50 protein-coding genes, 1 tRNA gene and 4 pseudogenes (2 of these 55 cut by a window edge) are annotated in these 56,629 nt (G+C 61.9%); 32 read left to right on the top strand and 23 right to left on the bottom strand.

Annotated features, from left to right (window positions below):
• Nucleotides 1-333 carry the 3' portion of a VOC family protein gene (locus E2K80_RS12985; RefSeq protein ID WP_135375385.1) on the top strand. The gene continues 81 nt to the left of window position 1, outside the view, so 333 of the gene's 414 nt are visible here — the last part of the coding sequence; its start codon lies beyond the left edge, outside the window; it ends in the stop codon at nucleotides 331-333.
• A gap of 227 nt (nucleotides 334-560) precedes the next feature.
• Here the strand turns inward: E2K80_RS12985 and E2K80_RS12980 are convergent.
• Nucleotides 561-2,032 (bottom strand): annotated as a pseudogene (locus tag E2K80_RS12980) (ABC transporter substrate-binding protein).
• Nucleotides 2,033-2,215: 183 nt separating this feature from the next.
• Here E2K80_RS12980 and E2K80_RS12975 point away from each other — a divergent pair.
• Nucleotides 2,216-2,413, top strand: a complete 198-nt coding sequence (locus E2K80_RS12975; RefSeq protein WP_135375384.1) for a hypothetical protein — start codon at nucleotides 2,216-2,218, stop codon at nucleotides 2,411-2,413.
• A 79-nt stretch (nucleotides 2,414-2,492) separates the two neighbouring features.
• Here the strand turns inward: E2K80_RS12975 and E2K80_RS12970 are convergent, their stop codons facing one another.
• Entirely contained in the window at nucleotides 2,493-3,770 is a 1,278-nt protein-coding gene (locus tag E2K80_RS12970; RefSeq protein WP_135375383.1) for an acetylornithine deacetylase/succinyl-diaminopimelate desuccinylase family protein, read from the bottom strand.
• Between the two features lie 135 nt (nucleotides 3,771-3,905).
• On the opposite strand from E2K80_RS12970, the gene E2K80_RS12965 reads away from it, so the two are divergent.
• The 3 genes and pseudogenes from E2K80_RS12965 (at nucleotide 3,906) to E2K80_RS12955 (ending at nucleotide 5,751) form a co-directional block, all read left to right on the top strand.
• Entirely contained in the window at nucleotides 3,906-4,166 is a 261-nt protein-coding gene (locus tag E2K80_RS12965; protein ID WP_135375382.1) for a hypothetical protein, read from the top strand.
• Between the two features lie 15 nt (nucleotides 4,167-4,181).
• Nucleotides 4,182-4,790: a DUF1523 family protein gene (locus tag E2K80_RS12960; RefSeq protein WP_135375381.1), complete on the top strand. Its 609-nt coding sequence runs from the start codon at nucleotides 4,182-4,184 to the stop codon at nucleotides 4,788-4,790.
• Between the two features lie 80 nt (nucleotides 4,791-4,870).
• A pseudogene (locus tag E2K80_RS12955) lies at nucleotides 4,871-5,751 on the top strand (IS5 family transposase).
• A gap of 29 nt (nucleotides 5,752-5,780) precedes the next feature.
• Here E2K80_RS12955 and E2K80_RS12950 read toward each other — a convergent pair.
• Nucleotides 5,781-6,056: pseudogene (locus E2K80_RS12950) on the bottom strand (transposase); the annotation flags it as partial.
• Here E2K80_RS12950 and E2K80_RS12945 point away from each other — a divergent pair.
• From E2K80_RS12945 to E2K80_RS12910, 8 genes and pseudogenes are all read left to right on the top strand, one after another.
• Nucleotides 6,050-6,325: pseudogene (locus tag E2K80_RS12945) on the top strand (integrase core domain-containing protein); the annotation flags it as partial. The pseudogenes E2K80_RS12950 and E2K80_RS12945 sit on opposite strands and share 7 nt — an antisense overlap.
• A gap of 129 nt (nucleotides 6,326-6,454) precedes the next feature.
• The gene (locus E2K80_RS12940) at nucleotides 6,455-8,005 is read left to right on the top strand and encodes an ATP-binding protein (protein WP_210405388.1); all 1,551 of its coding nucleotides are present in this window, start codon (nucleotides 6,455-6,457) and stop codon (nucleotides 8,003-8,005) included.
• A 77-nt stretch (nucleotides 8,006-8,082) separates the two neighbouring features.
• On the top strand, nucleotides 8,083-8,475 hold the full coding sequence (locus tag E2K80_RS12935; protein WP_135375378.1) for a cytidine deaminase: 393 nt from the start codon (nucleotides 8,083-8,085) through the stop codon (nucleotides 8,473-8,475).
• A gap of 4 nt (nucleotides 8,476-8,479) precedes the next feature.
• A complete protein-coding gene (locus tag E2K80_RS12930) occupies nucleotides 8,480-9,787 on the top strand; it encodes a thymidine phosphorylase (RefSeq protein WP_135376619.1) in 1,308 nt (435 codons plus the stop codon).
• Nucleotides 9,787-11,001: a phosphopentomutase gene (locus E2K80_RS12925; protein WP_135375377.1), complete on the top strand. Its 1,215-nt coding sequence runs from the start codon at nucleotides 9,787-9,789 to the stop codon at nucleotides 10,999-11,001. Before E2K80_RS12930 ends, E2K80_RS12925 begins: the two co-directional genes overlap by 1 nt.
• Complete coding sequence (locus tag E2K80_RS12920; protein WP_135375376.1) at nucleotides 10,998-11,987, top strand: adenosine deaminase; 990 nt, start codon at nucleotides 10,998-11,000, stop codon at nucleotides 11,985-11,987. The genes E2K80_RS12925 and E2K80_RS12920 overlap by 4 nt, the downstream gene beginning before the upstream one ends.
• Nucleotides 11,984-12,616 carry a uracil phosphoribosyltransferase gene (gene upp, locus E2K80_RS12915; RefSeq protein ID WP_135375375.1) on the top strand — a complete coding sequence of 211 codons (633 nt, stop codon included), beginning with the start codon at nucleotides 11,984-11,986 and terminating at the stop codon, nucleotides 12,614-12,616. Before E2K80_RS12920 ends, upp begins: the two co-directional genes overlap by 4 nt.
• Nucleotides 12,617-12,685: 69 nt before the next feature.
• A complete protein-coding gene (locus tag E2K80_RS12910) occupies nucleotides 12,686-13,960 on the top strand; it encodes an SPOR domain-containing protein (RefSeq protein WP_168193187.1) in 1,275 nt (424 codons plus the stop codon).
• Nucleotides 13,961-14,154: 194 nt separating this feature from the next.
• Here E2K80_RS12910 and E2K80_RS12905 read toward each other — a convergent pair whose 3' ends face one another.
• The 11 genes from E2K80_RS12905 to E2K80_RS12855 form a co-directional block, all read right to left on the bottom strand.
• Nucleotides 14,155-15,171: a hypothetical protein gene (locus E2K80_RS12905; RefSeq protein WP_135375373.1), complete on the bottom strand. Its 1,017-nt coding sequence runs from the start codon at nucleotides 15,169-15,171 to the stop codon at nucleotides 14,155-14,157.
• A 58-nt stretch (nucleotides 15,172-15,229) separates the two neighbouring features.
• Entirely contained in the window at nucleotides 15,230-16,819 is a 1,590-nt protein-coding gene (locus E2K80_RS12900) for an ABC-F family ATP-binding cassette domain-containing protein (RefSeq protein ID WP_135375372.1), read from the bottom strand.
• 127 nt (nucleotides 16,820-16,946) lie between these two features.
• Nucleotides 16,947-18,578, bottom strand: a complete 1,632-nt coding sequence (locus tag E2K80_RS12895) for an AMP-binding protein (RefSeq protein WP_135375371.1) — start codon at nucleotides 18,576-18,578, stop codon at nucleotides 16,947-16,949.
• Nucleotides 18,579-18,871: 293 nt separating this feature from the next.
• A complete protein-coding gene (locus E2K80_RS12890; protein ID WP_135375370.1) occupies nucleotides 18,872-21,073 on the bottom strand; it encodes a 3-hydroxyacyl-CoA dehydrogenase NAD-binding domain-containing protein in 2,202 nt (733 codons plus the stop codon).
• 87 nt (nucleotides 21,074-21,160) lie between these two features.
• On the bottom strand, nucleotides 21,161-21,643 hold the full coding sequence (locus E2K80_RS12885; RefSeq protein ID WP_135375369.1) for a hypothetical protein: 483 nt from the start codon (nucleotides 21,641-21,643) through the stop codon (nucleotides 21,161-21,163).
• A gap of 209 nt (nucleotides 21,644-21,852) precedes the next feature.
• Nucleotides 21,853-23,064, bottom strand: a complete 1,212-nt coding sequence (locus E2K80_RS12880) for an acetyl-CoA C-acetyltransferase (RefSeq protein WP_135375368.1) — start codon at nucleotides 23,062-23,064, stop codon at nucleotides 21,853-21,855.
• Between the two features lie 3 nt (nucleotides 23,065-23,067).
• On the bottom strand, nucleotides 23,068-23,712 hold the full coding sequence (locus E2K80_RS12875; protein ID WP_135375367.1) for a glutathione S-transferase family protein: 645 nt from the start codon (nucleotides 23,710-23,712) through the stop codon (nucleotides 23,068-23,070).
• A 305-nt stretch (nucleotides 23,713-24,017) separates the two neighbouring features.
• A complete protein-coding gene (locus tag E2K80_RS12870) occupies nucleotides 24,018-24,230 on the bottom strand; it encodes a hypothetical protein (protein WP_135375366.1) in 213 nt (70 codons plus the stop codon).
• A 24-nt stretch (nucleotides 24,231-24,254) separates the two neighbouring features.
• Entirely contained in the window at nucleotides 24,255-26,033 is a 1,779-nt protein-coding gene (locus E2K80_RS12865) for an acyl-CoA dehydrogenase C-terminal domain-containing protein (RefSeq protein ID WP_135375365.1), read from the bottom strand.
• Nucleotides 26,034-26,075: 42 nt separating this feature from the next.
• Nucleotides 26,076-26,477 carry a MerR family transcriptional regulator gene (locus tag E2K80_RS12860; RefSeq protein ID WP_135375364.1) on the bottom strand — a complete coding sequence of 134 codons (402 nt, stop codon included), beginning with the start codon at nucleotides 26,475-26,477 and terminating at the stop codon, nucleotides 26,076-26,078.
• A 293-nt stretch (nucleotides 26,478-26,770) separates the two neighbouring features.
• Nucleotides 26,771-27,142 (bottom strand): MerR family transcriptional regulator, encoded by a 372-nt coding sequence (locus E2K80_RS12855; RefSeq protein ID WP_135375363.1) that lies wholly within the window; start codon nucleotides 27,140-27,142, stop codon nucleotides 26,771-26,773.
• A 248-nt stretch (nucleotides 27,143-27,390) separates the two neighbouring features.
• On the opposite strand from E2K80_RS12855, the gene E2K80_RS12850 reads away from it, so the two are divergent.
• Both E2K80_RS12850 and E2K80_RS12845 read left to right on the top strand, forming a co-directional pair.
• Complete coding sequence (locus E2K80_RS12850) at nucleotides 27,391-27,846, top strand: PaaI family thioesterase (protein WP_135375362.1); 456 nt, start codon at nucleotides 27,391-27,393, stop codon at nucleotides 27,844-27,846.
• Nucleotides 27,843-28,355 (top strand): PaaI family thioesterase, encoded by a 513-nt coding sequence (locus tag E2K80_RS12845; protein ID WP_135375361.1) that lies wholly within the window; start codon nucleotides 27,843-27,845, stop codon nucleotides 28,353-28,355. Before E2K80_RS12850 ends, E2K80_RS12845 begins: the two co-directional genes overlap by 4 nt.
• A 108-nt stretch (nucleotides 28,356-28,463) precedes the next feature.
• Here E2K80_RS12845 and E2K80_RS12840 read toward each other — a convergent pair whose 3' ends face one another.
• Together E2K80_RS12840 and E2K80_RS12835 are read right to left on the bottom strand one after the other, a co-directional pair.
• Nucleotides 28,464-29,522 carry a quinone-dependent dihydroorotate dehydrogenase gene (locus E2K80_RS12840; RefSeq protein WP_135375360.1) on the bottom strand — a complete coding sequence of 353 codons (1,059 nt, stop codon included), beginning with the start codon at nucleotides 29,520-29,522 and terminating at the stop codon, nucleotides 28,464-28,466.
• Complete coding sequence (locus tag E2K80_RS12835; protein WP_135375359.1) at nucleotides 29,516-29,854, bottom strand: DUF952 domain-containing protein; 339 nt, start codon at nucleotides 29,852-29,854, stop codon at nucleotides 29,516-29,518. The genes E2K80_RS12840 and E2K80_RS12835 overlap by 7 nt, the downstream gene beginning before the upstream one ends.
• A gap of 124 nt (nucleotides 29,855-29,978) precedes the next feature.
• On the opposite strand from E2K80_RS12835, the gene E2K80_RS12830 reads away from it, so the two are divergent.
• The 3 genes from E2K80_RS12830 (at nucleotide 29,979) to E2K80_RS12825 (ending at nucleotide 32,636) form a co-directional block, all read left to right on the top strand.
• Entirely contained in the window at nucleotides 29,979-31,589 is a 1,611-nt protein-coding gene (locus tag E2K80_RS12830) for a bifunctional metallophosphatase/5'-nucleotidase (protein WP_135375358.1), read from the top strand.
• A 173-nt stretch (nucleotides 31,590-31,762) separates the two neighbouring features.
• Nucleotides 31,763-31,927 (top strand): hypothetical protein, encoded by a 165-nt coding sequence (locus tag E2K80_RS19140; protein WP_168193185.1) that lies wholly within the window; start codon nucleotides 31,763-31,765, stop codon nucleotides 31,925-31,927.
• 43 nt (nucleotides 31,928-31,970) lie between these two features.
• Nucleotides 31,971-32,636, top strand: coding sequence for an SOS response-associated peptidase (locus tag E2K80_RS12825; RefSeq protein WP_135375357.1), 666 nt, complete (start codon nucleotides 31,971-31,973; stop codon nucleotides 32,634-32,636).
• A gap of 122 nt (nucleotides 32,637-32,758) precedes the next feature.
• On the opposite strand, the gene E2K80_RS12820 is transcribed toward E2K80_RS12825, so the two are convergent.
• Nucleotides 32,759-33,556 carry an LCCL domain-containing protein gene (locus tag E2K80_RS12820; protein ID WP_135375356.1) on the bottom strand — a complete coding sequence of 266 codons (798 nt, stop codon included), beginning with the start codon at nucleotides 33,554-33,556 and terminating at the stop codon, nucleotides 32,759-32,761.
• A 298-nt stretch (nucleotides 33,557-33,854) separates the two neighbouring features.
• Here E2K80_RS12820 and E2K80_RS12815 point away from each other — a divergent pair.
• The 10 genes from E2K80_RS12815 (at nucleotide 33,855) to E2K80_RS12770 (ending at nucleotide 47,917) form a co-directional block, all read left to right on the top strand.
• Nucleotides 33,855-33,928, top strand: a tRNA-Gly gene (locus tag E2K80_RS12815).
• 79 nt (nucleotides 33,929-34,007) lie between these two features.
• Complete coding sequence (locus E2K80_RS12810; protein WP_135375355.1) at nucleotides 34,008-35,927, top strand: cation:proton antiporter domain-containing protein; 1,920 nt, start codon at nucleotides 34,008-34,010, stop codon at nucleotides 35,925-35,927.
• A 220-nt stretch (nucleotides 35,928-36,147) separates the two neighbouring features.
• Nucleotides 36,148-37,950 (top strand): ABC transporter transmembrane domain-containing protein, encoded by a 1,803-nt coding sequence (locus E2K80_RS12805; RefSeq protein ID WP_135375354.1) that lies wholly within the window; start codon nucleotides 36,148-36,150, stop codon nucleotides 37,948-37,950.
• Between the two features lie 126 nt (nucleotides 37,951-38,076).
• A complete protein-coding gene (locus E2K80_RS12800) occupies nucleotides 38,077-39,990 on the top strand; it encodes an acyl-CoA synthetase (RefSeq protein ID WP_135375353.1) in 1,914 nt (637 codons plus the stop codon).
• Between the two features lie 54 nt (nucleotides 39,991-40,044).
• The gene (locus E2K80_RS12795) at nucleotides 40,045-41,262 is read left to right on the top strand and encodes a winged helix-turn-helix domain-containing protein (RefSeq protein ID WP_135375352.1); all 1,218 of its coding nucleotides are present in this window, start codon (nucleotides 40,045-40,047) and stop codon (nucleotides 41,260-41,262) included.
• Between the two features lie 29 nt (nucleotides 41,263-41,291).
• A complete protein-coding gene (locus E2K80_RS12790; RefSeq protein ID WP_135375351.1) occupies nucleotides 41,292-42,239 on the top strand; it encodes a 1-phosphofructokinase family hexose kinase in 948 nt (315 codons plus the stop codon).
• 710 nt (nucleotides 42,240-42,949) lie between these two features.
• The gene (locus E2K80_RS12785; RefSeq protein ID WP_135375350.1) at nucleotides 42,950-44,215 is read left to right on the top strand and encodes an imelysin family protein; all 1,266 of its coding nucleotides are present in this window, start codon (nucleotides 42,950-42,952) and stop codon (nucleotides 44,213-44,215) included.
• Nucleotides 44,216-44,271: 56 nt separating this feature from the next.
• Entirely contained in the window at nucleotides 44,272-45,822 is a 1,551-nt protein-coding gene (locus E2K80_RS12780) for a di-heme oxidoreductase family protein (protein WP_135375349.1), read from the top strand.
• Nucleotides 45,822-46,835 carry an imelysin family protein gene (locus E2K80_RS12775; protein ID WP_135375348.1) on the top strand — a complete coding sequence of 338 codons (1,014 nt, stop codon included), beginning with the start codon at nucleotides 45,822-45,824 and terminating at the stop codon, nucleotides 46,833-46,835. Before E2K80_RS12780 ends, E2K80_RS12775 begins: the two co-directional genes overlap by 1 nt.
• On the top strand, nucleotides 46,835-47,917 hold the full coding sequence (locus tag E2K80_RS12770) for a DUF1513 domain-containing protein (protein WP_135375347.1): 1,083 nt from the start codon (nucleotides 46,835-46,837) through the stop codon (nucleotides 47,915-47,917). Before E2K80_RS12775 ends, E2K80_RS12770 begins: the two co-directional genes overlap by 1 nt.
• Before the next feature lie 37 nt (nucleotides 47,918-47,954).
• On the opposite strand, the gene E2K80_RS12765 is transcribed toward E2K80_RS12770, so the two are convergent.
• From E2K80_RS12765 to E2K80_RS12740, 6 genes are read right to left on the bottom strand one after another with little or no spacing between them, the layout of a single operon-like run.
• Nucleotides 47,955-48,983 carry an energy transducer TonB family protein gene (locus tag E2K80_RS12765; RefSeq protein WP_135375346.1) on the bottom strand — a complete coding sequence of 343 codons (1,029 nt, stop codon included), beginning with the start codon at nucleotides 48,981-48,983 and terminating at the stop codon, nucleotides 47,955-47,957.
• Nucleotides 48,980-49,354, bottom strand: coding sequence for an ExbD/TolR family protein (locus tag E2K80_RS12760; protein WP_135375345.1), 375 nt, complete (start codon nucleotides 49,352-49,354; stop codon nucleotides 48,980-48,982). Before E2K80_RS12760 ends, E2K80_RS12765 begins: the two co-directional genes overlap by 4 nt.
• A 9-nt stretch (nucleotides 49,355-49,363) precedes the next feature.
• Entirely contained in the window at nucleotides 49,364-49,732 is a 369-nt protein-coding gene (locus E2K80_RS12755; protein WP_338014545.1) for an ExbD/TolR family protein, read from the bottom strand.
• Between the two features lies 1 nt (nucleotide 49,733).
• Nucleotides 49,734-50,423, bottom strand: a complete 690-nt coding sequence (locus E2K80_RS12750; protein WP_135375343.1) for a MotA/TolQ/ExbB proton channel family protein — start codon at nucleotides 50,421-50,423, stop codon at nucleotides 49,734-49,736.
• Complete coding sequence (locus tag E2K80_RS12745) at nucleotides 50,423-50,863, bottom strand: hypothetical protein (protein ID WP_238475535.1); 441 nt, start codon at nucleotides 50,861-50,863, stop codon at nucleotides 50,423-50,425. The genes E2K80_RS12750 and E2K80_RS12745 overlap by 1 nt, the downstream gene beginning before the upstream one ends.
• Before the next feature lie 11 nt (nucleotides 50,864-50,874).
• On the bottom strand, nucleotides 50,875-52,908 hold the full coding sequence (locus tag E2K80_RS12740; RefSeq protein WP_238475534.1) for a TonB-dependent receptor domain-containing protein: 2,034 nt from the start codon (nucleotides 52,906-52,908) through the stop codon (nucleotides 50,875-50,877).
• A gap of 233 nt (nucleotides 52,909-53,141) precedes the next feature.
• Between E2K80_RS12740 and E2K80_RS12735 the strand changes: the two genes are divergently transcribed.
• From E2K80_RS12735 to E2K80_RS12720, 4 genes are all read left to right on the top strand, one after another.
• A complete protein-coding gene (locus E2K80_RS12735; protein WP_135375342.1) occupies nucleotides 53,142-54,203 on the top strand; it encodes a hemin-degrading factor in 1,062 nt (353 codons plus the stop codon).
• An 83-nt stretch (nucleotides 54,204-54,286) separates the two neighbouring features.
• A complete protein-coding gene (locus E2K80_RS12730; RefSeq protein ID WP_238475723.1) occupies nucleotides 54,287-55,099 on the top strand; it encodes a heme/hemin ABC transporter substrate-binding protein in 813 nt (270 codons plus the stop codon).
• Between the two features lie 3 nt (nucleotides 55,100-55,102).
• Nucleotides 55,103-56,194, top strand: a complete 1,092-nt coding sequence (locus E2K80_RS12725; RefSeq protein ID WP_135375340.1) for a FecCD family ABC transporter permease — start codon at nucleotides 55,103-55,105, stop codon at nucleotides 56,192-56,194.
• A gap of 4 nt (nucleotides 56,195-56,198) precedes the next feature.
• Nucleotides 56,199-56,629, top strand: partial view of a heme ABC transporter ATP-binding protein gene (locus tag E2K80_RS12720; protein WP_135375339.1) — the 5' portion only. It continues 349 nt past the right edge of the window; 431 of the gene's 780 nt are visible here — the first part of the coding sequence; it begins with the start codon at nucleotides 56,199-56,201; its stop codon lies beyond the right edge, outside the window.

Here is a 56,629-nt window from a genome sequence, read left to right as displayed (position 1 = left end):
ATGGATGCGATGCGCCTTTTTTACGAAGATATCCTTGGGTTTGTGATGACCCGGGAATTGTCACCAAACTGGCTGGAATACCGTGTCGGGGAGAACACATTGGCGCTCGCCAGACCGGGGTTGACCGCATCGGATATGCCGGTGCCGGATGGGACTGCGGCGCTGCAACTGGCGTTTAAAGTCTCCGCGTCCGAGGTTGATCAATGTGCCGAGGAGTTGACCGCAAAAGGGGTCGCCCTTGTCTCCCCGCCGACGGATCGTGATTTTGGCCATCGCACGCTGTTCTTTCGCGACCCGGATGGCAATCTGTTGGAGATATTTGCAGAGATTTAGAGCAGAAATCGTTCAGTCTGAATCAAAATTCACTGCCTCTCGATCAGCAAGCTGCTGATCTCGAACGTGAATTTTGATGGCGATGGTGCAGAATAAAACGATTTCGCTTTAGGGTGTGCGGTGCGTTGCCGGATTATGATCCAGCGTTCTTACATGTTTCCGGGCAAAGAAAACGCCCCGATGCGACATTGCGCATGGGGCGTTTCAGGTGTTTCGATATCCTGATCCTATTGCGTCCAGCGCACCCCGGTCAGGTCATTGGCCTGGGTGGGGGAATTTTCCCACAACCCTTCGATATTGGCGTTTGCCACCCCTGTTTTCGGCAGTTGGAACAGGTAGCCGTTGACGTAATCATCGGCAATCACCTGCTGTGCCGCATGAAGCGCGGCAGTGCGTTCCTCGGGGTCGGTCATGCCTGTCAGATCGGTTATCATCTGCTGGAAGTCCGGGTTGTCATACTGGAAGTAATATTCCGGCCGGGCATAGATGCCGATATCGAAAGGTTCCGTATGGCTGACAATGGTCAGGTCGAAATCATGACCGCGAAACACCTGTTCCAGCCATTGGGCCCATTCCAGATTGCTGATCTCGGTCTGGATACCCACTGCGCGAAGCTGGGCTGCGATGATCTCTCCGCCCCGGCGGGCATAGGCGGGGGGCGGCAGTGCCAGACGCAGGGTCAGATCGCTGACACCCGCCTCCTCCAGAAGCGCGCGGGCGGCGTCAGGGTCATAGGCGGACTGGCCGGTCAGATCGACATAGTCCGGGTTATGGGGGCGAAATGCGTGCCGATGGGGGTGCCATAGCCAAACATCGCGCCGTCTATGATATCCTGACGGTTGATCGCATGGGTGATCGCCTCGCGCACGCGGACATCATCCAGAGGCGGCGATTGATTGTTCATCGCCAATATCGTTTCCCCCTCGGTGGAGCCGACAATCACGTTGAAACGCGGCTCTGCCTCGAACTGGCCAAGGGTTTCGGGCGCGGGAAAGATCGGAAAGGCATCCACATCGCCGGCCATCAATGCGGCAAAAGCAGCATTCGGGTCCGAGATGAAGCGGAAGGTCGCGGTTTCCAGCGCCGGGTCATCGCCCCAGTAATCCGGGTTGCGGGTCAGATCCACACGGTCGCCCTGCACCCAGTCGGAAAACACGAACGGGCCGGTGCCCACCGGGTTGGTGGCGTTGGTGTCTGCGGATTCCGGGGCAACAATGACCGCATCCCCCCAGGCCAGATTGAACAGAAGGGACCCGTTCGGCGCGGCAAGTGTAATCGCGACGGTGTTGTCATCCACGGCCACCACATTGTCGATATCGGCAAACAGCGCGGCCTGGGCGTTGGTGGTGTCTTCGGCCCGCGCGCGGTCAAGCGTAAAGACCACATCCTCGGCGGTGAAACTGGTGCCGTCATGGAAAGTGACATCGGGGCGCAGATGGAAGGTATAGGTCAGCCCGTTTTCGGAAATCTCCCAGCTTTCCGCCAGACCGGGCAGGATCGACCCGTCGGCGCCGAACCGGGTCAGCCCCTCGAAGACATTGGCATAGACCACTTCATCAATCGCGGCGGCGGCCCCGCCGGTCGGGTCAAGATTGGGCGGTTCAAGCTGCATGCCGATGGTAATATCGGTCTGCTGTGCCAAGGCACCGCTTGCAGTCAGGGCAAGGATCGCGGCGCTTGTTTTGAAACGATGGAACATAGGTTTCTCCCCTAAGATGGTATTGGCGTGATGGTAGGGGGCAAATGGACAGGCTTGCAAGCGGCGATCTCTTGCCGATTGCTGATCGCTGTCGCGCAACTGTTACTTTTGAGTCGCCCGAATCAACCGGCCGGAGTAGCGTTTTGGAACAGACGCGACCCCTCTTATCGACGGAGCTGCTTTATGCCGTTGCCCAGTCCTGAAGATATTGTTGCGCTTTCATCTGAACATGTGGCCCAGTTCATCACGGATCAGTCGAGTTCGAAAACGCTGAGCGTGCTGATGAAGCATCTTAACGAGCAACTGATGTCACCTGACGCGCCGACACGGGAAACGGCGCGCCAGGCGCTCAACCGTCTCGGGTTTCCAGAATACGCCTGAAACCTGCCCGATCCTCCAGCGCATGCAATCCTGAAGAACCGCACCGCTTTTCAGCATGGTTTGGTCTGCTGATTGCGCTTCAGGTCAGCAATTCCCGAAGGGTCAGCGCCATGACCTTGGCGCTGTCGATCATGTCGTCAATACCCACCCATTCATCGGGCTGATGCGCCAGATCAAGGATGCCCGGCCCATAGGCGATGCAGTTTTTCAGCCGCCCGATCCGGTCGATATGTTTCTGGTCATAGGTGCCGGGCGACACCACGAATTCCGCCTGTTTTGAAAGGACTTTCCCGATCGCGGCCTGAACGGTGCGAACCACGGGCGCGGCCTCGTCCGTCATGGTGGGCTGGACCTCATGCAGGTCGCGCAGCTCATAGGTGAAGTCGGGGCGCTCGGTTTTGACCTTTTCCAGCATGGCGGTGATCTCGGCTTTCACATCCGCGATATTTTCTTCTATAAGAAACCGGCGGTCGATGGTGATCACGCAGCGATCCGGCACGCAAGGAGAGGGGAAGCCGGTGTAATCCTCATCCTGTTCCGGTTCCCCCCCATGGATCGAATTGATGTTCAGCGTGGATTGTTTTGCACCCTCCGGCACAACCGGCATGGCGGTGCGCTTGGTGGCCAGAAGGGGGAACAGGCTCGCCTCCATCTCGGCCATGACCGCCCCCATATGGCGCACGGCACAATCCCCCAGAAACGGCATCGAACCATGGGCGATGCGACCCTGGGTTTCGATCTCGGCCCACCAGACGCCGCGATGGCCCAGGCAGATCCGGTCTTTGTTCAACGGTTCGGGAATGATCACATGCTGCACGCGGGCGGGGTCGAAATAGCCCTGTTCGGCCAGATAGGCGACACCACCATAGCCGCCTGATTCCTCATCTGCGGTGGCACTGATCTCAATCGCGCCCTTGTAATCGGGATAGGTGGCGATGAAAGCCTCGGCCGCGATGATCGAGGTCGCCAGCCCGCCTTTCATATCACAGGCGCCCCGACCATAAATCCTGCCGTCCTTTTCCTCTCCCCCGAAAGGGTCCACCGTCCAGCCATGGCCAACCTCGACCACATCATGATGGGAATTGAAATGCACACATTCCCCCGGTTCCGCCCCCTGATGGCGGGCCACAAGGTTCCAGCGCGGATAGGTTTCGCTGTCGGCCCGGGCGCCAAGCGCGCGGACCAGTTCCACATCATATCCGCTTTGGGTCAACCGGGCGGCGAGATACTCGCAAATCTCGCGATACTTGCGGCCCGGCGGGTTCAGCGTTGGAATACGGATCAGGTCTTGCGTCAGCGCGATCAGATCAGCACGGCGCTCGGCGATTGCGGTGTAAAGGCGGCAGGTATCAGACATGGGGTGCAACTTGCGCCCGTCAGCCCCGACCTGCAAGCCCAAGCCCGCAAGCCCAAGCCTGCAAACCCTGCCAATTCCCTTTCGGCCCCCCATATTAGACGGTATGACGGATCGTGAACATATGGGGAAAGCCCGATGCTGAATATCGGCCGGATGGCCATTATCCTTCTTGCGCTGCTGACATTGGTCTATGTCTGCGTCTTTCTCTATTGGCGGGCCGGGATTCGTGAACGGCTTGAGGAAGACTGGGTGATGGAGGGGCGCCCCGGGGACCGGGGGGATTGGGTCGGGCAGCGTGAGGCGCCGAAACTGCGCTGGATCCGTCGTGTGCTGATTCTGCTGGTCTATGTCCTGCCGATCACCGCGCTCAGCGTTTTTGTCTACGTCACGAATTAGGAAAGGGCCCTGCCCATGCGCTGGCCACGGATTATTTTTCTGTCTGTTCTGCTCCTGTTTCTGATCGCGTTTTTTCATTACACACTGCCACAGCGCGATGTGGTGCAGATCACCGGCACGGATGTCATCCGCACGGATTTCTCGCGCTGGAACCGGCTGTTCTACGCGCAATCCGACAGTGGTACGGTTGATGGCACCAACCGGGATTTGCGCCAGATCTTCGCGCAAACGGCGGATGATCGGGATATCGTGTATCGGAACGAGGATACCGGTTTTGGCTGGCCACCCTATTTCAAGCTGAACTCGGCGGATCTGCAGGCCCGCGCCACGAATCTGAGCCGCGCCGACGGGCGCGACCAATGGGTTGTGGTGACCCATTACGGCTGGCGGTCCACCTTTCTGACCGCCTTTCCGAACGCGGTGCGGATCACCCCGATCGACAACCCCGATGATCTCAACCCGATCCCCTGGCTGAACATCATCATTCTGGCGCTGCTGGCGCTGGCGCTGTTCTTCATCTGGCGGATGTGGGTACGGTTCGAGGACCGGGTGATTGACCCGGCGGTGGACCGGGTTTCCGTGCGCTGGGCAAAGATGCGCGACTGGATGGCCGGGCGACGATGACCTGAGCTAAGCGGCGTCTGCATTTAGGGGATTCCCAAATCGTCATCTGTTTGATTCAAGGTCGAAAACGGGAGGTGATCTTGAGCAGACGAACTTTAACAGACAGGCAATGGGCGATCATCGCGCCCTTGGTTCCGGGCAAGAAAGGGGATCGGGCGCGCACGGGTGCCGACAACCGATTGTTCCTCGATGCCATCCTCTGGCTCGCGCGAGGCGCATCTCCTTGGCGCGATCTGCCGCCTGAGTTGGGAAACTGGCGCACGGTCCATTCTCGGTTCCGACGTTGGACCATCACCGGTGTTTGGGAATGACAAGGATCAGAAAACGATCCAGTGAATCGTTTTCCCACAGGCATGTTTTCAAAGCGTTAAGCGCGGACCCGGACTTCGAATATGTCCTTGTTGACGCGACCATCTGCAAGACCCACGCGGACGCCACCTCTCAAAACCCCTCTCGGCAGATTGCTTGCGCAATCGCCTGCCGGTCAATGGGGGGCTTGAAGCTGCCGGTATTGGCCGCTCCAAAGGCGGCCTGACCATTGCACGGCAACACATGCTTGCATGTGTGGAAGTGGACCAAAATCCACGCTGCGGTCGATGCCCTCGGCCTGCCAATCCGCTTTACAATAACGCCGGGCCAATGGGGCGATAGTCCGCAGGCACGTGGTTTGATCGACGGGCTGACGGATGCGCAGCACGTCATCATGGATGCAGCTTATGATGCCGATCACCTCCGTCAGTTCATTGCTGATGACCTTGGTGCGACGGCACATATCAAGCGCAATCCAACGCGAAAGGAAGACCGACCCATCGACTGGGCGCTCTACAAGGAGCGCCATTTGGTCGAATGTTTCTTCAACAAACTCAAACGCTTCCGGCGTATCGCATTGCGCTGTGAGAAAACTGTCAGTTCATTCAAGGGATTCATAGATCTCGCATGTGCAATGGCGTGGATAAGCTAAATGCAGACGCCGCCTAAAGCGTTTTGCGTTTAATTGGTTCCATATCCTGCGGTTTTGAAGAAATTGAAGCCTTCTTCGTCGGTGAAGAGATCGCAGACGTGGCCAACCGCATTCCACAGCGTATCGTATGTTCTTGCTGCGGCTTTTCGGATCAACGTCTTGAGCTTTGAGAAGGCCATCTCAATCGGGTTCAGATCGGGGGAGTAGGGTGGCAGGAACAGGAACCATGCGCCCCGGTCGCGCAGCAGGTCTGCGGCGTATTTGCTTTTATGGCTGGACAGGTTGTCGAGGATGATCGCATTGCCAAACCAAACCAAACCATCCCTGGACCAATGGACAGGTCGAAAGGATGAACAGGGCCTTGAAGGAAGCCACCGTCAAGCGATACCACTACGGTACCCATGACAAACTCCGCCAGCATCTCGATACCTTCGTTGGTGCCTACAGCTATGCAAAGCGCCTCAAGAATCTCAAAGGCCTCACCCCATTCGAACACATCGCCAAATGTTGGACCGAAAAGCCGAAAAGCTTCAAACTAAACCCAAACCACCACATGCCGGGACTGAACACCTAACGCGCTTGTCAAAAACGGTCGACAATGGTCCCCAAAACTTCCTTGATCAAGATGGATACTATAGGCTTGTATTGCCACGATTAGTATATGGATGGTTTGGGTCGGCACAGCCCAGGAGTATCCGCATATATGGAAGAGACCTCCAACAACTCTGCCCCGGTGGGGGCGTCTATGCAGTCTGATCTGATTTCAGAGACGCTGCGTCTGTTCAATCACGACATCCGCGCGGCCATGTCCGATGTGATCGGCGGGTTGCGCTTGGTCGATATGGACCATCTTGATGCAGAAACCCGCGCCCAGCTTGAACGGGTCTGTGCCGCAGGTGAGACGCTGGCCGAACTGGTTGATGCCGCGCTGATGGCGGCGGCGGGCGAAACCCTGATCCGTCTGGATGACAGCGGGGTGGATTTGCGCGGGTACCTGACCGGGGTGAACATGCGCTGGGCCGGGCGTGCCGTCGAGGCCGGGTGCTGTTTTGTGCTGGAACGTGACCCGGACCTACCGGATCGCATTGGCGTGCCGCGGATGGCCCTTGACCGGATCCTGTCGAACCTGATCGGCAATGCCCTGAAACACGGGGGCAAGGGCCGGGTCACTCTGTGCGTCTCAATGGCGGCGGATGACACCCTGAAATTCAGCATAACCGATCAGGGTCCGGGGTTTTCTGCCGCCGCCATGGCCCGTCTGTTCACGGCCCGTGGGCGGCCCGAGATGGATACCCGCCCGGGATCGGGCCTTGGATTGCATATTGCCAAGGACCTGGCCGATGGGCTGGGTGGTGATCTTGAGGTCAGCGATACAGACGGGCAGGGCGCGGCTGTGACGTTAAGCCTGTCGCGGATGGTCTGGCAGGCGGGTCCGGCTACGGGGGAGGGTCCGGGCGATCCCCCTGATCTGTCTGATCTGCGGATTCTGGTGGCCGAGGATAATGAAACCAACCAGGTGATCGTGCGGCAATTGCTGGGGAACATGGGGGCCGCGCCGGTGATCGTCAATGACGGGATCGAGGCGCTGGATGTGCTGGGCCGGGAAAGCTTCGATATCGCGCTGGTGGATATCGAGATGCCGCGCATGTCGGGGATTGAACTGATGGCCGCGATCCGGGGGTTGAGCGATGCGCGTGCGCAGATGCCATTGGTGGCCCTGACGGCTTATGTGCTGCGCGACAACCGCGAGGCGATCTATGCCGCCGGGGCCGATGGGATCATCGGCAAGCCGATCCGCTCGGGCGAGGCTTTTGGCCGGTCGATCCTGCGGCATGCGGGCCGCGATCTGCCGATTTCGGATGCCGGGGCTGTTCTTGCCACCCTTGAGGCGGAGGATGAGATGAGCGCGCGGATAGACATGGCCCGGTTCGAGGCCTTGCTGGTTGCCGCAGGTCCCGATGGCAGTCGCGAGTTGCTGGCCCGGTTGCATGATGATCTGCACAATGTCTCCAGCGCGCTTGATACGGCGGTGGAGACCGGGGCGCTGCGCGCCATTCGCGGTCAGACGCATATCCTGCTTTCCCTGGCAGGGGCTGCCGGGGCGGATCGGCTGCGCCATCTGGCCGAAGCGCTGAACCTGGCCGCGCAGCGGGGGCGGATCAGCGACCTGCCGGGTCTGGCGGTGGCGTGCCGGGCGGATCTGACCGACCTGATCGCGTTGATTGAAACACGTCGCGCGACCATTTCGGGCTGATCCCGCACGGCGCGGGCTTGCGCTTGATCGCCCCGCACCCCAGACTGAGACGGAACACTGACCGGAGCCCCTTGCCCATGTCCCTGATCGACGCTGCTGCCGCCGTGCGCCTGAACGCCCATGCCCCCTATTCCGGTTTCAAGGTCGGGGCTGCCCTGCGCAGCGTCGAAGGCCATGACTATCACGGCTGCAATGTTGAAAATGTGGCCTATCCCGAAGGCACATGTGCCGAGGCGGGCGCGATTGCGGCGATGATTGCCGCAGGTGACAGCCGGATCGCCGAGATCGCGGTGATCGCAGACAGCCCGCAACCGGTGCCGCCCTGCGGCGGATGCCGTCAGAAACTGGCCGAGTTTGCCGATGGCGATGTGGTGGTGACCCTGGCCACGACCGATGGTGTGGAGTTGCGCATGACCGTGGCAGAGCTTTTGCCGGGGGCCTTTGATGCCAGCCATATGGATCGGGTCTGACCGGATGGATGCACGTTCTATCCTGATCAAGCTGCGCGAGGGGCAACCGCTCAGCAAGGCGGAAATATACTGGTTCACCAAAGGCATCGCCGGAGGCGAGATCAGCGATATGCAGGCCGGTGCCTTTGCCATGGCGATCTGCACCAGGGGGATATCCCGCGATGACCGGGTGCATCTGACCCATGGGATGTTGCAGACGGGGGAGGTTCTGACCTGGGATCTGGACGGCCCTGTGCTGGACAAGCATTCCACCGGCGGGGTGGGTGATACGGTGTCTTTGCTGCTGGCGCCTGCGCTGGCGGTCTGTGGGGCCTATGTGCCGATGATCTCCGGGCGCGGTCTGGGACATACCGGCGGGACGCTGGACAAGCTTGAGGCGATCCCCGGGTATCGCACCCAGATCAGCATCGCGGAACTGCAGGAGCTGGTGGCCGATATCGGCTGTGCGATTGTGGGCGCCTCGGGCGATATCGCCCCTGCGGATAAACGGCTTTACGGGGTGCGCGATGTGACCGGTACGGTGGAAAGCATCGACCTGATCACCGCCTCGATCCTGTCAAAGAAACTGGCCGCCGGGCTTGAGGCGCTGGTGCTGGATGTCAAGACCGGCTCGGGCGCGTTCATGGCGGACCCGGCGGATGCATTGGCGCTGGCGCAGTCTCTGGTGGAAACGGCACAGGGTGCGGGCTGCATGTGTTCGGCGCTGATCACCGATATGAACCAGCCCTCGGCCAAGGCGGCGGGCAATGCGCTGGAAGTGATCGAGGTGATGGAGGTTCTGACCGGTATGGGGTTCGGCACCCCGCTTTATCGTCTGACACTGGCGCTTGGCGGTGAGGTTCTGGCGCTTGGCGGTCTGGCGGCGGATGCCGCCGATGGCGAGGCGCGGATCGAGGCCGCGCTGACATCGGGTCAGGCCGCGGAACGCTTCGGCGAGATGGTGGCGGCCCTGGGCGGCCCTGCGGATTTCGTGGAACGCTGGCGCGACCGGCTGCCGGCGGCGCGGGTGATGGTTGATGTGCATCCGGTGGAACCCGGTTACGTGGCCGCGATTGACACCCGCGCCCTGGGGGAGGCGGTGGTGCATCTTGGCGGCGGGCGGCTGGTTGCCAGTGACAAGGTGGATCCGGGCGTGGGCCTGTCGGATATCGCGCCGATCGGGGCGCGGGTGGATAGTGGCCGGCCCTTGCTGCGCATTCATGCCGCCAGTGAAGAGGCGGCGCGGGTGCAGGCAAGCCGGGTGCGCGATGCCTATGTGCTGGCGGAACGCGCGCCCGAGGCCCCGCCGCTGATCCATGAGAGGATCGGCTGATGCCGCGCGCCTTTCTGGTGGTGATGGATTCGGTGGGCATCGGCGGCGCCCCGGATGCGAACCGGTTTTTCAACGGTGACACCCCGGATACAGGCGCCAATACGCTGATCCATATCGCCGAGGCCTGCGCGGCGGGCGAGGCGGAAGAGGGACGGAGAGGCGCCCTGCGGCTGCCGGTACTGGATGGTCTGGGGCTGGGCGCGGCTGCCTGCCTGGCCAGCGGTGCCCAACAGGTGCCGGGGTTCCGGATGGAGCAGCCCGATGGCCTCTGGGGCGCGGCAACCGAGGTGTCGCCGGGCAAGGACACGCCATCGGGGCATTGGGAACTGGCGGGGTTGCCGGTGCCCTGGGACTGGACCTATTTCCCCGAAACGGACCCGTGTTTCCCTGATTTTCTTATAGAAGAGGTAAAGCAGATCGCCGGGGTCGATGGCGTGCTGGGAAATCGCCATGCCTCGGGCACGGCGATCATCGCCGAAGAAGGCGCGCGGCATCAGAAAACCGGCTGGCCGATCTGCTACACTTCGGCTGACAGCGTGTTGCAGATCGCGGCGCATGAGGGCAGTTTCGGGCTCGACCGGTTGCTGGACCTGTGCCAGCGTCTGGCCCCCTCCCTGCACAGGATGAAGGTGGGCCGGGTGATCGCGCGGCCTTTCACCGGCGAAGCGGGGGCCTATACCCGCACCCGGAACCGGCATGATTATGCGATCACGCCGCCGGACCCCACCTTGTGTGACTGGGTGCAGGGGGCGGGGGGCGCGGTTCATGCCATCGGCAAGATCAGGGACATCTTTGCGGGGCGCGGCATTGATGATGTGGTGACCGGCCCGGATCGGGAGTTGATGGGCCATCTGGCCCATGCCGTGGACGGGGCCGAAGAGGGCAGCCTGACCTTCGCCAATTTCGTGGAGTTTGACAGCTTGTACGGCCACCGCCGCGATATCTCCGGCTATGCCCGCCATCTGGAATGGTTTGATGCAAGCCTGCCGCCGATCCTGGCGGCCCTGCGTCCCGATGACCTGATGCTGTTCACCGCGGATCATGGCAATGACCCAAGCTGGCCCGGCACCGATCACACCCGCGAACGGGTGCCGGTGCTTGCCGCCGGGTCCTGTTCAGGGCAGATCGGGCAGGTGGGGTTTGTGGATGTGGGGGCCTCGGTTGCGGCCCATCTGGGCGTACCGGCCCAGGGACCGGGACGGAGCTTTCTATGAACACGGCACATATACCGAAAATCGAGTTGCATCTGCATCTGGAAGGCGCGGCCCCGCCTGCGTTCATACGCGGATTGGCGGCGGAAAAGGGCATGGATCTGAGCCGGATTTTCACCGGCGATGGCGGTTATGCCTATCGGGATTTCCCGCATTTCCTGAACGTGTATGAGGCGGCCACCAGTGTGCTGACCGGCCCGGAGGAGTTTGCCCGGCTGACCACGGCGGTGTTGCAGGAAAGTGCGGCCCATGGGGTGATCTATACCGAGGCTTTTCTCAGCCCCGATTTCTGTGGTGGTGGCGATCTTGGGGCCTGGCGCGAATATCTGGCCGCGATCCGGGAGGCAGCGGCGCAGGCCGAGGCGCGGGATGGTATCATCCTGCGCGGCATCGTGACGGCCATCCGCCATCTCGGCCCGGACCGTGCCAAACCGGCCGCGCTTTGCGCCGCCGAGACAGCGGGGGATTTCATCACCGGCTTCGGCATTGCCGGCGATGAGATGACCGGCAAGCTGAAAGAGTTCACCTGGAGCTTCGACATGGCGCGCGAAGCCGGGTTGCAGATCACCGCCCATGGGGGCGAATGGGGCGGGGCGGCCTCGGTCTGGGATGCGGTGAAAGATCTGAATGTGGCGCGGATCGGTCATGGGGTTCAGGCCATTGAAGACCCGGCGCTGGTGGCGCATCTGGCGGAAACCGGCGTGGTTCTGGAATGCTGCCCGGGATCAAATGTCGTGCTTGGCGTGTTCCCCGACTGGGGCAGTCATCCGATTGAAAAGCTGCGCGCCGCCGGTGTGAAGGTTACCGTTTCAACCGATGATCCGCCGTTTTTCCACACCACCATGACCGATGAATATGATCGTCTGGCCGAGACATTCGGCTGGGATAGCGGGATTTTCGCGGAGATTACCAAAACCGCGCTGGAGGCGGCGTTCTGCGATGCCGCCACGCGCGAAACCCTGACCAAGAAACTGGAGCTGACCCCATGAGCGCGCATCTGACCATCGTTGATCACCCGCTGGTGCAGCATAAATTGTCGCTGATGCGCGAGGTGGGGACCTCCACCGCCGTGTTCCGGCAATTGCTGCGCGAGATCAGCCTGTTGCTGGCCTATGAGGTGACCCGCGGCCTGCCGATGACAACCAAAGCCATCGACACGCCGCTTGAGGTTATGGAGGCGCCGGTTCTGGCGGGCAAGAAACTGGCGCTGGTCTCGATCCTGCGGGCGGGCAACGGGTTGCTTGACGGCATTCTGGAACTGATCCCCTCGGCCCGTGTGGGGTTTGTCGGGCTCTACCGGGATGAGGAAACGCTGCAACCGGTGCAGTATTATTTCAAGGTTCCCACGGAATTGGAGGACCGGCTGGTGATTGCGGTCGATCCGATGCTGGCCACGGGCAATTCCTCTGCCGCCGCAATTGACCTTCTGAAAGAAGCAGGGGCCACGAATATCCGCTTTCTCTGCCTGCTGGCCGCGCCCGAAGGTGTGGCCCGGATGAAAGAGGCGCACCCGGATGTGCCCATCGTCACAGCGGCGCTGGATAGCCATCTGAATGAGAAGGGATATATCGTTCCGGGTCTAGGGGATGCGGGCGATCGGATGTTCGGCACCAAATAGGCGTTTTCCGTTCTTTACTTGAAAACAATCCTCCGGCACAGTTTCCAATAGGAATCTGGGGGATTCATGATGCGTGTTCTGTCATTTGTGGTGCCGGTCTGCATGGCGCTGGCCTTTTCTGTCGGCGGGTCAGGCCCGGTTTTGGCGCAAAGCGTGGCGGATATCGGCGGCCCGTCTGAACTGCCGCCATCCGGGTTTTCAGGCAACCAGTATGTGGACAGCCGGGGCTGTGTGTTTATCCGCGCGGGCTTTGGCGGCACCACGAACTGGGTGCCGCGGGTCAGTCGGTCGCGCCAGGTGTTATGCGGCTATCAGCCCTCTGTGCGGGGTGGCACCGCCACGGCGCAAGCGCCTGCCGGGCGGGCGCCCGAACAGGCGGCAGCCCCGGCGCGGCGCGTTGCAACAGCGGCCCCGGCCCGAACGACAACAGCAGCCCCGGTGCGAACAGTCGCGGCCCGTCCGGCCCGCAGCACAACCACAACCATCCGTCAGGACCCCGCAATTGTCACCGCGCCTGCGCCGGGTGTACGGCAGGTTGCGCAATCCGCCTGTCCCAACGTCCCGGCCTCTGCGCGGCCTTATATGACGGGCAGCGATGTGCGCTGTGGCCCGCAAGCGGTGCATCCCGGTGGCGGGACGACCATCGTGGCGACGGCGCAGGGGGCCGCCCCCGCCCCCGCCGCTGCGGTGCGAACGGCCACGACCACAACCCTTGTGCGACCGGTACAGCCATCGGTTCCGCCCGGGTATCGGGCGGCCTGGGATGACGGTCGGCTGAACCCGAACCGGGGGCCGCGCACGGCACAGGGCGATGCGCAGATGTCCATGGTCTGGACCGATGAGCTTCCCCGTCGCGGGGTTTCGCGGCGCTACGTCACGCGCCCGGCCGCTGCGACATCACAGCAAGCGCAGCGCCGCGTCGTGCGGGGTGTGACTACTGCGGATCAGGTCATGCTGGTGCCTTACGTTGCGCCATCCGGCCCGCAGGTCAGCCGTGCCGCGACTGTGGCCCCTTCTGTTTCAGGCGTGCCGGTGGCCAGCACCCGCAATGCCGTCACGCCGCGTGCGCCGCATGTGGCCCCGGCCTCTGCCGAGGCGGCCGGCCCTGCCGCAGCCGGTCATCGGTTTGTTCTGGTGGGGCGCTATGGCAGCCAGGGGGATGCGCGGATCGCGCGGGACCGGTTGGCGGCCCGTGGTCTTGGTGCCAGAATTGGCCAGTCAGAGCGCGGCGGACGCAGCAGTTTCGTGGTTCTGGCCGGGCCCTATGGGGACAGCACGTCACTGGCGCGCGCCTTGCAGACCGCCCGCGGCGCCGGGTTCGGCCAGGCCGTGACCCGGCGTTAAAGCAGGTCTCGAAAACCTGAGATATCGCGCATCACAAAAGCCCTGCCAAGCAATTGCTTTCTCGGGACGTGCTATTGCGTCTTTCATGTGTCGAGCGATGGGCGGGGGCGCTGCCCCCGCTGCCTGCGGCAGCTCCCCCGAAGTATTTTTGAGATAGAGAAGGGGAGAGGAAGGGTGCGTTTGGCTGGCTTTGTTTATCCGTCGCAGATTTGCTGGAGTGCGACCCAGCTTGCATCGGGCATCAGCGGGCTGCGCAGCCGGGCGCGCATCGGATCGCCCTCGATCAGGGGCAGGGTGGTTTCGCCGGACATATCCAGGGCAAAGGCATAGGGTTCTGACGAGATTTCCGCCTCGGCAAAGCGGGCCAGCAGCGCCTCGTCGCTTACCGGTATCGTGGTGCGGGTCAGCAATCTGGCCGCGTGGTCATGCAGATGGCCCATGTCGATCTCGCCCGTGGTCAGCATGCGGAAGGTGGCCATCAGCCCCGCCTCCTGCAGCAGCCGCGCGGCCGGGTCCTGCATCCGGTGACGTTCATCTTCGGCCAGCAGATAGCCTGCCAGCACTTCAGGCGTCTCGTAATCTTCGACCAGGGCGCGGTTCAGCACGATGATATCACCGGGCAGATGGGCGCTGCCGGGCACCGAGGAGGGCAGAACCACAAGCCGTGCTGCATCAGCGCCCAGAGTGGCGCGCGCCAGTCCGGTGAGGGCCCTGACGCCGGCGGCATCATTGCAGGGCAATCCCGCAAGTGTGGTCATTTCCGACAGGATGTCGCGGCCAAGGTCCATCCGTTTCGCCTCTGGCAGGACCGAAACGGTCTGGCGCAGCAAGGCGCCCGGCAGCCAGAAGAGACCGGCCAGCACAATTGCCAGACTGGCCGCGCCGCCAAGGATCAGCCGCAGACGGCCCGGATGCGGGCGGGCGCGGTCGATCACATTGCGGACCTTTTCGATGGCGGCGATCATCTCTGGCTCGGTCAGTTCCAGCACTTCTTCGGCCTCGGTGTCGGGGGCGTATAGTGCGGGGGTCTTGCCCGGGTTCAGGCGGTGCACTGCGGGCAGGGACCAATGGGACAGCGCGGTGTCGCTGAGGGTCGAGATGACCAGCGTGGCATCCCCAAGGGAGACCAGAACCTCGCGGCGCTGGCTGTCTTCGGTGTCGCGCCAGAGACCGGTTGCCTCAAGCCGCTGATATTCGCTAAGCGCGGTCATGCCTGTGGTGCTGCCTTGTTTTGCCAGCACGATAGCCGATGGCACATATCCGCTCAACTCAAAGCTGACGGGGCAGGGTGAGGTGCCTGGTGATCCCGATATGGCGCAGAAAGCGGTGATCATGGCTGACCACCAGAAGCGCCCCGTCATAAGCGGTCAGCCCGTCCTCCATTGCCGCGATGGCCTCAAGATCAAGATGATTGGTGGGTTCATCCAGGATCAGAAGGCGGGGTGGTCTGGGGGCGCCAAGCACGCAGGCCAGCCCCGCACGCAGCATCTGCCCGCCGCTGAGCGTGGCGGTCGGGCAAAGAGCGCTTTCGGCCCGGAACCCGAACCGTGCCAGCGCCGCGCGGCAGGTCTTGTCATCGGCATCCGGGGTCAGCAGATGGAAATTGTCGCGTAGCGACAGGGCGGGGTCGAGCAGGCCCACATGCTGATCAAGCATCGCATGATCCGGCAGGATCGTGACCGTACCGGAGACTGGTTGCAACCGACCGGTGAGCAGGTTGAGCAAGGTGGATTTGCCCGCGCCATTCGCCCCGGTCAGGGCAACCCGTTCCGGCCCGGTGATATGCAGCGACAGATCGCGGATCAGCGGGCGGGCGGGGTCAAAGCCGCCGGTCAGCCCGACGGCCCGCAGCACGGTCTGACCATTGGCAAGCCCGGTTTCCGGCAGGGAAACGGTCAGTTCTGTCAGGCGTTCGACCCGGGCCGTGGCGTCACGCAGCGCCGTTTCGGCCTCGCTGTGCAGCTTCTGCCCCGTCCGTGACAGGCTGGCCGTGGTGCGTTCGCTGCGGTCCCGCGCGCTATTGGCGGTTATTTTCGGCATATCCCCCTTGGCGCGTTTGGCCCGGCCTGCCCGATCCCTGCGGGCTTTCCGTTCCACCGTGACCTGTCGTTTGCGGGCGGTCTCGTCGATCTGGCGTCTGGCCCGGTCCAGATGTTGGCGGGCTGCAGTCAGCTCCCGGGCTTTCTGCGCCTGGTAAGCGCTGTAATTGCCGCCATAGCTGGTTGCGCCAAGGCTGGTCAGTTCGGTGATCCGGTCCATATTGTCCAGCAGATCGCGGTCATGGCTGACGACGATGGCCCCGGCCTGCCAGCCCTGCAACAGGGCGATCACGGCCGCGCGCCCGTCCTGATCAAGGGTGTTGGTCGGCTCGTCCAGCAGCAGGAAGGCAGGGTCCGCAAAGATCAGTGCGGCCAGCCGCGCCCGGGTCTGCTGCCCGCCCGAAAGGGTGCTGAGGGCTGTCTCGGGCCCGGTGTCGAGCCCGAACCGGCCAAGCGCGGTTTCGATCCGGGCGGGCAGGGTCCAGTCTGCGGTGGCCAGATCATCGGCGCTGGCCCGGCCTGCCCCGGCCCGGGCCAGACAGGCCAGCCCGTCGGTGACCTGAAACAGATCGGCAATGGTCTGGCCCTGCGGGATCTGCGCCTCCTGCCTGAGAATGGCGATAGGCCCGTCCCGGGTGATCTGGCCCGATTGCGGGGTCAGTTTCCCTTCGATCAGGCGCAGAAGCGTGGTTTTGCCAACGCCATTCCGGCCCACAAGCCCGGTGCGGCCCGGGCCGAACTGCAATGTGAGATCGGTGAAAAGCGGCTGGCCGTCAGGGGTGGACCAGAAGAGGTTTGAAAGCTGGATCGAGCAAGGCATCGGAGATCATTTCCACAGGAACACAGACAGGCGGCGCGGCTGTTTTGTGGGAAATGATCATGGCGCAAAGCTCCTTGCTGTCTGCCTTTGAAAATAGGCGCTGCGCAGGTCAGGTCAAGATGCGGGGTCAGAGGGTTTTGGCCTTTTGCCGCAGCTCGAATTTCTGGATTTTGCCGGTGGAGGTTTTCGGCAAGTCGATAAAAGCCACATGTTTCGGGGTCTTGAACCCGGCCAGACGCTGGCGCAGGAAGGCGATCAGTTCCGCCTCGGTGGCTTTGGCGCCGTCTTTCAACTCGACAAAGGCATAGGGCACTTCGCCCCATTTCTCGTCCGCTTTGGCAACCACAGCGCAAAGCGAGACGGCGGGGTGATGCATCAGGGCGCCTTCAACCTCGACCGAGCTGACATTTTCGCCGCCGGAAATGATGATATCCTTCGCCCGGTCGGCGATCTGCACATAGCTGTCGGGGTGTTGGATGGCGATGTCGCCGGTGTGGAAATACCCGCCCCTGAACGCCTCTGCCGTGGCCCGGGGGTTTTTGTAATAGCCTTTCATCACCGCATTGCCGCGCATCACAATCTCCCCCAGGGCGGTGCCATCCATGGGGGTCTGGGTCATGCTGTCGGTATCCATCACCGTCACATGGTCCATATTGGGGAAGGCGACGCCCTGACGGGCCTTGATCGCGGCGCGGTCGTCTGGCGGCAGATCATCCCAGAGACCATCCTGCCAGGTGCATTCCGTGGCCGGGCCATAGACCTCGGTCAGCCCATAGACCTGGGTGACATGGAAACCCATCGTCTCGATCGCCGCCAATGTGGCGGCGGGCGGCGGCGCACCGGCGGTGAAAACCTCCACCATATGGGAGAAATCGCGCCGCTCCGCATCATCGGCGTTGACGATCATGTTGAGCACAATGGGTGCGCCGCCGAAATGGGTCACACCCTCATCCGCGATGGCGTCATAGATGGTGCGGGCGGTGATCTCGCGGCAGCAGATCGTGGTGCCGCCAAGGGCGGGCATGGCCCAGACATGGCACCAGTTGTTGCAGTGAAACAGCGGCACGATGGTCAGATAGCGGGGGTAAAGGGTCATCCGCCAGGAAATCGGCGTGCCAAGGGTGATCAGATAGGCGCCGCGATGGTGATACACCACGCCCTTGGGCCGCCCTGTGGTGCCCGAGGTATAATTGAGCGCGATGGATTCCCATTCATCCCGGGGCATCACCCAGGGTGCATCGGCATCCCCCTCGGCCAAGAGCGCGTCATAGGTCAGATGGCGGCCCGAGGCGGGATACCCGGCCTGTTCATCGGGCACTTCGACAATCAGCGGCGGCTCCCCCTCCATCGCGCCGATGGCGGCCTCCAGTACGGTCAGGAACTGGGTATCGGCCAGCACCACCCTGGCCTCCCCATGGTCGAGGATATAGCTGATCGTGCCCGGGTCGAGGCGGATGTTGATCGCGTTCAGAACCGCGCCTGCCGCTGGAACGCCGAAATGCGCCTCCACATGGGCGGGGATATTGGGCAGCAGGGTGGCCACCACATCGCCCGGTGCGACATCACGTTTGGCAAGCGCCGAGGCAAGGCGGGACACCCGGCCATGATAGTCCGCATAACTGGTGCGGATCGTGCCATAAACCAGCGCTTCACGGGTGGGAAAGACCGTGGCAGCGCGCGCAAGATGGGATAGCGGGGTCAGCGGCACATGGTTTGCAGGGCGTTTTTCAAGGCCCGTTTCGTCTTTCATCCAGCCCATATGTTCCTCCCCTTCGCAATATGCGCCAATGATGCGGATTTTCTGACGAATGCCAAAAGAAAAAAGCCAGTGAAGCGCCGGGAGTTTTCAACGCTCCCGGCAATGGAATTCTCGAGAATTCCATATGGAAAACTGGAGTTTTCCGCTTTGCGTCAGACCGGTCATAAAACCAGGGGCCTGGCGAAAGGCGCATGCGCCAAGGGGGTGTTTCCGACGCAGATAACATCCCCCGGGGCCGGAATTCTCGAGAATTCCTTGTGGAAAACTGGAGTTTTCCACGCTGTGTTCTGCGGTTACGCGGCTTTCTGTGCGTCCGGTCCAAACCGGTCATAGAAGCTCTGCCCTTTCCCGGCCATCTCACGCAGAAGCCCGGGCGTTGCAAAACGGTCGCCATAGGTTTCGGCCAACTGATCGCAGCGGTCGGCGGCATAGGGCGTGCCCAGGATATCCAGCCAGCTGAACGGCCCGCCGGACCAGGGCGCAAACCCCCATCCCAGAATCGCGCCGACATCGCCCTCGCGGATATCTTCCAGCACACCCTCCTCCAGCGCGCGAACGGCTTCCAGCACCTGGGTGAAAAGCAATCGGTGCTGAACCTCGATCAGGTCGGGCTGCGTATCGGCAATGGGGAATTTCGCGCTCAGACCCTCCCAGATGTCCAGACGTTTGCCTTTCTCATCATAGGCATAGAAACCCGCGTTTGATTTGCGGCCCAGGCGGCCTTCAGCCTCCATCCAGAAAATCACCTCGTCCGAACTGTCATCATAGGCGTCGCCCATGGCGGCCTTGGTGGCCCTGGCAATCTTCACACCCAGATCAATCGAGGTTTCATCGGTCAGTTGCAGGGGGCCAAGCGGCATGCCGACCAGCTTCGCCGCATTCTCGATCAGCGCCGGCGCGATGCCCTCTTTCACCATGCGGATGCCTTCGTTGATATAGGGGATGATGCAGCGGTTGGCATAGAAGAAGCGCGCATCATTGACCACGATCGGGGTCTTGCGGATCTGGCGCACGAAATCGAGCGCTTTGGCAACCGCAACCTCACCTGTCTTTTCGCCCTTGATGATCTCGACCAGCATCATCTTGTCCACCGGGCTGAAGAAATGGATGCCGATAAACTGCTCGGGCCGGGCGCTGGCCTTGGCCAGTTCGGTGATCGGCAGGGTCGAGGTATTGGTGGCGAAAATCGCGGTCCCGGGGATGACGGCCTCGGTTTTCTGCGTCACCTCGGCCTTCACACCGATATCTTCGAACACCGCCTCGACAATCAGATCGCAGCCGTCAAGCTGCGCGTAATCCGTGGTTGGTGTGATCCGCCCCAGGACCTGATCTTTCTTGTCCTGGGTGACCTTCTTGCGGGCCATGCCCTTGTCAAGGATGCCCTCGGCATAGGATTTGCCCTTCTCGGCGGCCTCCTGCGCATTGTCGATCAGCACAACCTCGATCCCGGCATTGGCCGAGACATAGGCGATGCCCGCGCCCATCATCCCGGCCCCGAGGATGCCGACACGTTTGACCGTCTGATCCGCCACGGCGGGCCGGTTGGCACCTTTCTCCAGCGCTTCCTTGTTGAGGAACAGCGACCGGATCATGGCCGAGGAGGAGGGGTTCATCAGAACCGATGTGAACCAGCGCGCCTCGATGGTCAGCGCGGTGTCAAACGGCATCAACGCGCCTTCATAAACCGCCGAAAGCAAGGCTTTGGCTGCCGGGTAGACGCCTTTTGTCTTGCCGTTGATCATGGCGCTGGCGCCCACGAAGGTCATGAAACCCGCAGGGTGATACGGCGCGCCGCCGGGCATTTTCCAGCCTTTCTGATCCCAGGGTTTGACGATATCCGCGTCACCGGCGGACAACACCCAGTCTTTCGCCTTTTCAAGCAACTGATCTGCGGGCACGACTTCGTCAATCAGACCGGCGGATTTGGCTTTGCCGGGGTCCAGCATCCGGCCTTCCAGCAAGACCGGGCTGGCGGCCATCGCACCCACCATCCGCGAATAGCGTGTGGTGCCGCCGCCGCCCGGGAAGATGCCCACCAGAATTTCGGGCAGGCCGATCTTTGCCTTGGGATTTTCGGCCATGAAACGGCGATGGGTGGCCAGGGCAATCTCGGTGCCGATCCCGGCGCAGGTGCCGGTGATGGCGCAGGCCACGGGTTTGCCGCCCTTGTTGGTCTTCGGGTCCATCCCGGCGCGTTCCATTTTCCGCATGACCCGATGGCCATTCATGGTGAAATCAAACAGGCCCCTGGCCGGATCATCGCCTGCTTCCTGCCGGATCGAGGCCAGCACATTCAAATCCATGCCCCCGGCGAATGTCTCTTTGCCCGAAGTAATGACCACGCCTTTCACCGCATCATCGCCCAACGCCTGGTCGATCAGAACCTCGACCGTGCCCAGCGCTTCGCGGCTGAGGACGTTCATGGATTTTCCCTTCACGTCCCAGGTGATTACAGCGACGCCATCGGCGCCGGTTTCCATGGTGAAATCTGTCATGCTCTCGGGTCTTTCTTGCTTCGGGGTGTCGGGATGCCGGGGTGATCCGCGGATGCTGCGCGGCGATTGCTTCGGGCGGGCGACAGATCAGGCAGTGACATCGCGGCCTCCGCCTGTGCTTTGTCTGCTGCTATGCAAACCTGTATTTGTCGACACCCGGGGCAGAAGATCGGGCCAGGTCACGAAAGCCCCCTGCTGAATCGCGCGCCGGACCTTCCATTGGCCATTATGGTTGCCCAGTTCAAGCGAGCTGGGAAAGGACGGGGTGATCACCACCGGCCCGTGCAGAAACTGGCTTGTATGCGACCCCAGAATGCGCGTCGGGGTCACATATGCGGCCTCGCTGCACATGCGGGCATAATCGGTCACCCCCTTGCTGCGCAGGGTCAGTGACCAGATCTGAAATTTATCGCGCACGTCCTGTTCCGTCGCGATCAGGAGTTTTTCGGTTTCCGTCTCGATATAATGCGGGATCGCACTGTGAATCAGGAATGCCTCAACGTCATTGGCGAGAAGAGCCTCGGACACCTTGTCGAGAAGATTTTGATAAATCGCTTTTGCATCTGTCATTTCGATCCCTCCGAAAGGGGTTTGGCATGACAATAACCGGGCGTATTGACGATGCGACATATCTTGTTGTCCGCAAGGGGCTGGTATTGTCGCGTCATCGGGCCCCCGCCCAGATGTTCCGGCATCCGGTCATCTCGGGCCGGAACATGGCGGGAGACGGCATCGACATGCGTCTGACAGATATGTCGCGCGGTCACGGTCATTACGGCTCAGATTCTCTCGATGATGGTGGCCGCACCCATGCCCGATGCAACGCATAGCGTGGCCAGCCCGGTGCCTTTGCCGCTGCGTTCCAGCTCATCCAGCAGGGTGCCGATGATCATCGCGCCGGTGGCGCCAAGCGGGTGGCCCATGGCGATCGCTCCGCCATTCACATTGACCTTGTCGTGATCCACATCGAAGGCCTGCATGAAGCGCAGCACGACCGATGAAAACGCCTCGTTCACCTCGAACAGGTCGATATCGGCGATGCTCATCCCGCTGTCTTCCAGGATTTTCCGGGTTGCAGGCACCGGGCCGGTCAGCATGATCGTGGGGTCGGTGCCGATCTTGCAGCTGGCCCGGATACGGGCGCGGGGTTTCAGACCATTGGCCGCCCCGAAGGCTTCATTGCCGATCAGCAGCGCGGCGGAGCCGTCGACGATGCCGGAACTGTTGCCCGCATGGTGGATATGGTTGATCCGTTCCAGATGCGGATATTTCATCAGGGCGATGATGTCGAAGCCGGGCATGACCTCTCCCATATCCTTGAAGGCGGGTTTCAGGCTGCCCAGGGTCTGCATATCGGTTTCCGGGCGCATGTATTCATCCTTATCCAGGATGGTCAGACCGTTGCGGTCTTTCACGGTGATGATGGAATTTGCGAACCGGTTGTCATCCCAGGCGGCTTTGGCCCGGGTCTGGGAGGCCATTGCCAGCGCATCCGCGTCATCGCGGGAAAAACCGTATTCCGTGGCGATGATATCCGCCGAGATGCCCTGCGGCACGAAATAGGTGTCCATGGCGATCGACGGATCAACCGCGATGGCCGCCCCGTCACTGCCCATCGCTACCCGGCCCATCATTTCGACGCCACCGGCGATATAGCCGTCACCGCCGCCGCCCTTGACCTGATTGGCGGCGATGTTCACCGCCTCAAGACCCGAGGCGCAGAACCGGTTGATGGCAAGACCGGGGATGCGTTCGTCCAGGTCCGAGGCAAGAACCGCCGTGCGCGCCAGACAGCCGCCCTGTTCGGCGACCTGGGTGACATTGCCCCAGATCACATCCTCGACCGCGTGACCGTCCAGATCGTTACGCTCTTTCAACGCGTTGAGGGTGACTGCAGAAAGCCGTGCGGCGGTGACCTCGTGCAGGGCGCCATCCTTGCGGCCTTTGCCCCGGGGGGTGCGGATCGCGTCATAGATATAGGCATCAGTCATGGGTCAGCTCCGGGTGTCTTGGCCTGCCGTGGGCGCAGGCATCAGGTCATAGGGGTGTTGCCAGCCGGGGGTGGAGGCGATGTGGGTCAGCCAGCGGTCGATATTGGGGTAATCGGTGCGGGTGAAGGTGAAGGGTTCGGGGTAATAGAGATATCCCGCGCAGGAGATATCGGCGACGGTCAGGCCGTTGCCGACCAGCCAGTCCCGCCCTTCAAGCCCGGTATTCAGGATATCCAGCGCGGCGGCCAGCCGGCCCGACATGAAACCGATAACATCGGCGTTTCTTTTCTCCTCGGGCAGGAAATTCATGATGAAGCGCAGCGGCCCGGCCACGCCTGAAACCTTGTGATTGTCGAAAAACATCCAGCGCAGAACCTCGCGGCGTTCCTCGGCGCTGGTGCCGCCAAGCTTGCCGGTTTTGGAACTGATATAATCGAGTATGACGCCCGATTGGCTGAGCATCGTGTCGCCATCGGCCAGCAGCGGGACTTCGCCCATGACCGACAGCGCCCGGAATTCAGACGTGCGGGTTTCACCCTTGAAGAAATCGACAAAGACCGGCGTCCAATCGAGCCCTGTCAGATGCAGAGCAAGGGCGGCTTTGTAGGCATTGCCGCTTTCGGCGAAGCAATAGAGTTTCAGTGTCATATCCTGCGTCTCCCCGCGCTGGTCGTGTTATCCTGCACCGGCAGGAGCGGGGGTTTCACACCCCCGCACCCCCGTGGCGTATTTGAAACAAGAAGAGGGCCGGTAACAGGATATTAACGATAACGCGTCAGCGTTGCGGTGCGGTACAGGCTGGCGAGCCGATGACCGCACAAGGAGAAGGCGGCCCTGTCTGAACGTGTCGGCGCCCCCCGGATACGGGGGCATTCGGTCAGACAGGGCGCCGGTTACCGGTCTTCTTCTTGTGTCAAATACGCAAAATCCTTCTTCTCAAACCCGCGCCATCGTCAGCGTTTGCGGGCATCCAGTTCGGAATTGAAAAGCCTGAGCCGGGCGGTCAGATTTTCCTGGTTCGTCACACTGTTCCAGTTTTCAAACAGGAAGGACAGAAATTCACCTTCATCCAGCCCCGCCTCCGCCGAAAGCATCCGCAAACGGCGAAACCCGTCCTCGCTCATCGCGAGATTGGGGCGGCGGGTCAGACGTAGGCGTTTCGGCATGATCTGTCTTCTCTCTCTGCGCTGTCAGAACTGGGCTGCATCCAGCGCCATCACCGTGTCCGCGCCCGATTGGATGCGCGCCAGATGGGTGGCGGTCATCGGCAATTGGCGGGCCATGTAGAAGCGCCCCGTCGCCAGTTTCGTCTTGTAGAAATCCGGGTCCGGGGTGCCGTTTTCAAGGGTTTCCAGTGCGGTTTTGGCCATGCGGGCCCACATCAGGCCCAGGCAGGTATGCCCGAAAAGATGCATGAAGTCATACGATCCTGACAGCGCGTTATTGGGATTCTTCATACCTTCCTGCATGAAATACATCGCGGCCGTCTGCAAATCCTTCGAGGCCGCTTTCAGAGGGTCGAGGAAATCCGCTGTCAGGGCCTCGTTGCCGCTGTTTTCCTTGATGAAGGTTTTCACCAGATCAAAGAAAGCCATCACATGTTTGCCGCCATCCTGGGCCAGTTTCCGGCCCACCAGATCCAGCGCCTGCACGCCATTGGCGCCTTCATAGATCTGGGTGATCCTTGCGTCGCGGGTGAACTGGGACATACCCCATTCCTCGATATAGCCATGGCCGCCGTAAATCTGTTGCGCCAGCACGGTCATGTCATAGCCCTGATCGGTCAGGAAGCCTTTGATCACCGGTGTCATCAGCGAGATCAACCCATCCGCATCCGCGTCCTGGCCGCGATGGGCCTGGTCGATCAGGGTCGCACCCCAGAGAAGGAAGGCACGACCGCCTTCGGCAAAGCTTTTCTGTGCCATCAGGCTGCGACGGATATCGGGATGGACGATCAGCGGATCGGCCGGGCCGTCAGGGTTTTTCGGGCCGGTGACATCGCGGCCCTGCAACCGGTTTTTCGCATAGTCTAGCGCGTTCTGATAGGCCGCTTCGGCCTGGGCCAGACCCTGCATGCCGACACCCAGCCGGGCCTCGTTCATCATTGTGAACATGGCGCGCATGCCTTTGTGTTCTTCCCCAAGCAGATAACCGGTTGCGCCATCATAGTTCATCACGCAGGTGGAATTGCCGTGGATGCCCATCTTTTCCTCGATCTTGCCGCAGGACACGCCATTGCGCGCGCCCAGGCTGCCATCGTCCTTCACAAGGAATTTCGGTACAATGAACAGCGACACGCCTTTGATCCCGTCGGGCGCGCCGGTGATCCTGCCCAGCACCAGATGGATGATGTTTTCGGCCATGTCATGTTCCCCGGCAGAGATGAAAATCTTCTGCCCGGTAATCTGGTAACTGCCATCTTTCTGCGGTTCGGCCCTGGTGCGCATCAGGCCCAGATCGGTGCCGCAATGGGGTTCGGTCAGGTTCATCGTGCCGGTCCAGTCGCAGGCGACCATTTTCGGCAGATAGGTGTCTTTCTGCTGGTCGCTGCCATGGGCCAGAATGGCCGAGGCCGCACCATGGGTCAGGCCCTGATACATGGTGAAGGCCTGATTGGCGGCGGAAAACATCTCGCCCACCGCAGTGCCCAGCACATAGGGCATGTTCTGCCCGCCATATTGTTCGGGCATGTCGAGACCGGGCCAGCCACCTTCTTTCATCTGCTCGAATGCGTCGCTGAACCCCGTGGGTGTGCGAACCACACCGTTTTCTAGGGTACACCCTTCGGTATCGCCAACGGTATTCAGGGGTGTCAGCACCCCGCTTGCGATTTTGCCGGCCTCTTCCAGCACGGCCCCGGTAAAGTCGCGTTCCATCTCGTCATAGCCGGGCACATCCTGACCGGAGATATCGAGCACGTCATGAAGCACGAATTGCATGTCTTTGGTGGGGGCAGTGTAGCTTGGCATCCTGGGGTTTCTCCTCCCGAGCGGTCTTTGGGCCGGTATCTCTTATTCAGCGGCGTCTTTGTGGCCGGTCACATCACTCAGCATGTTTTCGACCAGACCGATCTGTGATTTCAGATCGTCGATCGCCAGATTCAGTTCCGCTTTCTGATGTTCCATATCAGCAAGCCGTTCACCCGCCACATCAAGGGTGCGTGACAATTGGGTGGCCTGCTGATCGCCGGCATAATAGAGATCCAGAAGCTGACGGATTTCTTCCAGGCTGAACCCGAAACGTTTGCCGCGCAGGATCAGTTTCAGCCGGGCCCGGTCACGTCGGGTAAAGAGGCGTTTCTGCCCCTCGCGGATCGGGAACAGCAATTCCTTGGTTTCATAGAAACGCAGCGTCCGGGGGGTAACCTGAAACGCGTCGCACATCTCGCGGATGGTCATGATTTCTTTGGTCATAAGGGGCTCTCTGTATCAAGCATTGGTCATGGCCAGCGATTTGTATAGGCGGGTGTGCTTCTACAAGAGAAGCTGACGTTTACGTAAACGGAACGTTACGTCACTTTGTGCCTGACGAAAGGTCAGGAAAAGTGACGCAGGGTCAGCCGCAACATCTGCAAATGCCTGATTTTCTGTAATCCGCCTTACAGGTAAGGAAATCCTTACCCCTCTGATCGGGCCAGACCGATTCAAATGTTCGAATACAGGACCCGGAAACAGCCATCGGGCGGGAAAGGTCAGGGGCAGTACGTTTATGTGTCACCCGCTGCGGTGGTGTTGCGCAAATTGCGTAACTCCACGATGACCTCATCCAGCTCGCGGCGGCGGCGATCCAGTTCTTCCAATTGCCGGTCGGCCATGGCCAGCCAGGTGTCGCGCTGTACCCGACCTTCGGGATCGGCATCGTAAAGTTCCAGCCATTGGCGAATCTCTTCCAGGCTGAACCCGAACCGCCGCCCCCTGAGGATCAGGGTCATCCGGGCCATTTCCCGGGGGCCGTAGAACCGGCTGCGGCCTTCACGTTCCGGTGCCAGAAGTTCGATATATTCGTAATGCCGCAAGGTGCGGGGTGTCACATCGAAATGTGCACACATCTGTTTGAAATTCAGCCTGTCATCCGACATCGCGCAATCTGGGTGTTATTGCCGTTACGTCATATCTGCACCAGCGCGGATATGAATGCAAAGTTATGTGTTGTGTTTCGGGTTTGATATGAAACAGGCCGGATCAAGAAACGTGGCCTGACCAATGGTGAAAAACCGCCGTTTTCAATTCAGGTTTTACCTGAAACGCGTTAGGTCTTGCGCTGGGGCATGCGGTTCGGGGAACCTGATGCCATCTGCCGCCAAAGGCCGATAAGAAGGATCACAAGATGCCAGTCACGCCCGAGGACAAGGCCCGGATTGCCCGGCAATTCATCGAGGCGATCCCGTTTTCCAGAGCATTGCAGATGCATCTTGACGAGGTCGGCGCAGGTGTGGCGGTGATTTCCATGCCCTATTCCAGGGATCTGGTGGGGGATCCGAAAAGCGGCGTGATCCATGGCGGCGCGGTTTCGGCGCTGATGGATACCTGCGGCGGGGCGGCAGTGATCAGCCATTCGGCAGCACCTGTGGGGACTGCAACAATTGATCTGCGGATCGACTATATGCGCCCGGCCACCCCCGGCCAGCGGATCGTGGCGCGGGCGGAATGCTATCATGTGACGCGCAGCGTGGCCTTCGTGCGGGCCCAGGCCTTTGATGAGGATGACACCCGGCCCGTTGCCTCGGCCACAGGGGCGTTCACCATAGAGCAGGCCACCCGGCGGGCGGGGACCACATCATGAGCCGGTCCGCCCCCGATCCCTTGCATCTGGTCAAGCAGCGCCGCGACGGGGCACTGGCGGCGCTGGTCGATGGTGTGCCCTATATCCGCACCATGGGGATCGGCTTTGACCGGCGCGGGGATGAGCTGACCGGTATCCTGACCTATGATGACAAACTGATCGGCAACCCGTTTCTGCCGGCGCTTCATGGCGGGGTGACGGCTTCGTTTCTGGAAACAACCGCGATCATCGAGTTGAGTTTCAACATCCTGTGGGCGGAAATTGAAAGCGGCAGGCTGGAAGTTGCCGATCTGCGCCCCGAGACCTTGCCGCGTCTGCCCAAGACCATTGATTTCACAGTGGATTATCTGCGTTCCGGCCTGCCGCGTGATGCCTATGCGCGGGCCCGGGTGAATCGCAGCGGGCGGCGCTATGCCTCGGTCCATGTGGAGGCGTGGCAGGATAATCGTTCGCGTCTTTTTGCCCAGGCCACAGGGCATTTCCTGATGCCCTCACGGTCCGGGAGCTGAGACAGACCGGGCGGCAACGGCGGATGCCTGGCCGCAGAGGTCAGAGCGTGCGGGGCGTATGGGTCCGCCTCCGGCGGGCGTATTTTTGACAAGAAGAAGGGGGGCGGATTACAGCCAGGCGGCGCGGTCCGTGCCCGTGGCCTGGGCGATAGTGTCATACCCATCCCGGGCCAGCAGCCTGTCAAGATCACGGGTGATCTGCGCCGCGAGGCTGAGCCCGCCATAAACCAGACCGGTATAAAGCTGCACCGCAGAGGCCCCGGCCCTGATCTTGGCATAGGCCTGATCGGCGCTGGCAATGCCACCAACCCCGATCAGGGGCAGCCTGCCATCGGTCAGCCGTGACAGGTTTGCCAGGACGCGGGTGGAGTGCTCAAACAGGGGCTGGCCCGACAGGCCGCCCGCCTCAGTCGCATGGGGCCCGGTCAGCCCGTCGCGGGACAGGGTGGTATTGGTGGCGATCAGCCCTGCCAGCCTGGCGGTCAGCGCGGCCTCGGCTACATCTTCCAGATCGGGATCCGTCAGGTCGGGGGCGATTTTCAGGAATACGGGAACCGGTTTGTCCAGACCTGCATTGGCGGCCATCACCCCCTCCAGCAGCGCCGACAGAGCCGCCTTGCCCTGCAGGTCGCGCAGTTTTTCGGTATTGGGGGAGGAGACATTGACCGTGGCAAAATCGGCATGCGGTCCGCAATGGCGCAGCACGGTTGCGAAATCCGCGGCGCGATCCGGGCTGTTCTTGTTGGCCCCGAGGTTGAGACCGACAGGGATCATCGGGGGCCGGGCGGCCAGCTTTCTGGCCATCTCCTCCATCCCCTGATTGTTGAAGCCGAACCGGTTGATCGCGGCGCGGTCTTCGGACAGGCGGAACAGCCGGGGTTTGGGGTTGCCCGGCTGCGCGCGGGGCGTGGTGGCACCAACCTCCAGAAAGCCGAACCCGGCCCGGGCAAGAGCGGCCAGCGCCACGGCGTTCTTGTCGAACCCGGCGGCCAGCCCCACCGGGTTGGGCAGATCCAGACCGGCGATGCGGGTGGACAGGCGGGGCGAGGTTATCGGCCCGGGGCGGGGGGTGAGCCCGGATCTGAGCGCGGCGAGGGCCAGGGCATGGGCCTGCTCCGGCTCGATCCGGTGCAGAAGGGCAAGGCCAAGACGCTCGAACATCAGCACAGGTCTCCGGGGAAGACATGTATGCCGTTTTCCAGCGGCAGAGGCGCCTGCCACAGCAGATCGGTCAAGCGGAGCGGGGCATAAAGATGGGGGAAATCCGCGCCACCCCGCGACATTTCCCATTTCAGCGTCGGGCCAAGCGTGTCTGTGTCATAGGCCAGCAGCACCAGACCGGTCTCTCCCGCGAAATGTTTCGCGGCCGTTTCCGCAACCTGCGTGGCGGTGGAGAAATGTATATACCCGTCGGCCAGATCAATCGGCGCGCCCCGGGTTTCGCCCTGTGCCTGCAACGTGGCCCATTCCGGGGCACGCAATATTTTATAGATCAGCATGGGGCAGGGGATGGCGGCTTGACGCCGTGACGTCAAGTGTCACGGTATCGACATCTAATTCGCTTTACTTGGTCGGGTTCGACGGCCAAGCTTGGCTGGTCAATATCATCTGGGAGTATGAACCATGATTGCGAAACTTCTTCGCTCTGCCGCTCTGCTGGCTGCCCTGGGCGTAGCTGCCCCTGCCGTGGCCGATACCACACTGCATATTCTGCACATCAACGATCTGCACAGCCGGATCCAACCGATCAGCCGCTTTGACAGCACCTGTAGCGCCGAGGATGACGCGGCGGGCGAATGTTTTGGCGGGGTGGCGCGGGTTGCCACCGCGATCAACACCCTGCGTGATGAATTGGTCAGCGCCGGTGAAAACGTGATTGTTCTGGATGCGGGTGATCAGTTTCAGGGCAGCCTGATGTACACCACCTATAAGGGCGAGGTCGAGGCCGAGATGATGATGGCCATCGGTTTTGACGCCATGGCGGTTGGCAATCACGAGTTTGATGACGGGCCGCAGGGCCTGTCGGATTTTCTGGACCAGGTCGATTTTCCGGTGATCTCGGGCAATCTGGACCTGTCCCAGTCAGACCTGCTGAATGACCGGGTCGGCGATTATGTGGTGCTGGATGTGAATGGTCTCTCGGTGGGGATCGTCTCGGCGCTTGCGACCGATACGGTGGAAACCTCAAGCCCGGGGCCGAATGTCATCTTCCAGGACGAGGTGGATGCGCTTCAGGCCGATGTGGACGCGTTGACCGAACAGGGCGTTGATATGATTATCGCGCTGACCCATGTCGGGTTGCCCATGGATATGGCGATTGCCGAGGCGGTGACCGGCCTTGACGTGATCGTTGGCGGGCATTCGCATACCTATCTGTCCTCCACCGATCAGGACCGTGCCGGGCCATACCCGACCTTCGTGTCCAACCCGGATGGCGAAATGGTGCCGATCGTGCAGGCCTATGCCTATTCCAAATATCTGGGGCATCTTGAGGTGACCTTCGATGATGATGGCAATGTGATCTATGCGGGCGGCAACACGATGTTGCTGGATGCGGGTGTGGAACCCGATGCCGAGATTGCCGCGCGGGTTGCCGAACTGGCCGGGCCGATTGAGGCAACGATGAGCGAGGTTGTCGCCGAAGCGTCAGAGATGATCGAAGGCTCGCGGGATGTGTGCCGGGCCGGTGAATGCACTATGGGCAATCTGGTGGCCGATGCGATGCTGGATCGTGTGCGCGATCAGGGTGTCCAGATCGCAATCCAGAATGGCGGTGGTTTGCGGGCTTCGATTGATGCCGGGCCGATCACCATGGGGGAAGTCTTTACCGTCCTGCCGTTCCAGAACACGCTGGCAACCTTCCAGCTGACCGGGGCGGATGTTCTTGCCGCACTTGAAAACGGCGTCAGCCAGGCTGAGGACGGGGCGGGCCGCTTCCCGCAGGTTTCGGGCATGCGCTATACTTGGGATGCCGCGGCGGAACCGGGCAGCCGGATCGTCTCGGCCGAGATGCAGACCGATGACGGTTGGGAGGCGTTCGAGCCAGAGACGGTTTATGGTGTTGTGACCAATAATTATATGCGCGGCGGCGGCGACGGATATTCCGTTTTCGCGACCAACGGCTTGAATGCCTATGATTTCGGCCCGGGTCTTGAACAGGTCGTGGCCGATTACCTGGCCGCGCATGCGCCATATGCGCCTTATACTGACGGTCGCATCAGCGGCGTGGAATAAACCTCGGGCGATAGAGGGGAAAGGGCCGGTGCGGGATGTCTCGCACCGGCCCTTTTTGCTGCTATGCAGCATTGTCATGGCGGGCATCGAAAACTGTCAGTTGTCAGTTGGGTTAGCGCTATCATATTTGGGTCATCAAAGACGATACGATCAGCCTTGAAAGGAGCTGCACAATGACCACGATGATTGCCCGCCTGCGTACTGCCGCTGCAAAACGTGCGGCCTATAACCGGACCGTTTCCGAGATTTCCCGGATGCCGCTGGATGTTGCACTGGACCTGAACATTTTCCGCGGTGACGCCGAAAAGATTGCTTACAAGGCCGTCTACGGCGCCTGATCCGGCTTTTATCCGATTTCCGCCCGCACTAGATATGGTTTCTATGTGCGGGCGTTTTGTCATGACATATCCGGTAGATGACATGGCACAGCTGTTTGAGGCTGTGCCATCAAACGATCTTCCTGACAGGGAGAGATTCAATATCTGCCCGACCGATCCTGTGGCCGTCGTGACATCCGAGGAGGACGCGCGGCGATATCGGACCATGCGTTGGGGGTTTCTGCCGCATTGGTACAAATCGCCAAGTGATGGCCCTTTGCTGATCAATGCGCGGGCTGAAACAATTGCCACGAAACCGGCCTTCCAGATGGCCTGCCGCCAGCGGCGCTGTCTGATCCCGGCCACGGGGTTTTATGAATGGACCAGGGATGCAGATGGCACGCGTTTGCCCTGGTATGTGCATTCTGAAACCGAGACCCCCCTTGTTTTCGCGGGCATCTGGCAAAGTTGGACCAGGGGCGCGGATCAGTTTGTCACCTGTGCCATTGTCACCTGTGCCGCAGGGCAGGGGATGTCAGACATCCACCACCGGGAGCCTGTGACCCTTGCGCCGGAGGATTGGGCCTTGTGGCTGGGGGAGGCGGGCAGGGGTGCGGCGCTGTTGATGCGAGCCGCGCCCGAGGGGCGATTGCAGGCCTATCGGGTGGACCCGAAAGTAAATGCCAACACGGCCTCTGGCCCGGAGCTGATTTTGCCGCATGCTGCCTGACCCGCCATTGGCATACCGGCACAGCGGATGCAGGCAAACCGCTATAAAAAGAAGGGCCGCGATACAAGCGCGGCCCGGTCCAGGGAGGATTTAGTTTTTGCGCCGTCTGCTCGATTTTTTTGTTATTGTTGCGGCTTCAAGAACAAATACCCCGGAAAAGGGGCAAAAATAAGGCAATGGAAACAATTGCGGTTTCCTGCCTTACTGGCCCCGAGTGTGAAGAGATAGCTGCTGTCCCACGGGCCATAGGCTTCCGAGGTAACGCCATTGCGGCTGCTGCCTACGAATGCCGGCTGATCCCCCAGCATCTGGATGTGAACAGTGCCACCGGCCGCGGCATTGATCCGTCCGCTATGCACCGCAGCCACGCAGATTGCGCTGTCGGATGTGTAGACATCCGTTCCCCAGATTGTTGATGCCAGACTGCCGCCCGACGGGCAGCTTATCGCATGGGGGCCAAGGCCCAGCTGAAGTGAGATGGGGCTTTGCGTCCATGTGACGGAGGTCGCCTGAACCGGGAGATTGACCTGATGACCGGTGCTGGAAATGATCATGAAACTGCTTGACCATGGTCCGTAAGCTTCTGAGGTGACGCCATTATTGCTGCTTGCCGCATAGGTCTGCTGCGGGCCCAGTACACGAAACGTGACCTGCCCGCCCATGGCCTGGGTGAAGAACCCGGTATGAACGGCGGCCATGCAGATCGAGCTGTCAGAGGTGTAGATGCCTGTGCCCCAGATCGTGCCGCCGGTGCCGCCTGCGGGGCAGTCCACCACATAGGCGCTGCCGGTGGCGGTTTGTACGCCAAGCGAATTGGCTGAGTCAGACCAGTCGGCCAGGGCAGGCAGACCGTAAACCGAAAGCATGCCGGTCAGCAGGGCGGTCGCAACGCGATTCTGGAAGGGTCGTGTGAAGTTCATTATCTGTCCTTTCAAGTCTCTTTATGGCAATTCGGTTTGCTACAATGCGCAGCGATGCTGCTTGGCCTGCCGATATAATAGCCGTTCGAAATAAAGGAATTTCCCATAAAATAATGGGTTTCCCGATCCACCGGAACCCACCCGGCGCCACGTAATATAGCGGAGCCCGGAAGTTTCCTGCGCAAGCCGTAACACAGGAAAGTTAAAAAAGTAAATATGATGGCCGGGCGGTGACGGCGCCGTCCCGGCCATATCCGGGTTGACCCTTTGGCCCCCATGACATACCTCAAACCGGTCTGCGGGCGTTGTGTAATGGTAAGACCTCAGCCTTCCAAGCTGATGATACGGGTTCGATTCCCGTCGCCCGCTCCATCCCCGGTTTGTCAAATTGACATGATGCGTCAAAACGTAAACATAGCCCTTTAAGCCGGAGCACACCGGAGGGGGCAAGATGACCGATTTCCTGTTACTGGCATTCATTTTTCTGGTGGCAGGTGTTCTTGCCGTGCCCATTGCCTCGCGGCTGGGTCTTGGGTCGGTTCTGGGCTATCTGATCGCCGGGATCGTGATCAGCCCGCTTTTGGTGCTGCTGGGGGTCGATGTGGTGTCGATCCAGCATTTCGCGGAATTCGGCGTCGTGATGATGCTGTTTCTTGTGGGGCTGGAACTGGAACCCCGGCTTTTATGGGACATGCGGGCGCGCCTGTTGGGTCTGGGTGGCGGTCAGGTGGTGCTGACCACCGGGATGGTCATGTGCATTGCCATGGTTCTGGGCCAGCCCTGGAGCATTGCCCTGGCGATCGGTCTGGTTCTGGCGCTGTCCTCCACGGCGATTGTGCTGCAAACCCTGAATGAAAAGGGGTTGATGAAATCAGATGGCGGGCAGTCCAGTTTCTCGGTGCTGCTGTTTCAGGATATTGCCGTCATCCCGATGCTGGCTTTCATCCCGCTTCTGGCGATCCCGGAACTGGCGGATCTGGGCGCGCAGGTTGCAGGCCACGGGGCCGAGGCTCCCCATGGTGCCGCCGATGCCCATGGCAGCGGTGATCACGATCGACCGATGAGCCTGGTCTCAGGCCTCAACAGCTGGCAGACCGCGCTGGTGACCATCGGGGCGATTGCGGCGGTGGGGCTGGGCGGCACCTATCTGACCCGGCCGATGTTCCGGTTCATCGCCGTGGCGCAACTGCGGGAACTGTTCACCGCCACGGCCCTGATGATGGTGATCGGCATCGCACTTTTGATGTCGCTGGTGGGGCTGTCGCCTGCATTGGGCACTTTTCTGGCCGGTGTCGTGCTGGCCAACAGCGAATACCGGCACGAACTTGAATCCGATATCGACCCGTTTCGGGGCCTGCTTCTGGGCCTGTTCTTCATGACTGTGGGTGCGGGGATCAATTTTGCCCTGCTGTTTGACAATCTGGGGCTGATCCTGTGCCTGACCCTTGGCCTGATGGTGCTGAAATGCGCGGTTTTGCTGCTGTTGTCGCCGATCTTCGGCATTCGCGGCTCTGACAGATGGCTGTTTGCCCTGGGTCTGGCGCAGGCCGGCGAGTTCGGCTTTGTCCTTCTGTCCTTCACCGTTGCCAATTCGGTGCTGCCGACCGCCATCGCCGATCAGCTTCTGCTTGTGGTGGCCCTGTCGATGCTGCTGACACCCGCCCTGTTCATTCTCTATGACCGGGTCATCGCGCCGAAATTCTCGGAAGAACAGGAACGGGAGGCCGACGAGATCGGCGAGACCGGCCAGATCATCGTTGCCGGTCGCGGCCGGGTCGGTGGTCTGGTGGAGCGGATGCTGTCAACGGCGGGATATGCCTCGACCGTGATTGATTTCAGCTCGAAACAGATTGAAAACATGCGTGTTTTCGGAGTGAAGACCTATTTTGGCGATGCAACCCGGCCCGATCTGCTGCATGCGGCGGGGATTGCCAGGGCAAAGCTGCTGATCGTCGCCATAGATGACAAGGATCAGATCACCGAACTGGTCCGCTATGCGGTGGATAATTACTCCGATCTGCATGTTCTGGCCCGCGCGGTGGATCGTGACCATGTCTATCATCTCTGGGCGGCGGGGTGCCGTGACATCATCCGCGAGACCTATGACAGTTCGGTGCGCATGGGCCGGTCGGCCTATGAGGCGATGGGTGTGCCCAAAGACCAGGCCGAAGCGATGGCGGCGATTTTCAACCGGACGGATCGCCGGGCCATGGTTGAGGTGGCGGATGTCTATGACATCAACATTCCGGCGACCGAAAACCCGGCCTATATCGCCCGGGTAAAAGAGATGATTGAGATACGGCAGCCGGAAATGGCGAAGGAAATGGCCGAGATCAGGATGGCCGCAGGCGGGGAGAAGGCCACGGAGTGAGCCATAGCTGCGTTGCTTCCGTTTTCGGGAAGACGTTCTGCTGGGGGCATAATGCCCGGCGGCACCGTCGGGCAGACAGGTTGAAGGGTTTGATCTCGTTTCATTGATATGCTGAAGGGCCGCCCGCCCCGGGGAGGGGGTGACAAAACGGCACCGGGGCTTGTGTGGCAGCGCCGGGCCATTTATCTCGACCCGAACCGCATCCAAAACCGGAGCCCCGATGGCCGGGCCAGAAACCAGCCCCTCGCAATTTGCAGAAGACCGCGAAACATCCAGGCGGATCGGCAGTTTGCGGGCGCTTGGGCCATTTCTTTTCCCGTATCGCGGAATGGTGGCCGCATCCGGTGCGGCGCTTGTCCTCACAGCGATGGTGTCGCTGACGCTTCCCCTGGCCGTGCGCCGGGTGGTGGACGGGTTCGAAACCGAAAGCGCGGCGTTGCTGGATCAGTATTTTCTGGCAGCCCTGGGCATTGCGGCGCTTTTGGCGATTGGCACGGGGCTGCGGTATTATCTGGTCACGCGTCTGGGCGAACGGGTCGTGGCCGATATCCGCAAGGCGGTGTTCGACCGGATGATCGCGATGAGCCCGGCCTTCTACGAACGCCTGATGACCGGCGAGATTCTCAGCCGGATCACCACGGACACCACGCTGCTGCTCAGCGTGATTTCCTCATCTGTCTCGGTGGCGCTCAGAAACCTGCTGATCCTGTTGGGCGGTCTGGCCCTGATGACATTCACCTCGCCGAAACTGGCGGGGCTGGTTCTGTTGATCGTGCCGGTGATCATCGTCCCGATTGTGGTTCTTGGGCGGCGTTTGCGGGTGCTGAGCAAGGAAAACCAGGATTGGATCGCGGAAAGCTCCGGCAACGCGTCCGAGGCTTTGCTGTCGGTCCAGACGGTGCAGGCCTTCACCCATGAACGTCCCACTGCGGCCACGTTCGAGATGGTGACCGAACGCAGTTTCGACAGTGCCAGGAAACGTATCGCAACCCGGGCGATCATGACTGTGATCGTGATTGCGCTGGTCTTTGCAGGTATTGTCGGGGTGCTGTGGATCGGGGCGCGCGATGTGCGGGCCGAGGTGATGAGCATTGGCGAACTGATCCAGTTCCTGATCTATGCGATCATGGTGGCCGGGTCCGTCGGCGCATTGTCCGATATCTGGGGAGAGTTGCAGCGGGCATCCGGCGCGACGGAGCGGTTGGTCGAACTGCTGCAAACCACTGACAATGTGGGCGATCCAGAGACCGCTTTGTCCCTGCCACAGGGCGGGCGCGGCGCGATTGTCTTCGAGGATGTGCATTTTCATTACCCCACCCGGCCTGAAACCGCCGCGCTGGATGGTGTCAGCCTGACCGTGCAGCCGGGGGAGACCGTGGCGCTGGTCGGCCCCTCGGGCGCGGGCAAATCAACGATTTTCCAACTGCTGCTGCGGTTCTATGATCCCGAAAGCGGCGGTGTCTCACTGGATGGTGTCGATCTGCGGCAGATGACCCGGGCCGGGTTCCGTTCTGCGATGGCGCTGGTGCCCCAGGACCCGGTGATCTTTGCCAGTTCGGCCCGTGAAAACATCCGTTTCGGTCGGCCGGAAGCCAGTGATGCCGAGGTCGAGGCCGCCGCCATCGCCGCTGCGGCCGATGATTTCCTCAGCGCACTGCCCCAGGGCTATGACACCTATGTGGGCGAACGGGGCATCATGCTGTCAGGCGGCCAGAAACAGCGGATCGCGATTGCCCGTGCGATCCTGCGGGATGCGCCGATCCTGCTGCTAGACGAGGCGACAAGCGCCCTTGATGCGGAAAGCGAGCGGGCGGTGCAGGAGGCCGTGGCAGCGATGAGCGCCGATCGCACCACCCTGATCGTCGCCCACCGTTTGGCCACCGTGAAACAGGCCGACCGTATTGTGGTGTTCGAGGACGGCAAGATCGTGGCCGAGGGCACCCATGAGGCGCTGGTGGCCCAGGGCGGGCTTTATGCACGGCTTGCGCGGCTGCAATTCACCGCAGGCATGGCGGCTGAGTAACCGCCAATTTCCCACCTCGTGCAGAGTTGCGCTTGCGTCAGATACCAGTTCTGCCCAATCATGCTCCCTGACAAGGCGCATATAAGATCAACAGGGCGCCGATCATGAATATGGGGAGGGTGGCAGATGGTTCGTTTCGCCAATGCCGAAGACATCAAGACCGTTGAGCGGGAACTGCCCTGGCCGGAAAGCCAGCCGGCGGTGACCGTATATGAGTTGCTCAGCCGGACGAAAGACCGGTTTGGCGGGCTGAACGCGATCTCGTTTCAGATACTGTCAGGCCCCCGCGACCCGGCGGAAACCCTGACCTGGGGCGGGTTTCACGCCCGTGTCACCCAGGCCGCCAATCTGTTCCGCAGTCTGGGTGTCGGCGAAGAGGACACGGTGGCCTATGTGCTGCCGAATTGTAATGAAACCGCCGTAACCCTGCTTGGCGGGACGGTGGCGGGGATCGCGGCACCGATCAACCCGCTTCTTGAAGCCGAACAGATCGGCTCGATCCTGCGGGAAACCGGGGCCAGGGTCGTGGTGACGCTGAAGGCTTTCCCGAAAACCGATGTGGCGCAGAAAGTGTCGGAAGCGGTGGAACTGGCCCCGGGTGTGAAAACCGTGCTTGAGGTCGATCTGCTGCATTACATGACCGGGCTGAAAAAGCTGATCGTGCCGTTCCTGCGCCCGAAATACGAGGTGCAACACAAGGCCCGGGTGCTTGATTTCAATGCCGAGCTGGACCGACAGCGCAGCGATCACCTGGAATTTGCCGACAGCACGAAAGACCGGGTCGGGGCCTATTTCCATACCGGCGGAACAACCGGCATGCCCAAGGTCGCGCAGCATAAATATTCCGGGATGATCTATAATGGCTGGATCGGGCACACATTGCTGTTCACCGAACAGGACAACATCATCTGCCCGCTGCCGCTGTTCCATGTCTTTGCCTGCCATGTGATTCTGATGGCGGCGGTCACCTCGGGGGCGCATGTGGTGTTCCCCACGCCGCAGGGCTATCGCGGCGCGGGTGTTTTCGACAATTTCTGGAAACTGGTGGAACGCTGGCAGATCAGTTTCATCATCACCGTGCCCACGGCGATTTCGGCGATGATGCAACGCCCGGTGAACGCGGATATCTCCACCGTGAAAACCGCATTTTCCGGATCATCGCCTCTGCCGGTGGAACTGTTCAAGCGGTTCGAGAAAGCCACCGGTGTGACGCTGATCGAAGGCTATGGCCTGACAGAGGCCACCTGCCTGGTCAGTTGCAACCCGGTGGATGGCGATAAGAAAATCGGCTCCATCGGTATTCCGTTCCCGCATACGCAGGTGCGGATTCTGAGACATGGCGCTGATGGCATCACCATCTGCGACACCGATGAGGTGGGCGAGATCTGCATCGACAACCCGGGTGTGTTCGAGGGCTCGACCTATATCGCAAGCGACAAGAACATCGATCTTTTCGCCTATGATACCTATCTGCGCACCGGCGATCTGGGGCGGATCGACGAAGACGGCTATCTGTGGATCACCGGGCGGGCCAAGGATCTGATCATTCGCGGCGGCCATAATATCGACCCGGCCGAGATTGAAGAGGCATTGGCGGGCCACCCCGCCGTGGCCTTCGCAGGTGCCATCGGTCAGCCCGATGCCTTTGCCGGCGAACTGCCCTGCGCCTATGTGGAACTGGTCGACGGGGCGGACATCACCACCGCCGCCCTGATGGATCACTGCAAGACCCATATCCATGAACGGGCCGCGATACCGAAATATCTGGAAATTCTGGATGAGCTTCCCAAAACTGCCGTCGGCAAGGTTCTGAAACCCGATCTGCGCAAACGCGCCATCACCCGGGTCTATAACGGGGCCCTGACCGAGGCAGGTATCGCCGCACAGGTGAGTGAGGTGCAGGAGGATAAAAAGCGCGGTCTGGTCGCCCATCTGGAGAGGACCGGACAGGTGGATGAGGCGGAACTGGCCCAGGTTCTGGGGGAGTTCACCCGCCCCTGGGACTGGGCCGGAGTGACCGCCGGCACCGATGGCGACTGAAGGTGCGGGATGTGATGATCTGCCGGGTTTTCCGCAGCCTTACGGGTCGCTGACATGACCCGCCCGCTGATCGACTGTGCCACCGCGCGGCGGATGTTTCTGCACCGCCACGGGTTGGCCAGCGCACCATCCGGCCCGGCGACGGGCGCGGGGCTGGCCGGTCTGATCACCGATCTGGGCTTTGTGCAGGTTGACAGTGTCAACACGGTTGCCCGCGCCCATGACATGATCCTGTGGTCCCGGCGGCAGGCCTATAAACCGGCCAGTCTGCGCTGGATCAATGACCGTATGCGCGCAACGTTTGAACATTGGACCCACGATGCCGCGATCCTGCCGATGGCAATGTTTCCCCATTGGCAACTGAAATTCGCCCGCGACAAGCAGCGGTTGCGGCAGCGATGGAAGGATTGGCAAGGGTCCGGCTTCCATGCAGAGATCGACCGGGTGCTGGCCCATATCTCGGATCACGGGGGTGTGGGCAGTGGCGATCTGGCTGACAAGCGGCCCGGGAAATCCACCGGCTGGTGGGATTGGCACCCGTCGAAAACGGCGCTGGAATATCTCTGGCGGTCGGGGCAGCTTTCGGTCTCGAAGCGGGAGGGGTTTCGCAAGATATACGACCTGACCGAGCGGGTGATCCCGCCCGAGATACTCAAGATGCGGTATGATGAGGCGGAGACCGTGGACTGGGCCTGCGCGGCGGCGCTTGACCGGCTGGGCTTTGCCACCTCGGGCGAACTGGCCGCGTTCTGGGGGCTGGTCCGCCCGGAGGAAGCGAAGGCCTGGGTGGCCGTCGCGCTGCGACAGGACCGGGTGATCGAGGTTGATATCGCCCTGGCCCAGGGCGGTCTGCGCCGGGCGGTGATGTGGGCCGAAACCCTGGAAAGCCTTGCGCATCTGCCCCCGGTCGCCCCGCGCCTGCGCATTCTCAGCCCGTTTGACCCGGCCCTGCGGGATCGCAACCGGTCCGAACGGCTGTTCGATTTCCACTACCGGATCGAGATTTTTGTGCCCGAGGCCAGACGGCGATATGGCTATTACGTCTTTCCGGTGATGGAGGGGGACCGGATGATCGGCCGGATTGATATGAAATGTGATCGCAGTTGCGGTGGTCTGGATGTCGCCGGGTTCTGGCCGGAACGGCAGGTGAAAATGGGCAAGGGCCGTATCCGTCGGCTGGAGGTGGAACTGGAGCGTGTCACGCGCCTGACCGGTTGCCCGGATATACGCTTTGCGCCCGGTTGGTTGCGCAGTTATGAAGACACGGCCTAGGGTCGGTATGGGTCAGGGCGGAGTAAGCGATGCGTGATATTCTGACCCTGACTCTGAACCCGGCGCTGGATGTCTCGGCCATCACGCCACAGGTGGTGGCGGGGCCAAAACTGCGCTGTGGCGATGCGCGGCTGGACCCCGGCGGTGGCGGGGTCAATGTCTCGCGCGCGATTGTGCATCTGGGTGGCCAGAGCCGGGCAATTGTGGCCTCGGGCGGTGTCACCGGCACCTATCTGTGCGATCTGCTGGAAGGTGAGGGGGTCGAGGTGATCCGCCTGAAGACCTCGGGCCTGACGCGGCAATCCTTTGCCGTCACCGATGGGGAAGGTGGCGGGCAATACCGCTTCGTGATGCCGGGGCCGGGCTGGGGCGCGGGCGATCTTGATGCGCTTTGGTCCACGCTTGCCACATGTCTGACCCCGCAGAGCCTGCTTGTGGTGTCCGGCAGCCTGCCACCGGGTATGGATCCGGATCTGCTGATCGAAATCAACATCCGCGCCCGGGCCATCGGGGCGGTGATGGTGCTGGATACGTCGGGCGCGGCCCTGGTGCAGGCCGTCGAACATGTGACCGCGCCCTATCACCTGCTGCGCGTTGACGGGGCCGAAGCCGATGACCTGGCCGGGCAGAGCCTGAACACACCCAGAGAGATGGCTGCATTCGGCCGCAGCCTGATCGCGGCGGGCAGGGCGGAATATGCGGTGATGGCGCTTGGCGCAGAGGGCACGCTTGGGATTTCGGCCAGGGAGTGTTTTTTCTGCCGGCCCCCGCTGATCAAAACGGTCAGTGCCGTGGGCGCGGGGGACAGTCTTGTCGGTGCAATGGCGATGACACTGGCCCAAGGGGACGGGTTTCGCGCCGCGATCCGTTTTGGAACTGCGGCCGCCGCGGCAGCGGTGATGACCCCGGCGACCCAGCTGTGTTCCCGGGCAGATGCAGAGACTTTGCGATCAGAGATTGATGTGCGGGTGGTTTAAAGCCTTTCGAGTTTTCATTGAGACATGATCATCGCTTTTCGCGTTCGACCGAAGGGAGAGGCCGCGAACAAGCGATTCAATGTTAACTTGAAAGGCTATAGGGGCAGGGCAACATTCCTGCGCCCTGTTTGATGAGACGCTATAGCCTCGGCCTGAAATTTACATCACCCCATATAACCCTCCTGCCCGGCGGCACCGCCGGGCAGCGCCCGCACCGACCCCCAGGGGCGGGCGCTTCTCGCCCACCCCTCGGTTCGGGCGCTGCCCTCTCCACGCAATGCATATGCGCCGCAGATTAAAGCGTTTCGACTTTATGTTGAAACGCCATAAATGGACGATGCTATATTTCAAGGTCCCTGATCCTGCGCTGCCCTCGGCTGGCTGCACTTTTTCCGACTAAAAAACTCGGGATTGATTTGTCTGACAGAATTGGTCACTCTTCGCGCGACTCGCGGCAGAGCCTTTCGCCATGCCTCTTCGTTACATCTCGGAGCATTTGCCATGTGGCCCCGCAGACCGCGATCCCGGCCCGATACTGACACAGAGCCCTGCCCCTGTGATCGGGTGGAGGCTGTCTGGTCTGCCATATGTCAGGGGGACAGCTGCTGCGAGGCAGGACTGGAACCGATGCTGGACGCATTGGCCCGCCCGAACATATCTGCGGTTTCCGAAACATCTCATCACGACGACAATCTGAAGGACAGGCACCCATGACACGACTTCTTTTGACCAGTACCGCTTTGGTAGCGGGGCTTGCCGCCACTGCCCAGGCCCAGACCGCAAGTGATGTGGTCGGCCATTATGCAGATATGGCCCATGCCGAATATACCGATGCGCTGATCACTGCCGAGCGTTTGCAGGAGGCCGTGGCTGCCCTGGTGGCAGAGCCTTCGGCCGAGAACCTGACCGCCGCGCGCGCCGCCTGGCTTGCGGCCCGGGTGCCCTATCAGCAGACTGAAGTTTACCGGTTCGGCAATGCCATCGTCGATGACTGGGAGGGTCGGGTGAATGCCTGGCCGCTGGATGAAGGCCTGATCGACTATGTGGATGGCGCGGCTTATGGCGGCCCAAGCGATGAGAATGAATTTGCGGTTCTGAACGTAGTGGCCAATGCCAGCTTTACGCTGTCCGGCGAAGAGATTGATGCCAGTGAAATCACGCCGGCGCTGTTGCAGGACACTTTGCAGGAGGCCGACGGGGTCGAAGCCAATGTCGCCACCGGGTATCACGCCATCGAGTTTCTGCTCTGGGGCCAGGATCTGAACGGCAACGGCCCCGGTGCCGGGGACCGGCCCTGGACGGATTATGCCGCGGGCGATGCCTGCACCGGCGGCAATTGTGACCGGCGGGCGGAATATCTGACCGCTGCCGCCGATCTGCTGGTCAGCGATCTGGACTGGATGGTTGCGCAATGGGATGCGGATGGCGATGCGCGGACCGGCCTGATGGCCGACCCGGAAGCCGGGCTTTCGGCGATGCTGACCGGGATGGGCAGCCTCAGCTATGGTGAGGTGGCTGGCGAACGTATGCGCCTTGGCCTGATGCTGAACGACCCCGAGGAGGAACATGACTGTTTTTCCGACAACACCTATAACAGCCATTATTATGACGGGATGGGCGTGCAGAATGCCTATCTTGGGGAATATACCCGCATTGATGGCAGCGTGATCACCGGCCCGTCCCTGTCGGATATGGTGGCGGCCGTTGACCCCGCCCTCGATACCGAGATGCAGACCCGCCTGTCAGCCACGATGATGGCCCTTGGCCGGATCAAGACCGCCGGTGAATCCGGCTTTGCCTATGATCAGATGCTGGAACGCGGCAATGCGGCCGGCGAGGCGCTGGTGATGGGGGGCGTGAACGGATTGATCGCCCAGACAGAAAGCATCGAACGGGTTGTGACCGCACTTGGCCTTGACCAGATCGCCTTTGAAGGCTCTGACAGTCTCGATAACCCCTCAGCTGTGTTCGAGTGACGCAGCCCCCGGGCGGTGTGTGGTCTGACCCCATACCGCCCGGTATAGGTGCGTCCATGAACAAACTCTGGCTTGCCTGCCTGCCGATTGCGCTGGCGTTCTCGGTGCCTGCGCTGATCTCGGCCCAGAATGCGATCCGCCCGGTCTGGGCGGATTTGCGGGATGTGCATCTGAATGTGGTCCCGCGCACCGAGGAGGAACGCGCGCGGATTGCAGCGGTCACCGCGCGGCCTGAAGATTTCAGCGCGGCGCAACCTTTCGAGGGCAATGGCGCCGGGGCAGCCACCGTGCGGGCAAGGCAGAACGCGGATGCGTTTTCGCAACCTTCGGCCAATCTGTCTTTTGACGCTCAGCTTGAATTCCGGGTGGGCAACGGATTGTTCCGGCGGATCTGGGTCTCTCCGCCTGCGTCTACCATTGCCAGCGACGGGTTGGGGCCGCTCTATAATGCGCGATCCTGCCAGCGCTGCCATCTGAAGGACGGGCGCGGCCACCCGCCCGAAAGCCCCGAGGACAGCCCGGTGTCGATGTTTCTCAGGGTCTCGATCCCCGGCGGCGACCCGGCATACGGGATTGCCGATTATATCGCGACGGAGCCTGAGCCGAGTTACGGCACCCAGTTGCAGGATTTCAGCCTGCCGGGCCATGCGCCGGAATACACGCTTGGCATCACCTATGAAGAAACCACCGTCGATCTGTCGGGGGGTGAACAGGCCAGCCTGCGGGTGCCCAGCTATCGCGCGGAGGATCTTGGCTATGGCCCGCTGCACCCGGACGCCATGCTGTCGCCGCGTGTGGCGCCGCAGATGATCGGCCTGGGATTGCTTGAGGCGATCCCGGTGCAGGATATCCTGGCCCATGCCGACCCGGAGGATACGGATGGGGACGGTGTTTCGGGCCGCCCGCAAGTGGTCTGGTCTGTGCAGTATGGCCAGCCGATGCTGGGCCGGTTTGGCCATAAGGCAGGGACCCCCACGGTGCTTGAACAATCTGCTGGCGCCTTTGCCGGCGATATTGGCATTTCCAATCCGCTGCACCCGGATGGCTGGGGGGAATGCACCGCAGCAGAAACCGCGTGTCGCACCGCGCTGGATGGGGGCGACCCGGAGCAGAATGGCTTCGAGATTGACCAGACCGGCCTTGATCTGGTGACTTTCTACAGTCGCAATCTTGCCGTGCCCGCGCGCCGCGATGTGGATGCCCCGCAGGTGCTGCGGGGCAAGGATGTGTTCTACACCACCGGCTGCGTGGCCTGCCATGTGCCCAGTTACGTGACCCACAGGCTGGAGGATGAGGAGAGCGCCCAAAGCTTTCAGCTGATCTGGCCCTATACCGATTTGCTGCTGCACGATATGGGCGAGGGGCTGGCCGATAACCGTCCCGAAGCGCGGGCCACTGGGCGGGAATGGCGCACAGCGCCGCTTTGGGGGATCGGGATGACCGAAACCGTCAGTGGTCACACCTATTTCCTGCATGATGGTCGCGCGCGCAACCTGCTGGAAGCGGTGCTTTGGCATGGCGGCGAAGCGCAATCGGCCCGGGATCAGGTGGTCGAGATGCCGCCTGAAGACCGCGCCGCCCTGATCCGGTTTCTGGAGAGTCTGTGATGCGATATCTTGCGATATGTCTGGCCCTGTTCCTGCCACTGATGGCCCTGGCCCAATCCCAAAGCGAGGAGATCGACGATATCCTTGATCGCCATATCCTGCCGGGTTTCGAGGCGCTGGTGGAGGAAACCGGCGCCCTGGCCGCTGCCGCCACCGCCGATTGCACCCCGGCATCCGAACCCCTGCGCGCCGCCTATAACGCGGCTTTTGATGCCTGGGTCCGGGTCAGCCATCTGCGGTTCGGCCCGATGGAGGCGGAAAACCGGGGCTTTGCCCTTGGGTTCTGGCCCGACGCCCGGGGCGCCACCCCCCGCGCGCTGGCCGATCTGATCCGCGATCAGGACCCGGTGATTGATACGCCTGAGGGGTTTGCCACAATCTCGGTCGCCGCGCGGGGCTTCTATGGGCTGGAATTCCTGCTTTATGACCCTGAACTCAGCAGCGCAGAACCTGCCGCCTATCGCTGCGCCCTGATCCGGGCGGCCAGCGCCGACACCCATGCCACCGCCCGCGCGATTCTGAGCGACTGGCAGGGGCGCTATGCCGGTCTGATGCGCGGCGCGGGCCGGAACCAGACCTATCAATCCTATGATGAGGCCCTTCGCGCGCTGTTCGGTGCCCTGGTCGAGGGGCTGGAATTTACCGCCGATCTGCGTCTTGGCCGCCCGATGGGCACGTTTGAGCGACCCCGCCCGCGCCGGGCCGAGGCCTGGCGCTCGGGCCGTTCCCTGCGCCATGTTCAGATTGCGCTTGAAAGCCAGGCTGATCTGGCCGCACGTCTGTCGGTCTCGGAGCCCGAGGCCCGGGGCAGGGTCACCCATGTGTTCGATCTGGCCATTGCCCGGGCCGATGCCCTGGACGATCCGGGTTTTGCCGGGGTTGCCACACCCGCCGGGCGGTTGCGGGTTGAGGCATTGCAGCAAAGCATCCGCGATGTGGATGGTCTTCTGCGGGCCGAACTTGGCCCGGCCCTTGGCATTGCCGCCGGGTTCAATGCGCTGGATGGCGATTGATGCCATCCCGGCGGGCCTTCCTTGCGGGGCTTCTTGCGGCTGCCGCAACGCCGCGTCTCAGCTGGGCCGATGCCGGGAACCCCGGCTATCTGTCGGCGGCCCGGGCACCCGACGGGGCCTATGTTCTGTGCGGGCTGGACGGGGAGGGGCAGATCCTGTTCACCCTGCCGCTTCCGGGGCGGGGCCATGCGGGGGCGGCCCATCCGACCCGGCCCGAAGCGGTGGCCTTTGCCCGCCGCCCGGGCACTTTCGCCGATGTGATCAACTGCGCCACCGGCGCGCAGAGCGCCCGGCTGACAGCGCCCGCAGACCGGCATTTCTATGGCCATGGCGCGTTTTCCGCCGATGGCAGCCGCCTTTACACAACCGAAAACGATCTGGAAACGCTGGATGGCCGGATCGGCATCTGGGATGCGGAGGATGCCTATACAAGGATCGGTGAAATGGCGTCAGGCGGGGTGGGCCCGCATGAGCTGTGCCGTCTGCCCGGCACCGATATTCTGGTGATCGCGAATGGCGGTATTGCCACCCATCCCGACAGTGGCCGCGCCAAGCTGAACCTGCCGGTCATGGAGGCCAATCTCAGCTATCTGGACCCGGAAAGCGGCGAGATCGCGCAGATCACCCTGCCGTCCGATCTGCGCCTGAACTCCATTCGCCATCTGGCGATCCGGCCCGATGGTCTGGTGGCCGCCGCGATGCAATGGGAAGGGGAGGAAACGTTCCATCCGCCTCTGGTCCTCCTCCACCGGCGGGGGGAGGCCGCGCCCCGGATGCTCAGCGCGCCGGAGCCGGATCAGCGGCGGCTGAATGGCTATGCGGGCAGTATTGCGTTTTCGGGCGATGGGGCGGGGCTGGCCATCACCTCACCGCGCGGCGGGGTGCTGCATCGGTTCGACAGTGCCACAGGGGCATTTTCAGGGGCGGTCGAGGCGGCGGATATCTGCGGGCTGGGGCCGCGTTCCGCCGGGTTTCTGGCCTCTGCCGGAACCGGAGAGATCACCGCGATCTCCGGTCAGGCCGTGACCGGAAAACTGACCTCGGACTTGCAGTGGGACAATCATCTGGTCAGCCTGTCTTAACGGGTCAGTCCGGCTTGAACCGGCGGCTGTGCCGATTTCACCCCCGGCCCTCGATCCGGATTGAGAAGTTGCGCGTGGCCCCTGCGGGCGGCGGCGGAAACGGCGATGCGCGGCGGACATGATCCAGCGCGCTTTGATCCAGTTCGGCATTGCCGGAGGACCGGGTGATGCTGATCGACTGCAAACCGCCATTGCCCGAGATGGTGAAGGAAACCTGCGCCTCACCCCGGGCGCTCACCCGATTGCGGCGGGTCTGTGCAATCTGGCGCATCACCAGCCCCGGATAATTCGCAGCCGCCGCCGAGCCAGCTTGGGACGCCCCTTCCCGGGCGGGTGCTTGCGCCGCGCTTTGGCCTGCTTCGCGGCCAGATACGTCGCCACGGCGGGTATTCCGTGATGCATTTCCTGCCGCAGACGGGGCCGAGGCGGCAATTGCGGGTGGTTCCGGTTCCGGTTCCGGTGACGGGCGCGCTTGCGGGCGCGGGGTGCTGGCATCGGGCTGTTGGGCCTGCGGGGCGGTTGACACAATGCGTGCAGGGGCAGGGGCCGGGGTTGCAGACAGGTCAGACACCGGGGGCAGGGGATGTTGCTCTGCAGGTGGTGCCGGAGCCGTGGTGTCAACGCGGGCGCTGGTCGTCTGGAGGGCTGCGGTGGCATCCGTGGTCCGGGCAGGCGTGGGCGCGGCGGCGGGAGGGGTCCGCTCTGCGGTTTCGAGGGGCAGAACCGGATCATCATCCGGTGGCGCGGAAAGGGCGAGACTGTCCACGGTTGCCGCCTCGGTCGGCGTATCGGTCGGGACGGGGGCGGTGCTGGTCGGATCGGCGGTTTCGGTCTGCTCTGCGGTGCTGGTCTCAACCGGCATCTGCACCGGCGGTGTGTCTGGCATGCTGGCGCTGCCCTGAACCATATCGGCAAAGCTGCTGCCCAGAAGCGCCATCTCGGCAGAGCCGCCGCCATCTGTCTGCGGGACGGGCGGCGCATTGCCAAACCCTGCAAACCCCGCCAGATGCAAGGCCAGCGACCCGGCGATGGCAAGACCCGCCGCAGAGGCCAGACGCGGGGTCATCTGTTTAAGCCCCGTTCGGTGACGATCCAGACCCCGGCGGCGCCTGCCCCCTGCAACGCGGATACAATCGCCAACAACTGACCGGCGGGCAGGGCACGATCCGGCACAAGGCGCAGGTTGTCGCCGGTGTCGGCAAAGCTTTCGGGCGTGGTTTCCACCCCCCGGTACAGCAGCGTCCCATCGGGCAGGATCACGGCGGCATCAGGCGGCGCGCGGCCATCCAGATCGGCGGTGTCGATCAGATCCACCGGCCCAAGCGGCGGGGCCAGATTGCCTGCGATCAGAAAAAAGATCAGCATCAGAAAGACGATATTGATCAGCGCGATGGTGGGTTCTCTCTGGGGTTTGGTGGTGACGCGGCGGAGCGGCATGGGCAGGCCCTATTCCAGAATTCGCACCGACAGACCGGTCGCCGGGCGCAATATTGCCAGCAGATCGACCAGCCGCTGCGCGGTGACATCCGCGGTGGTGCTGACCAGCAGCACGGCATCGTCGCCGGGCTCAAGGGCGGCGATCCGCTCGGGCAGGGCCTCAAGGCTCAGGGTTTGCCCGTTCAATGTGAGACTGTCGGCCTCAAGACGCAGGAAGTGCGGCGGGGTTGTGTTGGACACGGTGCCGCCGCTGGCCATCTGCAAGGGCAGTTCGGCAAAACGCGTGAAGGTGGAGGACAGCATGAAGAACAGCAAAAGCAGAAAGATGACGTCAATCAGCGAGGTCATCGACAGGTTGCGCCTGCGCCTTTGGGCCATCCTAACCGGCATGGGCAAGCGCGCCGGGCAAAACCTGGTTCGAAGGGTGTTCAACGCGGGGCACCGGGCAGAACAGCTGTTGCAGGACCATATCGGCCAGGGCCCGTTCCGCCGCGATGCGGGATTCGAACCAGGTCAGGATCAGGGAGACCGGCATTGCCACCGCCAGCCCGGCAGCCGTGGTCATCAAGGCCACCCAGATCCCGCCGGCCAAAAGCGAGGGGTCAACCGCGTTGCCGGCTTCCTGCAAGGCCTGAAACGCGTCAATCATGCCCAGAACCGTGCCGAACAGCCCAAGCAGCGGGGCAATCTGTGCGATGCTGTCCAGCAGGCGAAACCCGACCTCCAACCGATCAAGCCGGGTCGCGGCCATGGCTTCCAGCCGGGCCTTCAGCGCGGTTCTGTCGGTCCCCTCGGTCTGGATCAGCGGAAGCGCCTCGATCAGAAAACCGCCCAGATGATTGCGGGCCATATGCGCGGTGCTGAGCGCCTGTGCCGCTTGCCCCATATCCCAGGCCACAAGGGTATTGTGAATGGTGCGATGGCGCCCCACGCCTGCCCGCTGAAGCTGCCCCAGCTTGAACAGGATCATCGCCAGCGCCAGAACCGAGAGGACCAGCAACAGCGCCACGACCGGCCCGCCAAGCGCCAGCAGATCGGTCACGCGGATCAGGGCGTCATGCACCATCATCATCCCGATAACTCCACATCTGAGCGGCTGCTCAATCGCAACGCGTCTTCGCAGGCCGTTTCATCCAATCCGTCACCCGTGCAGTTTTGCACGCCATTGATCAGCACCTGACCCAGATCCGCGCAGGTCAGCGCGGGCAGGTCAAACTGCCTGACCCGGGGGCGGCCCTGCGGCAAGCTCTGGAAATCGAACAGGGTCAGGCGGTCCACCAACCCGTCATTGGTGATCAGCACGGTTTCAAGCACCAGATTGTCCAGATCGTGACCCAACCGGTTTTCGGCCAGCATGGTCAGACGGCAGACCTCTGCGATCTGTTCAAGGACGTTCAGTTCCACCGACAGGCCCGGCGCCTCTTCCTGTGCCAAAACCGCCATCGGGAGCAATGCAGCAGACAGGCCGAGACCAAGCACGGCCTGTCTGCGCAGAAGGCAGGATATCATCTTCTTCATAGTCACCATTGAATTGGGCGTGACAGGGTCAGGCGGTAGGTACGGCCGCGCCCGTTATCGCCCGCCAGGCTGTTCTGATAGGTTTCATCCAGCACATTTTCGACCGAGGCGCGAATTTCGAACCCTTCAAACGCGCCGCGACGGGGGGTCCAGGACATGAACAGGTCATGAACAGCATAGGAGTCGAAGCTGTTGCCTGCGCTATAGCTGATGTCGTCAACGAAATATCCGCGCCAGCCATATTCAATGCCCAGATCCGGCGCACGACCCCCCAGGGTCAAACCAAGCGAGCGGGCCGGGATTGATGTCAGGGTCAGGCCCGTTGCGGTATCCTCTCCCCGCACATCGGAATAGGCCAGCCGGCCGAAAAGCCGTTCTGCCTCATAGGCGGCTTCGATCTCGATCCCGTAAATCTCGGCAGAGGCGATGTTGCGGTAATATGGCGTACCTGCGGTGGAATCCCGCTCGATCAGATCCTCAAGCTCGCTGTAAAATGCGGTGACTTTCAGATCAAACGCGTCGTTTGTGTTGAAGACACCCGCATTGGAGAAGGAGAAGCCCAGTTCTGCACTGCGAGAGGTTTCCATGCCCAGATCCGGGCTGGAGGGTTCATTTGAATCCAGGGAGAACAACTCGTCCAGTGTCGGCACCCGCTGCGTTTGTGCGATAGAGCCGAAAACCGACCAATTGTCATTGATCTCGTAATACACCGCCAGTTTGGGCGAAAATGCTGTTTCCGTGGTGGTTGTCGTGCCCGCAATGCCGGCCGCTGGTTCCAGATTGACGAAATCAAGCCGGATGCCGGGCACCAGGGTCAGGCCATTGTCAAAGACCAGTTCGCTTTGTGCAAACAATCCGACCCGGCTGTCGACACCCTCGGGATGGAAGCCCAATGGCCCTGCGGTGGTGCCGGCAACGCGGTCCTGCCGCGACAACTGGATGCCATAGGTCAGAAAGTTTTCCCAGCCCGCCCCGGCCATGGTCATTGTGTTCTGCACCTTCAGGCTAAGCGTTTCATAGCTATAGTCGCTGTCGGCGAAAAGCGGAGAAGGGGAGGGCACACTGGAGTCGCCCTGCTCCACTGCAGTGTCGGAATAGCTGAGCACCACATCCAGATCGAGCCAGGGATTGGCGGGCGCCGGGTTCTGCCAGCGCAAGGACAGGGTCTGGTCACGAATGTGACGGTCTACCGTGCCAAAGGGCAAAGTGCCGGTCTGCGAATAGGCGGTATCATCCAGGTCGCTGTCCCAGATCTGATAAGAAGCTGTCAGCACCTGGGACATGTCATCGCCGAAATGATAGGTGGCTTTCAAAAGGCCCGATATCGAATTGAATTCCGAGCCCGATATCTCGGTGCCGTCCCCATCTTCGTAATTGCCCGCCTGCCGGTAATTCAGCGCGGCAAGGAATTCGAGATCCTCGCGCGGCTGTGTCGCATAAATGACCGACCCCATGAAGCCGTCGCCATTGCTGTCATAACTGGTGCGGAACCGCAGGGTCTGGGTTTCATCCCCGTCCAGAAAATCCGATGGGTTGCGGGTTTCAAAGGTGACCACACCGCCAAGCGCCCCAGCACCATACAGCGTGGACGAGGCCGGCCCGCGCAGAATCTCGACCCGGCGATACAGTTCCGGATCTGAAAAGAACGACCCCATGCGATATTGTTCGTAGAATTTTGTGGCCCCATCAACCTGCACGATGATACGGCTTTCATCGGCAGAGCCAAGCTCCCCGATCCCGCGGATGTTGAACGACAAACCGCCCACCCGATCCGAGCCGATGGATTGCACACCGGGAACCTGATCGAACAATTCGCCTAATGTGGTGGCCTGTTGCTGGTCGATATCGTCTTCGTTCAGCACGGTAACCGCCTGAGGTGTACCAATTGCAACCTGATCGGTGCCCCAACCCAGAATGATCCGCCCAAGCGGCGTGGCTGTGGCGTCCTGGGCCTGCCCCTGCTGGGCCAGAAGGGACAGTGTTGCAACAAGTGCCGTACTGGCAAACAGACGTGTGTAATTCATAGAAATGGGCATAAAGCCTCCGCATCGGTATTATGTGAGAATTATGCTGGCGGAGACGCTTGCAAGGCCGGGTTTGGTGTGGAAGCACATCAATCTATCAGCCGCTCTTGTGTTGGCTATAGCGGTTGACTAAAACAGTCAAGTATATGAGATGCAAATATCATCTCCAACCGAGATCCAGCTTGTGCCTTGGCCAGCCAGACCCCTCAAGACCATCAAAATATTAACTAAAAGGCACGTGGATCATGGCCGCAGAGAACATTCCGTCCGAGGACGATATTCGCGCCGCAATTGCGGCAAATCCGAAAGCCCGGCCCCGGGATCTGGCCGATCAGCTCGGCATTGCCGAGGCGGCCCTTGTCGCCGCCGATCTAAGCAACCCTGCCACCCGGATCGAGGCCGCGCCAGAGCGGTTGATGCCGATGATCTGCGGTCTGGGTGAGGTGATGGCCCTGACCCGGAATGAAAGTGCGGTCCATGAAAAGATCGGTGTCTATGACAACTTTCATCCCGGAGCCCATGCGGCGATGATACTCACAGCAGAGATTGATCTGCGGATTTTTCCCAACCACTGGCAGCATGCTTTCGCAGTGGAAAAAGAGGTGGGCGGGCAGCTTCGCCGCTCCCTTCAGGTGTTCGATGCCGCAGGCGATGCGGTGCATAAGGTGATCCTGCGCGACGGGTCCGACATGGATGGCTGGGCGCGGCTGACCGGTGATCTGGCATGCGCTGATCCGCAGCCGCTGGATCTGGCTGTGCGGGCCGCCCCGGAACAGCCCAAAGCAGACCCGGACAAGGCCGAGGCCCTGCGCCGCGAATGGGCGCGGATGACCGACACGCATCAGTTCATGCGGCTTGTCTCCAAGCTGAAGATGAACCGGTTGGGTGCCTATCGTATCGCCGGTGGCTCTATGGCCCGTCTGCTTCAGCCCGCGGCATTGAACACCGCGTTGGAGACGCTTTCGCAAACGGGCACAGGGGTGATGATCTTTGTCGGCAACAAAGGCTGTATCCAGATCCACAGCGGCCCGGTTGACCGGCTTAAACCCATGGGCCCGTGGCAGAATGTGATGGACCCGGGTTTCAACCTGCATCTGCGGCGCGATCATGTGGCCGAGGTCTGGCTGGTGGAAAAACCCACCAAACGCGGGCCTGCGCTGTCGATCGAGGCTTTTGATGATATGGGGCGTCTGATCCTGCAGATGTTCGGGCTGCGCAAGGAAAAGGGGCCGGATCATGCGGCTGCCTTTGCCCGGATGGCAGAGGATTTGCCCCGCGCCGAAACCCTGGCCGGGGTGGCGTCATGAGGGGGCGGAACTGCCAGTCGCGCCCCGCCCGGTTTGCGGCTTTCGCTAAAGAGTTCGGCGCCGCCATTGCAATCCTTGCCGTGATGATATCGGGCACCTCGGTGCAGGCGCAAGATGATGATCGGGTGCTTGCCATCGGCGGCTCCGTGACCGAGATCATCTATGCCCTGGGTCAGCAGGACCGTCTGGTTGCCCGTGACACGACCTCCAGCTTCCCGCCGGAGGCCGAGGCTTTGCCCGATGTCGGTTATATGCGGGCGCTGTCGCCCGAGGGGGTATTGTCGGTCAATCCCGATCTGGTGATTGCCGAGGCCGGCAGTGGCCCGCCTGAAACCATCGAGGTGCTGGAAGAGGCCGCGATCAATTTCGTGATGGTGCCCGATGGCTATGACCGGGCCTCGATCGGAGAGAAAATTCGCGCGGTTGCCGCCGCCCTTGGCGTGGACGCGGCCGGTGAGGACCTTGCCGCCGAGGTCGATGCGGACCTGGCCGAAGCCGAGGCCGCCGCCGCGACCGGGGGCACGCCGCCGCGTGTGCTGTTCATCCTGTCGATGCAGGGCGGGCGTATTCTGGCCTCGGGCACCGATACCGGGGCTGCGGGGATCATCGCACTTGCCGGTGGGGAAAATGCGGTCACGGAATTTGACGGCTACAAACCCCTGACCGATGAGGCGGTGACCGCCCTGGCCCCCGATGTGATCCTGATGATGGATCGTCAGGGGGATCATTCCGCAGCCGATGCAGAGCTGTTCAGCCATCCGGCCCTGTCGACCACACCGGCGGCACAAACCGGGTCGGTGGTGCGGATGGATGGGTTGCTGATGCTTGGTTTCGGCCCCCGGACGCCAGAGGCCGTGCGCGCGTTAAGCGCGGCCTTTGACGAAGCCCGGGGGTAGACAATGGCAGAGCTTGCCGGTGCCAGCAGGGGGCAGGTGCCTCTGGTACGGACCCACGCGGGCGACCGACGGTTGCGGGCGCGCAAGACGATGCTGGCGCTGACCTTCGTGTTGCTGATAACCTGCCTGGCCAGCCTGACCACGGGCGCGTCCGGCACCTCGCTCTGGCAGGCTTTCTGGGCCTGGACCCGGGGGCAGGAGATCGGGTTGACCGACCGGGTGATCCTGTTTGACATCCGGCTGCCACGGTTGATCATGGGCATTCTGGTCGGTGCGGCGCTGGCGGTGTCAGGTGCGGTGATGCAGGGCCTGTTTCGCAATCCACTGGCCGATCCGGGGCTGGTCGGTGTGGGGGCCGGGGCGGGGCTGGGCGCCATCGGGGCGATTGTTCTGGGCGGCGCACTGCCTGCCGGGCTGATCGACCTGCTGGGGTATTACACCGTTCCGGTGGCGGCGTTTCTGGGCGGCTGGATCACCACCCTGGTGCTCTATCGGGTCTCCACCAGCCGGGGGCGCACCTCGGTCGCGGTGATGTTGCTGGCGGGGATTGCGCTTGGCGCGCTGGCGGGCGCATTGTCCGGTATCCTTGTCTATATAGCCGATGATACGCAATTGCGTGATCTGACCTTCTGGGGGCTGGGATCATTGGCGGGCGCGACCTGGACCAAGGTTCTGGCCGCCACGCCGCTGATCCTGCTGGCCCTTGCGGTTGCACCTTTTCTGGCCCGCGCCCTGAACGGGCTGGCCCTGGGGGAGGCCTCTGCCGCCCATCTGGGCATTCCGGTTCAGCGGATGAAACGCATCGCGATCCTGACTGTTGCGGGTGCGGTGGGGGCCGCTGTTGCCGTCTCGGGCGGGATCGGCTTTGTCGGCATTGTCGTGCCGCATCTGCTGCGCCTCGTGATCGGGCCGGACCATCGCTATCTGCTGCCGAATGCGGCGCTTCTGGGGGCAAGTCTGCTGATCGCGGCGGATATGATCAGCCGTACCATCATCGCCCCAGCGGAACTGCCGATCGGGATTGTCACCGCCACGCTTGGCGGGCCGTTCTTCCTGTGGATATTGCTGCGCAACCGCGGCCTTCTGGATCTGTAACACCATGCTGAACGCCACCGATATCCGCGTGTCTCTGGGCCGGTCGCAGGTTCTCCATGGCGTTGATTTCACCGCCCGGCCCGGCATATTGACCGCGATTGTCGGGCCCAATGGGTCAGGGAAAACCACGCTTCTGCGCGCGTTGACTGCAGAGGTGGAATATACCGGGCAGATCACGCTGGACGGTGCCGCCCTGTCGCAGATGCGGCACTGGCAACTGGCCAGCCGCCGCGCGGTCCTGCCGCAATCCACCCGGCTGGCCTTTCCCTTCACCGTGCTGGAGGTCGTGCGCCTTGGCCTGATGGCGGGGCAGGAGGCGACCCGCGCCGACCTGCCCCATGAGGCGCTGGCCTCGGTCGGCCTGGCCGGGTTCGAGGGTCGTTTCTATCAGGAACTTTCCGGTGGGGAACAGCAACGCGTGCAACTGGCCCGTAT

Origin of the sequence: Rhodophyticola sp. CCM32 (assembly GCF_004751985.1) — a bacterium.
Classification (GTDB): Bacteria; Pseudomonadota; Alphaproteobacteria; order Rhodobacterales; family Rhodobacteraceae; genus Rhodophyticola.
This window is presented reverse-complemented; position numbering and strand designations above follow the sequence as displayed.

Excerpts from the sequence above, each read along its gene's own strand:
- E2K80_RS12975 (WP_135375384.1), top strand. The coding sequence starts at position 2,216 with ATGCCGTTGCCCAGTCCTGAAGATATTGTTGCGCTTTCATCTGAACAT.
- E2K80_RS12970 (WP_135375383.1), bottom strand. The coding sequence starts at position 3,770 with ATGTCTGATACCTGCCGCCTTTACACCGCAATCGCCGAGCGCCGTGCT.
- E2K80_RS12965 (WP_135375382.1), top strand. The coding sequence starts at position 3,906 with ATGCTGAATATCGGCCGGATGGCCATTATCCTTCTTGCGCTGCTGACA.
- E2K80_RS12960 (WP_135375381.1), top strand. The coding sequence starts at position 4,182 with ATGCGCTGGCCACGGATTATTTTTCTGTCTGTTCTGCTCCTGTTTCTG.
- E2K80_RS12940 (WP_210405388.1), top strand. The coding sequence starts at position 6,455 with ATGGAAGAGACCTCCAACAACTCTGCCCCGGTGGGGGCGTCTATGCAG.
- E2K80_RS12935 (WP_135375378.1), top strand. The coding sequence starts at position 8,083 with ATGTCCCTGATCGACGCTGCTGCCGCCGTGCGCCTGAACGCCCATGCC.
- E2K80_RS12930 (WP_135376619.1), top strand. The coding sequence starts at position 8,480 with ATGGATGCACGTTCTATCCTGATCAAGCTGCGCGAGGGGCAACCGCTC.
- E2K80_RS12925 (WP_135375377.1), top strand. The coding sequence starts at position 9,787 with ATGCCGCGCGCCTTTCTGGTGGTGATGGATTCGGTGGGCATCGGCGGC.
- E2K80_RS12920 (WP_135375376.1), top strand. The coding sequence starts at position 10,998 with ATGAACACGGCACATATACCGAAAATCGAGTTGCATCTGCATCTGGAA.
- upp (WP_135375375.1), top strand. The coding sequence starts at position 11,984 with ATGAGCGCGCATCTGACCATCGTTGATCACCCGCTGGTGCAGCATAAA.
- E2K80_RS12910 (WP_168193187.1), top strand. The coding sequence starts at position 12,686 with ATGCGTGTTCTGTCATTTGTGGTGCCGGTCTGCATGGCGCTGGCCTTT.
- E2K80_RS12905 (WP_135375373.1), bottom strand. The coding sequence starts at position 15,171 with ATGACCGCGCTTAGCGAATATCAGCGGCTTGAGGCAACCGGTCTCTGG.
- E2K80_RS12900 (WP_135375372.1), bottom strand. The coding sequence starts at position 16,819 with ATGCCTTGCTCGATCCAGCTTTCAAACCTCTTCTGGTCCACCCCTGAC.
- E2K80_RS12895 (WP_135375371.1), bottom strand. The coding sequence starts at position 18,578 with ATGGGCTGGATGAAAGACGAAACGGGCCTTGAAAAACGCCCTGCAAAC.
- E2K80_RS12890 (WP_135375370.1), bottom strand. The coding sequence starts at position 21,073 with ATGACAGATTTCACCATGGAAACCGGCGCCGATGGCGTCGCTGTAATC.
- E2K80_RS12885 (WP_135375369.1), bottom strand. The coding sequence starts at position 21,643 with ATGACAGATGCAAAAGCGATTTATCAAAATCTTCTCGACAAGGTGTCC.
- E2K80_RS12880 (WP_135375368.1), bottom strand. The coding sequence starts at position 23,064 with ATGACTGATGCCTATATCTATGACGCGATCCGCACCCCCCGGGGCAAA.
- E2K80_RS12875 (WP_135375367.1), bottom strand. The coding sequence starts at position 23,712 with ATGACACTGAAACTCTATTGCTTCGCCGAAAGCGGCAATGCCTACAAA.
- E2K80_RS12870 (WP_135375366.1), bottom strand. The coding sequence starts at position 24,230 with ATGCCGAAACGCCTACGTCTGACCCGCCGCCCCAATCTCGCGATGAGC.
- E2K80_RS12865 (WP_135375365.1), bottom strand. The coding sequence starts at position 26,033 with ATGCCAAGCTACACTGCCCCCACCAAAGACATGCAATTCGTGCTTCAT.
- E2K80_RS12860 (WP_135375364.1), bottom strand. The coding sequence starts at position 26,477 with ATGACCAAAGAAATCATGACCATCCGCGAGATGTGCGACGCGTTTCAG.
- E2K80_RS12855 (WP_135375363.1), bottom strand. The coding sequence starts at position 27,142 with ATGTCGGATGACAGGCTGAATTTCAAACAGATGTGTGCACATTTCGAT.
- E2K80_RS12850 (WP_135375362.1), top strand. The coding sequence starts at position 27,391 with ATGCCAGTCACGCCCGAGGACAAGGCCCGGATTGCCCGGCAATTCATC.
- E2K80_RS12845 (WP_135375361.1), top strand. The coding sequence starts at position 27,843 with ATGAGCCGGTCCGCCCCCGATCCCTTGCATCTGGTCAAGCAGCGCCGC.
- E2K80_RS12835 (WP_135375359.1), bottom strand. The coding sequence starts at position 29,854 with ATGCTGATCTATAAAATATTGCGTGCCCCGGAATGGGCCACGTTGCAG.
- E2K80_RS12830 (WP_135375358.1), top strand. The coding sequence starts at position 29,979 with ATGATTGCGAAACTTCTTCGCTCTGCCGCTCTGCTGGCTGCCCTGGGC.
- E2K80_RS19140 (WP_168193185.1), top strand. The coding sequence starts at position 31,763 with ATGACCACGATGATTGCCCGCCTGCGTACTGCCGCTGCAAAACGTGCG.
- E2K80_RS12825 (WP_135375357.1), top strand. The coding sequence starts at position 31,971 with ATGTGCGGGCGTTTTGTCATGACATATCCGGTAGATGACATGGCACAG.
- E2K80_RS12820 (WP_135375356.1), bottom strand. The coding sequence starts at position 33,556 with ATGAACTTCACACGACCCTTCCAGAATCGCGTTGCGACCGCCCTGCTG.
- E2K80_RS12810 (WP_135375355.1), top strand. The coding sequence starts at position 34,008 with ATGACCGATTTCCTGTTACTGGCATTCATTTTTCTGGTGGCAGGTGTT.
- E2K80_RS12805 (WP_135375354.1), top strand. The coding sequence starts at position 36,148 with ATGGCCGGGCCAGAAACCAGCCCCTCGCAATTTGCAGAAGACCGCGAA.
- E2K80_RS12800 (WP_135375353.1), top strand. The coding sequence starts at position 38,077 with ATGGTTCGTTTCGCCAATGCCGAAGACATCAAGACCGTTGAGCGGGAA.
- E2K80_RS12795 (WP_135375352.1), top strand. The coding sequence starts at position 40,045 with ATGACCCGCCCGCTGATCGACTGTGCCACCGCGCGGCGGATGTTTCTG.
- E2K80_RS12790 (WP_135375351.1), top strand. The coding sequence starts at position 41,292 with ATGCGTGATATTCTGACCCTGACTCTGAACCCGGCGCTGGATGTCTCG.
- E2K80_RS12785 (WP_135375350.1), top strand. The coding sequence starts at position 42,950 with ATGACACGACTTCTTTTGACCAGTACCGCTTTGGTAGCGGGGCTTGCC.
- E2K80_RS12780 (WP_135375349.1), top strand. The coding sequence starts at position 44,272 with ATGAACAAACTCTGGCTTGCCTGCCTGCCGATTGCGCTGGCGTTCTCG.
- E2K80_RS12775 (WP_135375348.1), top strand. The coding sequence starts at position 45,822 with ATGCGATATCTTGCGATATGTCTGGCCCTGTTCCTGCCACTGATGGCC.
- E2K80_RS12770 (WP_135375347.1), top strand. The coding sequence starts at position 46,835 with ATGCCATCCCGGCGGGCCTTCCTTGCGGGGCTTCTTGCGGCTGCCGCA.
- E2K80_RS12765 (WP_135375346.1), bottom strand. The coding sequence starts at position 48,983 with ATGACCCCGCGTCTGGCCTCTGCGGCGGGTCTTGCCATCGCCGGGTCG.
- E2K80_RS12760 (WP_135375345.1), bottom strand. The coding sequence starts at position 49,354 with ATGCCGCTCCGCCGCGTCACCACCAAACCCCAGAGAGAACCCACCATC.
- E2K80_RS12755 (WP_338014545.1), bottom strand. The coding sequence starts at position 49,732 with ATGGCCCAAAGGCGCAGGCGCAACCTGTCGATGACCTCGCTGATTGAC.
- E2K80_RS12750 (WP_135375343.1), bottom strand. The coding sequence starts at position 50,423 with ATGATGGTGCATGACGCCCTGATCCGCGTGACCGATCTGCTGGCGCTT.
- E2K80_RS12745 (WP_238475535.1), bottom strand. The coding sequence starts at position 50,863 with ATGATATCCTGCCTTCTGCGCAGACAGGCCGTGCTTGGTCTCGGCCTG.
- E2K80_RS12740 (WP_238475534.1), bottom strand. The coding sequence starts at position 52,908 with ATGCCCATTTCTATGAATTACACACGTCTGTTTGCCAGTACGGCACTT.
- E2K80_RS12735 (WP_135375342.1), top strand. The coding sequence starts at position 53,142 with ATGGCCGCAGAGAACATTCCGTCCGAGGACGATATTCGCGCCGCAATT.
- E2K80_RS12730 (WP_238475723.1), top strand. The coding sequence starts at position 54,287 with ATGATATCGGGCACCTCGGTGCAGGCGCAAGATGATGATCGGGTGCTT.
- E2K80_RS12725 (WP_135375340.1), top strand. The coding sequence starts at position 55,103 with ATGGCAGAGCTTGCCGGTGCCAGCAGGGGGCAGGTGCCTCTGGTACGG.